Here is a 57,671-nt window from a genome sequence, read left to right as displayed (position 1 = left end):
TCGGAAAACATTTAGGTATTATTGGATTTGGTCGCATCGGTTCTGAAGTAGCAAAGCGTGCGCGCGCATTCGGTATGCACGTTCACGTATACGATCCATTTTTAACGAAAGCGCGAGCAGAAAAAATCGGTGTCGATGTTTGTACACTTGATGAGTTGCTTGCACAAGCGGATATCATTACTGTACATACGCCGCTAACAAAAGAAACGAAAGGGCTTCTCGGTCCAAAAAACTTGGCAAAAACGAAAAAAGGGGTATATTTAATTAACTGCGCCCGCGGTGGAATCATCGACGAACAAGCACTTATTCCGTTTTTAGAAAACGGACATGTGGCAGGCGTTGCGCTCGATGTATTTGAACAAGAGCCGCCGGGAGACCATCCGCTTCTCTCTTTTGATAACGTCGTTGTCACTCCACATCTTGGGGCATCGACAGTCGAAGCACAAGTGAACGTAGCGACACAAGTAGCTGAGGAAGTATTAAAGTTTTTACAAGGAAAACCGGTCACATCGTCGATTAACTTGCCGACACTTTCAAAAGATGTATATGAAAAAATTCAAGCATTTTATACATTAGCTCGAAAAATGGGAATCCTCGCCTCCCAATATATGAGCGAACCCGTCCAAGAAATTGCGATTACGTATTCAGGCTCTGTTGCCGACTTAGAAACGACATTTATTACACGTAGCTTGCTTGCTGGATTTTTAAAGCCTCGCGTCGCTTCAACGGTCAATGAAGTAAATGCAGCAATGATCGCAAAAGAGCGCGGCATCGCCTTTAGTGAAAAATTTTCAGCAAATGGAAACGACTACAACAACACCATTACATTAACGGTATATGGTGAAAATAAAACGTTTACGATGAAAGGCACGCATATCGCTCACTATGGTGATCGGATCGTTCATTTCAACGGTTTTGCAATCGATTTTGCTCCAGAAGGACATTTGTTGTATATTCAACATCATGATAAACCGGGAATGATCGGAAAAGTCGGAAACATTTTAGGTGCCCATCAAGTAAACATCGCAACGATGCAAGTTGGCCGTCAAGAAGTAGGCGGAAAGGCGATTATGATGCTTTCGCTCGATAAACCGCTTGATGATGCGCTTGTTGAAACGCTTGAGCAAATTAGCGATATTGATGCTGTGAAAAAGTTGGAAGTATAAAAGGTTCAGCCTCTTGGCTGAACCTTTTTTATCCAAGTGGAACCGCTTTTCGTTCCCCTTTCGAAAATGTCATAATTTCGGTGTAACCGACTGTTTTGGCCAAAGCAATCGCTTTGTCATAATCGGCACCGACATCTTGTGGCACATGCGCATCGGACGACAACACGATCGGAACGCCCTTGTCGTAGCACATTTGTAATAAGCGAGGATCAGGATACAGTTCACCGACCGGTTTACGCAATCCTGCTGTACTAATTTCTACGCATGTTTTCGAGTTGGCTAGTGCCGTCGTGGCACGATCGTACTGTTCTAACAAAAATTCCTCATCTTCTGGCACGTATTTAAAAATTTTCACTAAATCTAAATGACCGATAATGTCAAATAAGTTCGACTCAGCTAACGTGACAACTTGATCGAAATATTTTCGATATGTATCGTATATATCACGACGATCCCACTCTTTCCGAAACTCAGCTAAATCAATGCCAAAATCATCAACCCAATGAATCGAGCCGATGACATAATCGAAATCGTAAGCGCGAATGAATTGTGCCATTTCTTCATGTTTGCCTGGCGTGTAGTCCATTTCAATCGACATTTTCACATCAATTCCAGCATCCCACGCTTCGTGAAACAAACGAACGTAATCGGCCATATCATAGTAGCGACGCTCTTCAATCCACGGATTCGACAAAATGTTTTTCGTCTGATAAAAATGATACGCATGTTCGGAAATACCGAAATGTTCAATTCCTTTCCGTGCAGCTTCATCCGTAAATTGCTTTAAATAATCGAGCGTTAACGTGCCGCGCTCTAAATGATTATGGTAATCTGTTAACATTGCTTTCTCCCCCTCTCTCGTATTGTTTTTCATTATATAGCACAACGTTCTCTTTTTCTAGTTGTTTAATCCAACAAGAAACAATAAATGAATGCATGCAGCCATCCCAACAACAACGAGCACTCGTTTCATCATATCTTCCATCGTTTATTCCCCCCGTTCACCAATGACCATATATGTTGTATGCGAAAAAATGAACGGTTAGAACGATAAAACATGACATTTTACAATTCATTTACAATCGGATAAAAAAGCGTTCCAGCAAGTGACTGCAATAACGGCTCTTGCTTTTGATGATAACTTACAAGCACACATGTCGCTGGGCCAGCAGAAGCATGTGACGGAAGGGAACAACGAAGTGGGCGTTCCCCATGCATAAGCTTCCACTCATGCGATATCCCTTTTGAACCAACTGGGATTATTTCATACACTCCATCTACCTGCAGCAACATGCGAAATAAAGAAAGCGGAATGATTCGATCTTTCTTATGTATGACCGCTTCACCAACGAGTGGTTCTCCGATGACAGCCCAACGTGCATCCATTGGTGTAATATTTATTCTCTTTTCCTCTTTCCTTACCGTTCCGACAGCAACAACTCCAACAGCTGATTGCATAAGCGGCATGTTTGATTCGCTACTTCCTGTTATAGGAAGCGACAACTGTAACTCCACCATCGTTTGTTGGATGCCTGCGACAAGTTTATCCCATGATCCATCATCGACAAAGTTTTGTAGTACAAAAGCTTTTGGCGTTGCTCCAATGCTCATCAGTTCCATAAGCGAAACGCGAGCTCCATAGTAACTAACAACATCATATGGCGCTTGAACAACATCATATTGCTTTAAGCCAATTCCACCTGAACAGTCAGCGGCAAAAACGAGCTCATGTTGTTCATCAAATGGCACACATAATACGTCACGCATGCTGCTTCCCCCACGCGCGTTGCAACGCTTTCGACACGACAACAGCAATTGCTAAATTGACGCCCGTAGCTAATGCAAGAGACGGAATGATAGAAAGTACAAACGCCGGGCTCATGATCCATGCAAAAGGTAACGGTGCAAGTAGTGCATTACCGATAAAAAAACATACATAACTAAAAATGAACCATCCTCGTCTTATCAACAAACCGACAATGTATAAAAGAGCGGCCATTTCAATAGCCACAAGTATATGAAATGGACCAAGCGGAAATCCGCCAAATAAAGCAGATACAACATGTCCAACACTTGCCACAACCGCAGCAGCTGTTGGCCCGAGAAAAACAGCTGCTACAACCGCAGGTGCGCTATCGAGCGCAATACTTCCGATTGTAAATGGGATTTTGATAAGCGAACCAATGACGGATAGACTAATAAACATAACAAGCAACGTGAAACGCCTCATTCCAATTCACCTTCTTTTTCATTTTTATCACGAAACACAATGGCGCTTCGTTCATATTCTACATCTTTTACTTGCAAGCGAGCGTTGACGACGCGCGCAACGGCAAATAAATAGTCTGATAAACGATTCATATATTGTAAAACGACTTCATTCGTTTGTTGTTGCTTCATTAACGCTACAACATAACGTTCTGCTCTTCGTGTCACCGTCCGTGCCATATGTAACGCAGCAGCTTGTGGAGACCCCCCTGGCAAAATAAACCGTTCAAGCGGCGGTGCTTGCTGAATATATACATCGATACGTTCCTCTAAAAACGCGACCATATCGGGCTTTACTTTGTATGGCATTTTCTCGCCAACGATGGCTAAATCGCCGCCACAATCAAACAATTCATGTTGAATGCGCTGTAATTCTTGATAAATATCGCGAAACCGTTCATCTTGTAATAATGTCATCGCCCAACCGATGACCGAATTTGCTTCGTCAATCGTTCCATACGCCTCGACACGCACATGATTTTTATCGACTCTCCCACCAACTAAACTTGTTTGCCCTTGATCTCCTGTTTTTGTGTACAATTTCATATGAACCACCCCTATTTTATTTGTTCATTTATCCCACACCATACGTAATCAACACGGCTGCATATGCGCGCCAATTGTTGATACGACCAACCGACCGCATCTCGCCACGCTCGTTCATGTGCCTCAATCGGGACGATCCCTTGTCCGATATCGCAGCCAATCCAAACGACCGTCCGTTCTTTCTCTTTTTCCCATTGCTCCCATGCATTCATATACGACATCATCGCTTTTTTTTGCTCATCTGTGTAAGGAAGAAACCTTTCGCGAATCCATTGTTCTATTCCTTCTAGCACAACAACAGATGCCGTTTTTTCATCATGGGGAGGCGGAAGTGGTCGTTCATATGCGCAATGCCAAATATGCGGGGTATGCGTGAGTGAATAATATGCGTTTACCCATTTTCGCTTTCCTTGAAACGCACCGCCGCTAACGAAATGCATCGTTTTCTCTCCTTCCAACGTTCTCTCGTATTGTAAAGTGTTACTCCTTCACCAAAAGGGACGTGCCACTCCCAAAACGGACGTGTTTTAGGAGCGTACTGCGACAATAAGTAACGTATGACTCCCCCATGCGTCACAACGACAGTATGAGAAGCCGAGCGGCTAATGAGATCATCGATCGCTCGTTCGATACGCCCTTGAAAATGGCGAAACGATTCGCCATTTGGTGGTGAATGGTGAATGGGATCATCTATCCATCGCCGATATGACTCGACCGTCTGTAACTCGGCGTACGTTTTTTCCTTCAAAATCGCCAAAATGGAGTTCACGCCAACGATAGGAACATTCAATGACGTGATTTGGAAACAAAACATACGCCGTTTGCCGACAACGAAGCAAGTCGCTTGTAATCACGACATCGGCATGTAGCGAGTGCGACACATTCGGCTTTTTCACAATCGGTACATTCGTCCATCCGATATATCGTTTCTCCTCATTTTCCTTCGTTACAAAATGGCGAATGCATGTAATAGCCACATGACGAACCATAAAAACGTTTCGCTCCCTTCAATAAACGCTCCTAACACATCGCCAGTTACTCCACCAAACTGTTTTACGACAAACGCTTTCGCTATCACATAAAACAACATAAGCGCCAAAAACAAAACGAGCGTCTCACGCGATAAGAAAGCAATAAGCCCATACATAACAATAATCGGCACATATCGGTGATCGACATATTGGCGAAATGCAGCCGCCATACCCGTTTGTTTCGCAAGCGGCGCAGTCAATAAAAGCAACGCCATCCCGAGACGCGAAAGGAGCGGAAGGCAAAAAAGAGAAAATAGCGAGAAATGTGCGATCGTTTCAAACATAAAAATGAAACGAAAGCCGAGCAAAAAGAAAAGCGAGAGCACCGCAAACGACCCGACGCGCGGATCGCTCATAATTTCGAGACGTCGTTGTTGATCGCGATACGAAAAATATGCATCGCTACAATCCATCCAGCCGTCCGCGTGCAATCCTCCTGAAAGAAAGATAGAGGAAAATAATAATAAAAACGACAAAACAAGCGAAGAAATGTGATCGGACAGTACCACATGTATGGCAACAAGAAAAAGTCCGATGATTGCACCGACGAGCGGAAACGACAACACAGCTATGCGACCTGTTCGTTCATTCCAGTCCACTTGCATTCGTAGCGGGAGAACAGTTAAAAACTGTACCGCTAATATGATTCCGCGCCACATGGCCATCTTCCTTTCTTCACAATGGGCAAGCCGTAACGCATCAAAATGGCTACATCGCTACACGCAACAATCTGTTGATGCAATAAACCGAGACCGTGCATATACGTATACGTTCCTCGCTCATGCGGCACACCATCGCAAAATAGTTCGTTGCTCACAACAATGAGCGCTTTCACTTTTTCGCCTAATTGTTTTATTTGCTGGGCGATGCGCGGCACTTTTACATGTACGTTCCATTCGTCATCGCGAAATAACTCATTTGCCCATAAATTCGTTAAACAATCAAGTAAAACAACATCACACCCACCAAACATCGGCATGATACAATCGAGATCATACGGTTGTTCCCACGTTTGCCAGCCGTCATGTTTCCGTTGTGCTTGGTGGTGAGCAATGCGCGCTTCCATTTCTTCGTCTGTCCGCAGCGCCGTGGCAATATAATGAAGGGAATCAGTCGGTTCGGCGATCATTTTCGCGCATCGTTCTGCGAATGAAGACTTTCCGCTACGCACCCCTCCGCTAATAAATACAATCATTGCTTCCACCTTCTTAAATAAAAGAGGAGGTGATCGTTTTCCTCTTTCGTTCGAACCGCAAAACGGACATATTTTCCGTCCAGCCCTCGAAAATTAAACGTATGCCGCGCGACAATACCATGTTGTAAAAGAAAAGGAAAAAGCGTGATCGTTTCGTCGTATAACATATAAAAATTGACGACAGACGGTGAATATTTGTAGCCAAGTTCATTCAATTGTTCAAATACTCGTTTTCGCTCCGATGCAATGTACACTTTCGTTCGCTCCACAAATGCATTGTCTTTTAATAATTGTTTCGCTATTTGTTGAGCAATCGTATTGACGCTCCACGGTGGCTGTTTTTTCATTAACTTTTTTACGACGTGTTCGTGTGCGAGCACATAGCCGAGCCGTACACCTGCCAGTCGATACATTTTCGTTAACGACCGCAACACAATTAAACGATCAAACGTACGTAAAAAAGAAGAAACGGAATAACCGTCAATCCAGAAGTCATAAAATGCTTCGTCAACGACAACATATACTCCTTCATCATGCGCCGCATTTAACAACGTATGCATCGTTTCTTCTGACCATGCGGTACCGGTCGGATTGTTCGGATGACAAACAAATAGTGCGTGTAAAGACGGCAAGTTCGCAACCATTTGGTCTAGCGGTGGTTGCCAATGTTCATCTAACATAAACGAGTGAACGGTACAACCGTAAGCTTCACATGCCTGACGATATTCTGAAAACGTTGGCTCAATGATGCCAATACGTTTTCCTGCAAATTGTTCAGCAAGCAAATAAATGCATTCTGCAGCACCATTGCCGACAAATACGTTGGAGCGCGTTACATGTTCTCGTTCGGCAATGATTGCTCGAAGCGTTTCGCTTCGCTCTTCAGGGTATACGCTCATCCAGCGAACCCATTGTTGTTCGGTTGGCATATATTCGTCTGGAAGCGGGAACGGATTCACATTTACGCTAAAATCGATATACGAACTCGGCATATCCATGTGCATCGCTTCGTATAAACGACGCGGATTAGCCCCATGTGCAGGCAACTGCAAGCAAACTCCCCCCGATCGTAAAAGCTATTGTTGTACGTCTCATTATCGCCACCGCTTGCTTAATATGCTCACATTTCAACGGAACGGATGCATCGCCAATCGTTGGACGAACGGATATGACCCCGTTGTATGTATTCACCCCTCCGAGTTGAACACCTAATAGGGCAGCCATCGCTGCCTCGCACCATCCGCTATTTGGGCTTGGATGGTTGCGAGCATCGCGAAATAATAGTTTCCACATGCGTATGTTTGCGCGATGAATAAGCAACATCACACACGCTGTCAGTCGCGCAGGAACGTAATTGAACGCGTCGTCTAAACGGGCTGAAGCCCAGCCAAATTGGGCATACCGTTCATTTTTATATCCGAGCATCGAATCGCACGTATTTACCGCCCGATACAACATGGCTAACGCTCCCCCGCCAAGAAAAGCATAAAAAAGGGGCGCCGTTACTCCATCGCTCGTATTTTCCGCTACCGTTTCCACACATGCACGCACAATTCCATCTTCTTGTAACTTCTCTGTGTCACGTCCAACGATCATCGCCACGTTTTTTCTCGCTTCATCGATGTTGTCTCTTTTTAGCGGATCAAGTACATCGTATGCGGCTTTTGCTAATGATGTTGGCGCAATCGAAGTAAAAATGATAATCGCTTCAACGAAAACCCCCACTATAAGAGAAAGTCGATATGCGCTTGCAATCAATGCATAACTCATTACAAATGTGAACGTACAGACGACAAAAAGGGTGAACACTCCTTTTCCTTTTCGCCATCTTCCTTTATTAAAACGACGATCCATATACGCAATCATTTGCCCAATCCAACAAACCGGATGGAAGCGGCGGGGATCGGCGAGCAGACGATCGAGCAAAAGTGCCAGCCATACCGCCCATATATGCGTCATCAACTTTCCCCCTTTCGCTTCCGATAGCGGTCAATAGCTGTTTGCGTTGCTTCATATACGAGACGAGCTAGCTGTTTACCGATCGGTGTAATCGTTCCAGCGTATGCATAATATGTTCCTTGTTGGGACGCAGCGATGGCCGTACAATCGGTTGATGTTCCTGTCGCGATCGTATTCGTTTGCGGATCGACGACTTGTTTATCACACAACGCTTTTGCTTTTGCTTCTGTTGCAGTCATTAGCGCTTGCACGAACGCAGCTTCTGATAAATGACCATCGATAAAAACGAACGTATTAATCGTCCCTGGAGAAGCGACTACATCTGTACGCCGCCAAGCATTTGCACTATCTACCGCATTTCCAACTCCAGCGGTCACCGCAACAAACAACCGAATATCTTCATCAACAAATGAAAACGCCACATCTTTCACATCGACAGCGGTCATCATTCCGACCGTCCATTGCTCATCAAAACCGTGTTGCCTCAAAAATTGAATCATCTCCTGCTCGGCATTGTCACAACGATAATCAAGCGGAACATGCCGATTGACGAACGTCGTCGCCCAACGTATACCGCCGCCAACAAGGGCAGATGAAAGCACTTTAAACGGCTTAGCTGTCTCTACGACGAGCATCGTTTCGTGTTCTTTGACGTGCCATAATCCCTCGTCTATATGCGGCATAGAAAATGGAACGAATGTGACGAGCGGCTTCGGTAAAACCGGGTGTTCGTGACGTTTCATTTTTGTTTCAAATACGCACTCAATCATTGATTCGCTCAACAATTCCCGCGGCGTTCCGCATGCAACAGCTTTTCCATCTTTCAATAAAAGAAGTCGGTCGCAATAAAGCGAGGCAATATTTATATCATGAAAAATAGCTACAACGGTAAGCCCTGATTGTTTTAATAAATTGAGCAACTTAAACTGCTGCGCCACATCCATATGGTTCGTCGGTTCATCTAAAAGCAATACGCGTGGTTGTTGCGCTAACGACCGTGCGAGTGCTGCTCGCTGACGTTCTCCCCCGCTTAATTGTTCTAATAAGACATGCTGTTTATGTGCTAACGTCACACAATGAAGTGACTCGTTGACCACTTGTTCGTCTTTCTCTGTCCATTGCGGAAAGAGAGATGACTGATAAGGATATCGTCCAAGTTCCACCATCTCTTTCACTGTATATCCAAATGAAACATCTGTATGTTGTGGCAACGTCGCAACGAGCTTTGCATATTGTCTCGGTTTATACGTCTGAATCGGTTGACCGTAAACAAACATATCCCCTTGTTGCAAAGGAAGTTCACGGCTCATCAGTTTCATTAGCGTCGTTTTCCCGCTTCCGTTCGGTCCTAACATACCGAAAAACTCCCCTTCATAAACGGTAAACGAAACATCTTCCAACACTTTTTTTTCCCCATATTGATACGAAACGTGCTTTACATCTATCATATCGATCACGTCTTCCGTCTTAAACTTTTAAATAACAATATTGCAAACAATGGTGCGCCAATAAATGATGTGATGACCCCAATTGGCAACTCCCGCGGGGCAACGATCGTTCGTGCCACAACATCTGCTAACACTAAAAACGTGCCACCGTACAAAAAAGAAAGTGGCAATAATTTCCGGTGATTTGCCCCACAAATCAAACGCGTCATATGCGGAATGACAAGCCCAACAAAGCCGATCGTGCCCGATACAGCTACCGCTGCGCCTGTAAGCAAGGAAGCGCTAAGTAAAATCCATAACTTTTTTCGCAACACATGTACGCCAATGTTTGCTGCTGTTCGCTCGCCAAATGAAAAAGCGTTTAACTCGCGAATATGTGTAAATAAGCCGAGAGAACCGATGATAAAAAACGGTACAAATAAAGAAACATATGACCAACCGCGCATCGCGACGCTTCCCATGAGCCAGCTAATGACTTGACGCAATTCCTCACCACTAAGGGCAACCATAAGTGAAATAACCGAGCCGAAAAACGCATTCATGATAATGCCGATTAAAACGATCGTTTCAATTCCCATATTGCGTTCTGCAAGTCGAGCAAATAATAAAACAAACAATAATGTCACGAGCGCACACATAATGCTCACGATCGGTAACGTAAAGCGTCCGAGAAACGACAAATGAAGTTGAAAAAAGAAGACGAGTACCGCTCCGACAGCAGCGCCAGATGATACTCCAATCGTATACGGATCAGCTAAAACGTTTTTTAAAAGCCCTTGGAACGCTACACCAGCAAGTGCTAAGGACGCCCCAATCAAAAAGGCGAGCACTACTCTCGGCACACGAATCGCAATAATAATTTGCGAAATGGTGGCGGGAACGTCCATCGGTGTATGAAACAAATGATGCGACAACGTGTCCCATATAGAAGAAAAGGGAATCGATTGTGATCCAATCGATATCCCTAATAATAGTGCAACGATTGCAATGATGGATGCAGTCATATAGTTATTTAAAAATGTCTGGATAAACGACTTTGGCAATTTCTTCGACCCCTTCAGCTAAACGTGATCCTGGACGAGAAACTAAATCTGAGTTCACATCATATACTCGCTTATTTTTGACAGCCGGAACGTCTTTCCATGCTGGGCGAGCGAGCACTTGCTCAACTGCGTTCGGCGTGTAATAACCGTACGTCGTAATAATGACATCCGGGTTTAACGCCACTGCATCTTCTTCCGTAAACATCGGCCATCCTTCTTGATCACCTGCCGCATTTTTCGCATGAATGATCGTTAACATCTCATCCATAAATGTTCCTTTTCCAGCTGTATAAATTTCTGGTGCAGGCGAGACTTCGATCCAAACGGTTGCTTCTTCTTTCACCTCTTTTGCTTTTTCAGCAATGGCATCGATTTTTTGCTTCATTTGTTTCACAACGTCCGATGCTTCTTTCGTTTTCCCTGTCGCTTTACCGATTAGTTCAATGGAAGCATACACGTCATTCAACGATGTAGCATTTGGCACAACAATGACTGTAATGCCCGCATCTTTCAATTGTTTCAATCCTTCTTCAGAGTTATGTGCACTTGACGCGTGTGCAAGCACAACGTCCGGCTGAAGCGCGATAATTTTTTCAACATTAAACTCCATGCCGCCGATTTTTTCTTTATTTTTCACATCTTCCGGATAGTTATCAAAATCGCTTACACCAACGATTTTGTCACCAAGTCCTAACGCATACGCAATTTCTGTATTGCTCGGGATAAGCGAAACAATTTTTTCCGGTTCTTTTTCAATCGTGACATCACCAACCGCATCTTTTATGGTGACTGGAAATGCGGCTTGTTCCGTTTTCGCTTCTTGCTTCGTCTCTTTTGCTGGCTCTGCGTTATTCGCGCACGCTGCTAATCCGAGCGTCAGCACGAGCACCAAAAGCCATACATACTGTTTCCATTTTTTCATCGTTTTTCCCCCTATAATTTCATAAAAAATTGCACTTCATTTTCCATAGCATCTACTGCTAATGTTTCTCATGAAAGAGAAGCATTATATACTTATTCAAAGGATTGTTACAAGTACATGTTGTAATAACGAGCCTCGTTACTACAACATTTTATTTATTTTCATAACTATTTTGTCATACAAGTTAATATATCGTCTCTTTATAAAAATAAGTATTGGTATTAGAATTAACTGAATAACGCTAATCGTAATTCCCGCCTTGAAAAAATTATTGAGCATAAAATAATCTGTATTCCATTTTAAAACAACGAACGAAAATACACCCAAGCAAATAGCTGAGAAAAAAAGTCCAAGTTCATAAGACATATATTTATTTTTAAAATAGTGAATGATACGGTTTACAACAATTGATGCCAAAAAAACATACAGTATTGTTAAAGTAACACTTTCTATAGCTTTCATATAGAGAATCATCCTTTTTTAAAAGAAAACTAGATTTTTCTATACGCGTTCCTTGCATCTATATACGTTTGAGCATAGTCGTAGATTGCATATAATGTACCAATTATCGGAATCCCTTTCCCCATCTTTTTAGCTATTGTCTTGATCAAAGTAAAGTTTAAAACTTGTCCTAATCGTACAGCTTCAATTACTGCATCTGCTATACCTATCACACCTCCGATTAGAGTCAGTTCAATTTCTTTTTGTCTAAGAGAGTCAGCGTACACTTGAAACACCTTGAAATTACCATTACTACTTTTGGTGTTTTTATAGTATGGGTCATTCCCAGCCATTATGGCACGAGCACTTCCATTTGAAAATACTTCGTATCTCGTATCAGTTAGATAAGAACCTCCTTTTTCTGATATATACCAATAAGAATTTGTATTAAACGCATTGGCAACACGTAAGGACTGTTTGGATTTAATATATTCTGAATTTCTACTTTCCTTAAGCTCCTCATTATTACTTAAATTTATAATTATTTCTTCATCAATCCCATTTCCTACAGAGTGAACAGCTAAACTACTGCCATTTAACTCTTTTATTTGTTGTACATACTCCTCTATTAGAATCTTTTCATCATCTTTAATTTCGTATTTTTTTATATTGACTTCTATAGTTCCACCTACTGTCTCTGATTCCTCTACATACTCATAAAATCTCTCGTTTTCTTGAACCTGATAAACTATTAAATTATCTTTATTCTCTACAATTTGAACAGAAGTTAAACTCTCATTTTCTACATAATCCGTCTGTGCTACAACATAATTAACCTTTATATTCATAGAAATTGTTGCAAACAAGATCATACAAATGATTCCTATCGAAAGTTTATTCATTCATCTCGCCCCTTTTATGTATGTCAAATAAAAAGCTCATCCCAAATGGAATGAGCTGGAAACAACAAAAGAAAACCGTCACCTTTGTCGTTTCGACGTCTCACTCCCCGAAGACGCGAATGACGATGCAAAAAGGCAGGTCTACTGACTTATGCGTCATCCTACTTTGAAGCCTTCCCATACGAATTGTACAGTGGCGTCCTTCATTTCGTCAGCATTTACAGTTGCGGGGACAGTTCTGGACTTGCACCAGATTCCCTATTAAGTCTACTAGGTTTCCCATTCGACACCTTTTTGCAACGAACGTATACAATTGTCGAACAATTTTTACGTCTCTATCATAGCCGAAAACGTCGCTTATGACAACAAAAATTTTCTATTTCAATGGAAGTGTAAATGTAAACGTCGTTCCTTCGCCGAGCTTACTATGAACGGCGATCGTTCCTTTATGCGCCTCAACGATGTTTTTCGCAATCGCAAGACCTAATCCTGTGCCAGAGCGACCGCGTGTACGTGCTTTATCCGCTTTGTAAAAGCGCTCAAACACGAACGGCAAATCTTCTTCAGCAATGCCAGAGCCTGAGTCTCGAACAGAAATGCGCACCGCCTCTTCGTCCCCATCGACTATGACACGAACTTCCCCACCGTCATCTGTGTGACGAAGAGCATTATCAATTAAATTCGTCAGCACTTGTTCGATACGGTCAGGGTCAAACAACACGACAAATTCTTCATTTATGTCCACGAGCAAGCGAACTCCTTTTTCTTTCGCTAACGCTTGAAACTTATGAATGATGCGCTCGGTGTATGAACGAAGCGGCACGCGCTCTTTATGAAGCGTTAAATGTCCTGCTTCCATACGCGCTAAATCAAGCAAGTCGTTAACGAGGCGACCCATGCGCAACGATTCATCATAAATGACTTTTGCCAATTCTTTTTTTTCTTCATCTGTCGCCGCGATGTCGTCGACAATGGCTTCACTATACCCTTGCAACATGGCGATTGGCGTTCGCAACTCATGCGAGACGTTGGCGATAAAATCTTTGCGCAACTTATCGAGCCGACGCTCTTCCGTCATATCTCGAAGCACTGCAACCGCCCCGCGAATCACTTTGCCATTGTACAACGGCGTCATAACAATGACCCAATTGCGACCTTGTAAAGCAATTTCTGCTGCTTGTTCTTTCTCTTCCGCCACCGCTTTCGTAAACAATTCATTCACTTGCGGAGGAAGCGGCGATAAATCGTCGCGCTGCCCTTGTTCGTAGTACCATGCTTGTAAAAATCGGTCGGCAGGTGGGTTTGTAATAAGCACTTCGCCATTGCGATTGAGCGTAATGACGCCATCCGCCATGCTGCTTAAAATGCTCGCTAGTTGTTCTTTTTCTTGATTTAACGCATTAATGTGAAATTGCAATTGCCGACCCATCTGGTTAAACGCCATAGCCAGTTCCCCAATTTCATCATGGGTGACGATCGGCACTTTGGAATCGAATTTCCCGCGCGCCATTTCAAACGCGACTTGTCTCATTTTTCTAAGCGGTGCCGTAATTCTTGTCGATAAGAAAAAGGCAAATACCGTCGTTAACACAATAGCAATAAATGCAGCAAGAAAAATAAACTTCGTCGTTTGTTTTGTCGTTTCTTCTACAGCTTTTAGCGATTGATATACAAACACAGCACCGTTTCCATCAGATGTGCGAAGCGGCACACCAACAATAAACAACTCGTTATAAACCCGATTTCGCATCGTTTCGTTTGGCATCATCGCCCGTTTCACTACTTTCTTTCCATCAAATACGCGCGACAACTGCTTATCTTGTTGAACAAACGAAAGCGGCAAATCAACGAGCTGTTCATTCGGTGAGTACCAATAATGACGATCGTCAATAATAATCATTAGTCTGGATACATCATCAACCATCGTCCATGCAATTGAGCGAGCAAACTGCTCATCATGCTCGGCGACGACGCGGGCAACTTTTACTGCTTGTTGAGTGAGTTGCTCTCCCGTTTTTTCAAAATAATATTTTTCAAAAAAACTTAGCAACAAAACGGTTAAAATAAAGAGGACGAAAGCAACAAGCAATAAAATTGTCAGCCACAATTTGCCGACTACACTACGCCATAGTGCCATCATTCATTCACGACCTCAAATTTGTACCCAACGCCCCAAACGGTGACGATCATTTTCGCTGCTGCTGGCGATACTTTATTTAACTTTTCGCGCAACCGTTTGACATGCGTATCAACTGTTCGTAAATCACCAAAAAATTCGTAATGCCATACTTCTTTTAACAATTGCTCGCGATCAAACACTTTATCTGGTGACTTCGCTAAAAAATGAAGCAACTCGTACTCTTTCGGAGTTAAGCTCACTTCATGCCCATCTGCTGTCACCCGATGCGCATCATGGTCAATTGTTAAATGAGGAAATACGAGCACATCTCGTGTTGTCGTATCCGTTGTTACATATGGAGAGTTCGCTGTACGGCGAAGCAGCGCTTTCACGCGGAGCACCACTTCACGCGGGCTAAACGGCTTAACGATATAATCGTCCGTTCCTGCTTCAAATCCTTGCACGCGATTAGCTTCCTCTCCCTTCGCTGTTAACATAATGACGGGTGTCGCTTTTTTCTCACGCAACTGTTTGCACACTTCAATACCGTCTTTTCCAGGTAACATAAGGTCAAGCAAAATCAAGTCATAATCATTGTCAAGCGCTAATGCTAGCGCTTCTTCACCGTTTTCTGCTTCATCGATCATATATTGCTCACGTTCTAAATACATACGAAGCAAACGACGAATGCGCTCTTCGTCATCGACAACTAAAATTTTAATTTCCTTCCCCATGATGTCATTCCCTCCTCGTTCACTATTGTACAAAACTGCCATACTTTTTTCTACTCATCATAAAAAAAACGCCTTCTTTATGAAGGCGTTAAGACGCAGCATAAGAGTGTAGGCCTGCAATCACTAAGTTTACCGCTATTAAGTTAAACATAATGATCGCAAATCCAATGACCGCAAGCCATGCGGACCGCTCGCCATGCCAACCTTTTGACAATCGTAAATGTAGAAACGCTGCATAAAACAGCCATGTGATGAGCGCCCATACTTCTTTCGGATCCCAGCCCCAAAAGCGCGTCCATGCAATTTGTGCCCAAATCATCGCAAAAATAAGCGCACCGAGTGTAAATATCGGAAACCCAATCGCTACAGAACGATAGCTGATTTCGTCAACAACATCTAAATTCACGTTTTTCACAAGTGGTTGCAAAGCTGCTGCAATACGTTTGCGTAAGAAAAGGCGAAGCAATCCATATAATACACCACCTGCAAACAATGACCAAATTACTGTATTTAATTTGCGAGCATTAATAATTGCAGGCATATGAACGAACGGTTCCATCCGTCCTTCCGTTTTTAACACCCCTTCATGCGGGCCGACAAGCGCTGGCATATGGTACACCATTTCACTTTGCTGTCCATTTTTGTCAATCCATTCAAACGTAGCTTCATAACCAGCCACACGAAACGATGTAGTTACGATAACAAAACCGAGCGTGCTAATTAAGAAAAATAACACAAACTCTAGCCAAAACGTACGTTTGCTCGCTTTCGACTGATCGACTACTCGAATTAAATAAATGAGCCCCGCTGCAAAGCTAATAGCTAAAATGGCCTCGCCAACTGCTGCGGTTATGACATGAATATGCAACCAATCGCTTTGTAAAGCTGGGATGAGCGGAGAGATTTCCCTTGGAAACATGCTTGCATACGCAATCACTAAAATGGCGATTGGCAAAGTAAATAAGCCGAGTAAACTCGTTTTATAAATAAAATAAATGACAATAAACGCGCCAACAAGCATCATGCCAAAAAACGTCGTAAATTCGAATAAGTTGCTGACAGGTGCATGTCCGGCTGCGATCCAGCGCGTGATGAAATAACCAAGCTGAGCGAGAAACCCAACGATCGTTACAAAAATTCCGAGCGTTGCCCAACGGTCTACTCCTTCTCTCTTTTTAGGACGAATCGCGCCCCCAAAGAAGAATGTTGCGACTAAATAAAGAACAAATGCAACGTACAGTAACGTGCTGCTTAACTGAACCACGATGTTCCCCCCTTATGACCGCTTGTCCAATTGATCGATTGGCATGACAAACGGTGTATCGTTAAATATTCTTTCAAGCTCCTTTTTTAATCCAAACCAGTTTTTGTTCGTATGTGCTGCAATAAGCACTTCGTCATTGATCCGTCGAATCCATACGCGGCGATGGTTCCAATACATTCCTTGTATAAGGCCAATCATAAAAATGGTGCCCCCGATACCTAAAATCCAGAGCGTAAAATCACGACGGACGGTTAACGCCGATACATGTCGTGTGTCAGCACCAGCAAACGCCATTTTATATTTGTTATCACCGAGCGGTTCAATCGTTTGACGAATGGCGGCGAAACTCACTTCCCCTTTTGGACGGTCTGGTGCAAACATTTTAAATACAAACGCTGGATTGTTCGGTACTTTCGAACGCGTGTTTGGTTTCCCATTTTCATCAAAATAAAAATCTGGAAAATAGCTTAATAGTTGCACTTTATAGCCGTTGCCAAGATCATATTCTTTTTCAGGTTGAATTAAATCAATCGTAATCGTGCCAAACGATTTGTTCGTTTGTTTATCTGTCAAATGAAACGACATGCTTTTTAATTCATCTAGCTTAAAATCAACTTGATATAACGCGTAATGATCATGTTTTAACGGTTCGTTGACACGAATCGAAAAACTTTTAATTTTCTTTAGCTTCGGCTCTTCCCCTGCAACAACTGGACCAACACGCTCGTACAATACGACGTCCGTTTGATAGTTTTTCGCCATCATTCCGTTACCGACGCGATCAATCGCCGCTTGAAACGCTTCTTTCTCTTTTCCTTTCTCATACACTTCAAAAATAAACTTTTTATTTTCTAAAAAATATTTTCCTTTCGTTCCCGGAATTTCTTTTATTTCCCCTTCACGAATCCACATGTTTTCATCCACATACATTCCCGGAACAAATCGAAGCATCGCACCGATGAGAAAAATGATAAGTCCAATGTGATTCACATACGGTCCCCAACGGGAAAAACGCCCTTTTTCTGCTAAAATGCTTCCGTTCTCCTCACGAATACGATAACCCCGTTTCGTTAACCGATCGACCACGCGAGGTAAAGCATTTTCGTAGTCTTTCACTTGTGAACGGCTAAATAGACGTTGGCGTTGTAAAAATTGTTCATTTCTCGTCACCCGCTGATTGTTTAACGCCCGATATAGTGGCACGACACGGTCTAAACTACAAATGACGAGCGATACACCAATGAGCGCTATAAGCAACATATACCACCATGAGCTATATAAATCGTGAAATCCTAGCGCGTAATACCATTTCCCGAGCCAACCGTACTGCTCCTCATAATATTCAGCTGGCGACACTGTTGGCGGAATGTACATCTGTTGTGGATAAATTGTGCCGATGGCCGAAGCGACTAACGTAATAACGATAAGCCAAACCCCAACTTTAACAGACGAAAAGAAGTTCCATATTTTATCAACAATCGTTTGGTTGTACGTTTGCGAACGGCGAGCGCTTCCTTCATAACGCATGTCCAATAACATTGGCACTTCTTCTAACGGTTTACCACATGCTTCACAAAGAACTGTACCAATCGGATTCACATGCCCACATTCACATTTTACTTGTTCCATGTCGAAAACCCCTTACGGCTTAATTCGTTCCATATATTTTTTTACATCCTCTTCCGTCATCGCCCCTGTAATGATATCTACAATTTTGCCTTCTTTGTCAATTAAAAATGTCGCTGGCAACGGACCGATGTTGTATGCATTCATGACTTGATCTTGCTGATCGATGACGACTGGAAACGTCAGCTGAAAGCGATCAACGAACGTTTGTACTGTTACTTTCGCCTCACCAACATTGACCGCAATCACTTCTACTCCCTCATTTTTATATACGTCGTATTGTCTATTAATGTATGGCATTTCTTTTTCACACGGTTTGCACCACGTTCCCCAAAAGTTTAAAAATACACCTTTTCCACGATAATCGGATAGTTGAATTTTGTTGCCGTTTAAGTCGGTAAGTACGAAGTCTGGCGCTGAATCACCAACTTGGATCGCCTTTTTGTCAACAAATACATTGGAATAAATCGTATAGCCAATGGCTGCAAGCATGATAGCTAAAATGACCGTTCGAAGCCAAAATCGCCTTTCTTTCATCCTATTTCGCGCAGGAGACTCCCACTTCAACGACCAAAGGGAGTAAGTGGGAGAGGAATGCGCGTTCCCCCTTTCTTTTGTGTATGATATAATAAAGGCGTGGAGAAAACCGTTCAATAAAGGCACTCCAATAACTGCTACTCGATGTATGGAGTTGGTTACAGGAAACGTTGTAACCGTAAAACATCGAGCGTAGGTCCGTCTGTTGTGTGTGGAAGCCAAGTACTGCCAACAGACACACCGAGAGAATCGGTAACGATGCAGGCATGACCTGCGTCGTTGGGTAGTCGTCAACCTGCCCCTGATGCAACCCCAAGTCAAGGAAGGAGGAAGAAGTCCGTTTGCACTTCTGGGGAGTTGCAAGCCCTCACTTCAAGCGTTAGCTAAGTGGGGGTAGTTGACCGCCAACTCTCCTATAAACCGTTTTCATCAACCTCATTATACAAGTTACTACTATACAAATAATGAAAATGATTTGAACAAATTGTGACAAAATTATGATACGTACGGCGAACCAGCTAATGCAAGCGCACGCAATTGCTTCACTTCATGCGGCGACAGTTCTCGATAATCTCCCGGATTCATCCCTTTCAAGTCTAAAAACGCATAACGTTCCCGCTTTAACTTTAAAACAGGATGTCCGATCGCTTCGAACATGCGGCGCACTTGACGATTTCTCCCTTCATGAATGCGAAGTTCAACGATCGCCGTCTGTTTCCGTTTGTCAATTGACAATACTTTCGCTTTCGCTGGCGCTGTTACCCCATCTTCTAGCGCAACACCTTTTTCAAGCCGTTTCACTTTTTCACGTGCTGGGATGCCTTTTACTTTTGCAATGTACACTTTTTCAATTTCATAGCGCGGGTGCATTAATAAATTAGCAAACTCCCCATCGTTTGTCAGCAGCAACAATCCAGACGTATCGTAATCTAACCGTCCGATCGGATAAATGCGCTTGTTTACATGTTTGAAAAAGTCAGTCACTACTTTTCTTCCCTTTTCATCTTTTACGCTACAAATTACACCGCGCGGCTTGTATAACAAATAATATACCGGCTCTTCGCGTTCGAGCGGAATGCCATCCACTTCAATGCGATCTTGTGGACTAACTTTCACCCCAAGTTCCGTCACAACTTTTCCATTTACTTTCACTTTTCCTTCGACGATCAATTGCTCTGCTTTTCTTCGCGATGCGATGCCAGCATGAGCAATTACTTTCTGTAATCGTTCCATTTCATTCACCTCACTATATAGTTTTACCATATTCGGTACAGGAGTTCAAAAATAAGAAAGGAGAAAGACGCACGAGATGCGACTTTCTCCTAGCCTCTCTTGCATAAGGGAAAAGAAAGAATAACAAAAGAAATAAGCAGTAACCAAACGATTTTCACTTGAAAAGACATATATAAAACGAATAATAAAACAAGACCAACCAAATAGAAAGCAATAGCTTTCCTTCTCATCGAACCCACTGTTTTATTTACAAACATGTAATGTAGCCATGAAATAAACAGATGAAACATATATAAAATCAAAAATATAGCTGTAAAAACAACAATACTTCCCGGACTACTCATCTCGTTAGAAAAAAGAGGGTGTTCAATCATCAGAAGTACCAAGCTATATACAAAACTTAAAATAAAGGATAAAACAGTAATATTTAGAATCAATCTCTTGTTTTCAGTCATTCCCCACACTCACACCAATCTAAACATTGTATTTTATTATTCAAACCAGTCGAGCCCGTATACTCTGATCATGTTAACAATATATCTGTCATCGGGCAACAAGCATATCGACCGCTTCATTTCCCAAACATCCATAATACAATAATAAATGATACAATAAAGCTAATGAGATCGGCAAGTAAGCCGACTTTTAATGCATCGCCCATTTTGCGAATGCCGACGGCACCAAAATAAACGGTGAGCACGTATAACGTCGTTTCTGTACTTCCTTGAATCGTGGAGGCTAACCGCCCGATAAATGAATCTGGTCCGTATGTTGCGATTAAGTCGGTGACCATGCCGAGCGAAGCGGTTCCTGAGATCGGACGAATGAGCGCAAGCGGAACGACTTCAGACGGCAGTCCGAGCGGGACGATGAACGGTTTTATATATGAAATAAAAAAATCAAGCGCACCGGAAGCGCGAAAAACGGAGACAGCAACGAGCATACCAACTAAATACGGAATGAGAGAAAAAGCGATTTGAATTCCCTCTTTCCCCCCTTCAACAAACGCCTCATACGTCGGCACACGCTTGTACGTTCCATGCAACAAAATGCAAGCGATTAAAATAGGAATAAGCCAAAGCGATAAAAATTGAATAACGTGCATCACAGTCCTCCTTTTTTCCGCCTCCGTATGTAAAACGCGCGGTCAATCATAATCGCTGATATTGTCGAAATAAGGGAAGCGACAAATGTCGTGCCAATAATTTCTCCAGGTGAAGCTGATTGATATGTCATGCGAATCGATATGACCGTCGCGGGAATAAGCGTAACGCTTGCGGTATTTAAAGCGACAAACGTAATCATCGAACGACTCGGTTCGTCTGTTTGACCGTTTAATTGCTTCAATTGCTCCATCGCTTTAATGCCAAGGGGAGTCGCAGCATTGCCGAGCCCAAACATATTTGCAATCATGTTCGATAATATATACCCGAGCGCAGGGTGGTCAGGCGGCACTTCCGGAAAAATTTTTTTCGCAATTGGTCGAAACAAACGGGCAAAAAACGAAAGTAGCCCAGACTGTTCGGCAATTTTCATTAAACCGAGCCAAAAAACGAGCACGCTAATTAAGCCAATGCTAATCGTCACCGCCTCTTTCGCCCCTTGAAACATCGCCTCGTTCACATCTTTCATCGTTCCGTTTATTCCCGCAAACAGAAGTCCAATAAGCAAAAGCGCAACCCAAATGAGATTAACCATCGCTGCCCACCCCTAACAGCCAATCAAAAAAAGAACGCTTTTTCTTTTCCTGCTTATAAAAAATAGGGGCGTCGTCAACTTTTTCGTTTCCGATGTATAGCTCAGCCCTTCCAACGACAGACGGCACGCCTGTCTCTTTCCAACGCTCTTGTGGACGAAGCAATTTTCGCTCTAAACGAATTAACGACTCTTCTTTTTTTGTGACCGGATATATAAAATCGCGTGCAACAAACAAATGATGATCATAAAAAGGATCGTCTATATCTTTCACAATCGTATCTGCTTTAATCTTTACAAGTTCATAATGCGCAAATCCATGCTCATACATCGCGATATGATCGTTCCAATCGTCCCCTGCGTTAATGGTGACCGCAATCAGTTCAAGACCATCTTTTGAAGCGGTTGTCACTAATGTACGCTTCGCTCGCTTCGTATACCCTGTTTTTCCACCTGTACAATATTCATATAAATGCGTCAATAGCTTATTTTTGTTACGCCAAACCCGATCCCAATCTTCTGTCGGATTTGGCGCACGATACAATTTCGTTCCCGATACTTCGCGAAATTGTTCGTTGTGCATCGCATACCGCATAAGTAGCGCCATATCATATGCAGTGGAATAATGATTTTCGGCATCGTCTAATCCGTGTGGGTTCGCAAATTGTGTATTTGTCATCCCGATTTCTGCCGCTTTTTCATTCATTAAAAACACGAAGCCTTCGACGCTACCGCCAACGTGCTCAGCGATTGCCACCGCTGCATCATTTCCAGAACGAAGCATAAGCCCATATACTAAATGTTTGAGCGCAATTTTCTCCCCTTGTTTCAAATAAATAGAGGACCCTTCTGTGCGAACCGCCCGTTCACTTACCGTCACAAGCTCTTCCCATTTTCCCGATTCGATTGCTAAAATGGCGGTCATAATTTTTGTGATGCTCGCAATGCGTCGTTTCGTATGGGCATCTTTTTCAAATAGCACTCGTCCTGTCGTTTGTTCCATTAAAATCGCGCTTTTCGCACTAACCGACATCGCCTTCGCTTCATTCGGAAAAAGCGAACAAAAAAAACAAAGCACGATCATCCATATGAACCATTGCCGTCGCATACACCCTCATCCCTTTGTCCGTTTTGTACAAGTGTATGCATAAGTACATGATGTATGACAAAAAGACCGCTACATGACGCGGTCTTTTGCTTTTACAAATCGTCGCGCGACATCTCCACGTTCAAGCTCCATCTTTAATCGCTCAAGCGCCTCTTCATCTACAAATGGCTTTACACGCTCAAGCCACGTTTGCACGTGATGAATATATTGTCGCATACAAACACACCTCCTTCGGCACCATATGCAATAAAAAAAAAGAAGCTGACACACGCAGCTTCTTATTGTGATTGAATCATTTTTGTTCGGTAGTCTGTTTCATAAAATTCGAGTTCTTCCCGCATCGTTTGAAAATCAGCCTCAATCGCATGGAGCAATTGTTGTAACGATGGAGGAGCAGGTTGTCTCAATTTAATTGAATGTCTTCCTGTATACGCTGAACGGCTATCTTCATACCATAAATCGCGCTTTGGCGTAAAAAATTCTGCCACACATGAATGATAAATTTTGTATAACGCCTGTTCTGCGGCGGCTTTCCGAAACGGTTCTTCTTGAAGGACGATGCGACATGCATCAATCCCTTCTTCACCATATACAGCTAAACGGCGTAAGTCCGCAAGCACCCCTTCATAATAATGGCGGTCTCCTGCGCATTCTTCTTGCATTTGCTCAATCGTCGTTTCGTTTAAATAACGAGTAATTTGTTCTACAATGCGACTCAACAATTGCTCGACTTGCTTCGTTTGGTTAAAAACAACAGTATTCCCCATCTCCATCCTCCTTTACGGTTGCGCAATAAATAAAAGCGGTGATTTCACATCGTACGCTTGTTGTTTCGCAAGCGACTCAAATACTTCGGGCAATTTCGCAAAGTCGATCGATGAAAAATAGCGACGAAGCTCTTCTTCCTCACTTATATATACACGTTTTCGCGTCCGAAGTGATGGATCGGCGAGCAAACAAACGAGCGCGACAATGTCTTTAAAATATACGTCTTTCCCACCTGCTTGAAATACAGGATCTTGTTCATACGGCGTCCATTGTGAAAAACGCTCATCGAAATATCGAACATATAACACACGCAACGTTCGCTCTGTTCCATCGTCGTCAACAAACGTTACTTCCGAACGGTTAAAAAAATCTTCCGACGTATTCGGCTGTGCTTTTTGCAGTTCATAGCCATGACAAGAAATAATTTTCACAAACAATACACCCCTTTTTTCAACAACGAAGCTACATTTATTTTACCATAAATTATGAATCATGCGAAAAATTTTATCATTCCCATAAAAAGAAGCCCAAAGAAAAAACGAAAACTCATCGTTGTTCGCTCGCTTCTTGCAGTTGTTCGTTGAGGCGTTCGAAAAATAAGTCGGCTTCGCGTTCTTCCCCTTGCTCGTCCCATTCTGGAAGAGGAGGAAGTTCGTCTAACGTCTTTAAGCCAAAGTAGTCTAAAAACTCCTTCGTCGTTCCATATAAAATCGGGCGACCTGTTCCTTCTGCGCGACCTACTTCTTTAATTAACGCTTTTCCTAATAGGGTTTGAAGCGGTTTATCGCTTTTAACACCGCGAATGTGCTCAATTTCTGCGCGCGTAATCGGTTGGCGATAGGCGATGATCGCTAACGTTTCAAGCGCTGCTTGTGACAACGATGACGTCGTTGGTGACTCAACAAGTTTTTGCAAATATGGAGCACATTGTTTTTTCGTCACAAGTTGAAGCGTTCCTGCCATCTCGACGACCATAATGCCACGCTCCGCTACGTCATACATATGCTTTAATTGTTGCACAAGTTCATATACACGTTCTTCTTGAATATCAAGCACATCAGCCATTTGTTTATACGTCAATCCTTCTTCGCCCGCCGCAAACAATAACGCTTCCATAATCGCTAATTCATTCATATCGATCACCTTTTCGTCGAATATATAAATCAGCAAAATTATTTTCTTGCTCAACAATAATTTCATCTCGTTTCATCAGTTCAAGCAAGGCTAAAAACGTCACGACAATTTGCTCGCGATCGTCATACGGAAATAAATCGTAAAAGTTCATTCGTTCTCCGTGTTTTAATATGTGTAAAATTTCTTCCATCCGTCGTCCGATCGGAATTTCTTGACGCGCTACTTTCGTATGAAGCGGTTTTTGTAATTTTTTCCGCCGCAACAATTTCGCGAGCGCCCCAAGCATATCATACAAATCAACATCGAGCACAAGCGGTGCACCGTTTTTCGCATAAGCCGTTAAATCGCTTGGCGGCTTCGTAAATAAAAGCGCTCGCGCTTCTTCTCGCTCGCGCAACTGTTTCGCTGCTTCTTTAAACTTTTTATACTCAATTAACTGTTGCATTAATTGCTCACGCGGGTCTTCTTCGATAAATAATTCATCGTCCTCCAATGTTTCTTCATGCTTAGGCAACAACATTTTACTTTTCATTTCAATAAGCGTTGCCGCCATTACTAAATATTCGCTTGCGACATCAAGTTGCAATTCTTTCATCGCGTGAATGTAAGCCATATATTGCTCTGTAATTTGTGCCACAGGAATATCATAAATATCAATTTCATAGCGATGAATTAAATGGAGCAATAAATCAAGCGGTCCTTCAAATTGATCTAATTTCACATGATAATGCACATTTCATCCCACCTTTATTCATAAGTAATAGTATAATATACGTAAGCATATGAAAAAAGGGGGCCTTCGTTTGTATCCAAGGGCATATATCGAATATTTACTTCACTTTCACGCTACGCGCGACTATTTTGAATGCCATGAAGTGCTAGAAGAACATTGGAAACAAACAGGCGAACATGTATGGGTCGGCTTCATTCAGCTCGCGGTTGGGATGTATCATTATCGCCGAGGAAATATTGCGGGAGCAAAACGAATGTTTACAAAAGCATTAAACACATTCGAAAGAGAAAAGCAAGCATATGAAGCGCTAGGCATACATGTAGAACAACTCATTGCGCTTATTCATACATATGTAGAGCGAATCAATCATGGACAACCGTATGAAAGCACTTGCTTGCCAATCATTGATGCTTCCTTGTTGCATATATGTCAACAGCAATGTGGGCAAAAAGGGCTTGTATGGGGAGAAAAAAGCGATATGACAAACGAGTATACGATTCATAAACATAAGTTGCGTGATCGAAGTGATGTCGTTGCTGAACGTGAGCGACAAAAGCAAAAAAGACAGGGACGCTGATCCCTGTCATTGTTCACATCTATCCAAAAATGGAGCGGTCATGTCATTGGCACATAACGACTTGTTTGGATACAATTCTTTTAACGCTTTCACCATTTGTTTTCCAATTCCTTGATGACGATGGGACGGATTAACGCTAATATGCTGCACTTCAACCGCATGTTCGCGCACAATCACACCGATAATGCCAATAAAATCTTCTTCTTCCTTCCATAAAAACAGCTGCCAATCATCGTTTGTCTCGTAGTTTTTCATCGTTTGTTGCAACTGCTTTAAGTCTTTTTCATTTGGCATAAACGACAAAAGACCCATCGCAATTTTCTCATAGTTTTTTCGATAGCGAACTAGCATACGAATCCCTCATTATCGACAAGACTTATTGTTTACTCGCTATTGCTATTATAAACGGTCTTGTCGCTTTTTTAAACCTTTTTTATCGCGAGCATATTAAGAACGAGCATATTAAGAAAATGTGCGCATCACATTCGCCATTTCAATGGCGCTAAGCGCTGCTTCCCATCCTTTATTTCCTGCTTTTGTCCCAGCGCGTTCAATCGCTTGCTCAATCGTATCTGTCGTCAACACGCCAAAAATAACCGGAACACCTGAAGAAAGAGCGGCGTGCGATGTTCCTTTCGCTACTTCATTGCATACGTAATCGTAATGGCTCGTTGCTCCGCGAATCACGGCACCGAGGGTAATGACCGCATCGTATTTTTTCGACTCCGCCATTTTTTTCGCGACAAGCGGAATTTCAAATGCCCCCGGCACCCAAGCGACATCAATATGTTGCTCCTCTACTCCGTGGCGCTTTAATCCATCAAGTGCACCGCTTAGCAATTTGCTTGTAATAAATTCGTTAAATCGCGCAACAACAATGCCTATTTTTAGTCCTGTTCCGACTAAATTTCCTTCGTATACGTTCATTTTTTCTCCTCCTTAAAAATGCAACATATGTCCTAGTTTTTCGTATTTTGTGCGCAAATAGCGCTCATTATGGCGTTTGGCTGGCATTTGTAGCGGCACACGCTCTACCACTTCTAAGCCGTATCCTTTCAGTCCGGTAATTTTCCGCGGATTGTTCGTCAACAAACGCATTTTTGTCACACCTAAATCTTTTAAAATTTGCGCGCCAATTCCATAGTCGCGCAAGTCTGGGGCGAAGCCGAGCTTTTCGTTTGCCTCGACCGTATCATAGCCTTGCTCTTGCAACTTATATGCGCGCAATTTGTTGAGTAAACCGATACCGCGACCTTCTTGGCGCATATATAACAATACCCCTCGACCTTCTTCTTCAATTTGCGCGAGCGCTGCATGAAGTTGAGGACCACAATCGCAACGATGAGAGCCGAATACATCGCCTGTCAAACATTCGGAGTGGACACGTACGAGCACAGGTTCATCTGGGATGATTTCCCCTTTCACGATGGCGATATGTTCTTTTCCGTCTAACGCATTTGAATATCCGATCACTTTAAATTCACCAAAGTCCGTTGGCAACGTAATTTCCACTTCGCGTTTGACGAGCTTTTCTTTTCGATTGCGATAAGCGATTAAATCTTTAATCGTAATCATTTTCATATCGAATTGTTCCGCGATTTTCTTTAAATCAGGCACGCGCGCCATTGTTCCGTCATCTTTTATAATTTCGCAAATAACGCCTGCTGGCTTTGCCCCGCAAAGACGGGCTAAATCGACCGCAGCTTCCGTATGTCCGGCGCGACGCAATACCCCACCTTTTTTCGCAACAAGCGGGAAAATATGACCTGGTCGTTTAAAATCGCTTGCTTTCGCTTCAGGGTTGAGCATTTCTTGAATCGTCAACGAGCGTTCAAACGCGCTAATGCCTGTTGTTGTCGCTTTATGGTCAATGCTGACGGTAAACGCTGTACCATGCGCATCTGTATTATGATTAACCATCGGCGCTAAATCGAGCCGATCAGCCAACTCTTCGGTAATCGGGACACACACAAGACCACGACCGTGTGTAATCATAAAGTTAATGACTTCCGGCGTTGCTTTTTCCGCAAGCGCTACAAAATCCCCTTCATTTTCACGATCTTCATCATCGCAAACGATAATAATTTTTCCTTGCATTAAATCATAAATCGCTTCTTCAATGGTATGGAACATCAGCGCTCACTCCTTATATCCGTGCTCTTGTAAAAATTGCATCGTCAATCCTTCACGCTTTCCAGCAACGAACTGTTCAACATATTTTCCAATGATGTCACATTCAATATTGACAATATCGCCAACTTTTTTTGCTCCTAAAATCGTCGCTTCACGCGTATGCGGAATGAGCGAAATTGTAAACGTTCGGTCCGTTAAACCGAAAATCGTTAAGCTTGTGCCATCGACAGCAACTGATCCCTTTAAAATCATATATTTACGTAAATGGCTTGGCACTTCAATGTCATAATAAACAGCGTTTGCGACAGGCTGCTTACGAATGATGCGTCCAATGCCGTCAACATGCCCCGAAACGAAGTGCCCACCAAAACGACCGTTTGCTGCCATTGCGCGCTCTAAATTGACTTTCGCTCCTACTGTAAGCGTTCGAAGCGATGTTGCTCGCACCGTTTCAGGCATGACATCGACAGTAAACAAGCGATCTGTAAATGACGTCACAGTTAAACAAACGCCATTGACAGCAATGCTGTCACCGAGCTGCACGTCTTGTAACACTTTTTGTGCCCCGATCGTGAAGACGATCGCTTCCCCTGTTTGTTTCATTTGTTGAATCGTGCCGATTTCTTCAATAATTCCTGTAAACATCGCGATCATCCTTTAGCAACGATTTTTATATCTGGTCCGATCCTTTCGACATGTTTCACTTGTAAACGAAGCGCATCCATCATTCGTCCAAACCCTTCTCCGCCGATTGCTGAAGGTGCTTCATTCCCCCCAATCAACATCGGTGCGATATACGCAATCACTTGTTGAACGGAATGAGAATGTAGAAAACTACCGTGCACATGCGCTCCACCTTCAACAAATATGGACATGATGTTACGCTTACCAAGTTCACGTAAAAAAGATGGTATATCAATTTTATTCTCATTCATGCGAATCATTTGTACACCTGCACGTTCATATGGCTTCATTTGTTCTTCTGTGACGTGATGGCCGACGACGATCCATGTTGGCGCCATCTGATCTGTGACGACATTCGCGTGAAGCGGTGTACGTAAATGTGTATCGAGAACGATTCGAATTGGTTGCTTTCCTTCATACCCAAAACGAACGGTTAAGCTTGGATCATCTGCTAAAATTGTGCCGACACCGACAACGATCGCATCGTGCATACGTCGATCGCGATGCACGTCACGCCGCGCATCTTCCGACGTAATCCACTTGCTTTCGCCCGTTTTTGTTGCAATTTTCCCATCTAAGCTCATTGCATACTTTAACGTCACATACGGCGTTTTCGTTGAAATATAATGAAAAAACATTTCGTTTAACGCATCCGCCTCTTCTTTCAACACTCCGACGGTGACGTCAATTCCTGCTCGCTTTAATTTTTCAATGCCTTTTCCTGCCACGAGCGGATTTGGGTCCGTCGTCGCCACAACGACGCGCTTCACCTTTTTTTCAATTAACAAATCAGCACAAGGGGGCGTTTTTCCGTAATGGCTGCATGGTTCAAGCGTCACATAAACGGTTGCTCCTTCCGCTTTCTCGCCCGCCATGCGCAAAGCGTGTACTTCTGCATGTGGCTCTCCTGCTTTTAAGTGTGCGCCAAAGCCGACAATTTCACCATGTTTTACAACAACAGCCCCAACAAGCGGGTTCGGTGACGTTTGTCCGCGAGCTGATTGCGCTAATTGTAATGCGAAACGCATATATTGTTCGTCCATCTCGCACCACCTTTCTTTCTTTATAAAAGATAAAAACCCTAGGAACGACGTCCTAGGGCAAGATGTATGTAAAGATCGCCTTTTTTGCATAGCAAAAATGACCCACCGCCAAGCTTATTTTTTCAATAAGTGGCGTGAGTTTTGGCAATCCTTCTCCCATCCAGACTATACTGTCGGCTCCGGAATCGCACCGGATCATGCCTTAACGGCTCGCGGGCTGAGAAACATCTGTTTCATTACCGCCGGTCGGGAATTTCACCCTGCCCCGAAGGATGCGTTTATTCCATTTTTATTCATTATAGCACAATAAAACGAAATGTCTATTACTTTGCAATAAACAGCCAATACATTGCTCCCCAAACGAAACTAACGAGTAAAAGGATGAAAAATAATACCCAGTTTTTTTTCATCGCTTCATCGTCCCTTTTATTGTTCGTCCCACACCTTTACTTCTTTCATGACATCACCATTTTTCATCGCCTTTACAACATCCATTCCAGCGGTGACTTGACCGAATACGGTATGCACACCATCTAAATGCGGCTGCGGCTCATGGCAAATGAAAAACTGGCAACTTCCTGTATCACGTCCGCGATGCGCCATCGATATCGCACCTTCGATATGTTTATGCGGATTGTTATCTGTTTCACACGGAATCGTATAACCTGCATCGCCTGTTCCGTTTCCAATCGGACAGCCACCTTGACTTACAAATCGCTTAATGACGCGATGGAACGTCAGCCCGTTATAAAATCCTTCATTCGCTAGTTTTTCAAAATTCGCAACCGTTGTTGGCGCTTCATTTGGGAATAGTTCAAACTCCACCTTTCCGCCGTTTTCCATTAAGATATATCCTTTTTTCTTCATGAAACTTTTCCACCTTTCTATCGTAAAAACAAACGTAACTTCATTTTACTATATTTCTCTTCTATGTTCACGCAAATGTTTGTACAATAGTATGGAAGATGTTGAAGGAGGTTATGAAATGAAGAAGTGGTTTACGATATTTATTTTATTGCTGTTTATGATCCCATCGGTTAGTTTAGCAGATGCGATTGAAGGGGACGTCATTATTACGCTCGGCGAAAATTTAACAGAACAGCAAAAACAACAAATATTAAAAGAAATGAATGCGCCAGACAACGCTGAAATCATTACGGTTACAAATGAAGAAGAGCATAAATATCTCGGCGGCATTATTCCGAAAGGACAAATTGGAACGAAGGCTATTTCATCCTCAAAAATTACGATTGGGGCACCTGGTTCGGGGTTGCAAGTCGAAACGAATAACATTAACTGGGTAACAAAAGAGATGTATATGAATGCGCTCATTACTGCTGGAGTAAAAGATGCAGTCATTTACATTACTGCACCGTTTCCTGTATCGGGAACAGCTGCGTTAACAGGGTTAATGAAAGCGTACGAACTTTCATCAAATGAAGCGATCCCGGACGAAGTAAAAAAAGTAGCGAACGAGGAAATGGTGAAAACAGCACAGCTTGGCGAATCAATCGGAAATGACAAAGCGGTCGCACTGCTTGCGAAAATTAAAGAAGAAATAGCGAAAAATCCACCGCAAACAGATGCAGATATGCGTGCGCTCATTGAGCGGATCGCTCAAGAGCTTGGCATTACGTTAACAGAAGACGAAATAAACAGTTTGCTTTCCTTATTTAACAAAATGAAAAATGTGAACATCGACTGGAATCAAGTGAACGAACAGCTTGCTCAAACGAAAGACAAGCTATCTGCTTTTTTACAAACAGAAGAAGGTCGAACGTTTATTCAGCGCATCGTCGACATTTTACGAGAAATATGGAACGCCCTTCGCGGAGCATTTGGGGCATAAAAAAATAACCGAGGTTGTCGCCTCGGTTATTTTTTTACTTTTGTCTTAAGTGGCAAATCGAGTCGAATTAAATCTTCATACGTTTCACGCTTCACAACAAGCTGTGCTTCACCGTCTTCAACAAATACGACCGCCGGACGCGGAATGCGATTATAGTTATTTGCCATCGCATAGCCGTAAGCTCCCGTACAAAAAACAGCTAAATGATCGCCCGGTTGCGCTTTCGGAAGCGGTAAATCCCAGATGAGCATATCGCCTGACTCACAACATTTCCCTGCAATCGCCACAACTTCTTCACAATGGTCATGCATCCGATTCGCTAGCACTGCTTCATATTTCGCTTCATATAGCGCAGGTCGAATGTTGTCGCTCATTCCCCCATCTACCGCAACATATTGACGAACGTTTGGCACCTCTTTACGCGAGCCAATCGTATAAATCGTTGTTCCAGCATCACCGACAAGCGAACGCCCCGGCTCAATCCAAATTTCTGGGAATGGTAAATGAAATGAGGCTACGTTCCGTTTCACTTCTTCAATAATTTGTTCGACGTACTGTTCCGGTGCGAGCGGATCATCTTCTTTCGTGTACCGAATGCCAAAACCGCCGCCAAGATTGACAACTTTCGCAGTGAAATGATGCATATCACGCCATATAGCAAGCTTTTCAAATAATTTTTTCGTCGCAAGGACAAAACCAGTCGCATCAAAAATTTGCGAACCGATATGACAATGAATGCCAAGCACATGAATATGGGAAGAAGCGAGCGCACGCTGTAACGCTTCATCTGCTTGTCCGTTATGCAAATCAAATCCAAATTTCGAATCTTCTTGCCCTGTTAAAATATAGTCGTGCGTATGGGCCTCAATGCCTGGCGTGACACGTAATAAAATCGGCATCGTATATTTATGAGTGCGACAAAGTTGTTGCAACATCTCTAACTCATAAAAATTATCGACGACAATACAACCGATTTTTGCTTCAACCGCCATTTGTAACTCTTCTTCGCTTTTATTGTTGCCGTGAAAATGAATACGTTCGACCGGAAATCCAGCAGCTAACGCGGTATACAGCTCACCGCCCGAGACGACATCGAGAGATAATCCTTCTTGTTCCATTAATTGCACGATCGCTATTGTCGAAAACGCTTTGCTTGCATACGCGACTTGTGCACGTACACGATGTTTATCAAACATACGCTTAAACGCCCGGGCACGCTCGCGAATAAGGGCAACATCATAAATGTAGAGTGGGGTTCCGTATAGATGAGCTAAGTCAATCGTATCTACGCCGCCAATTTCTAAATGACCCCGTTCGTTTATTCCCATCGTTCCGTGCATAATTATACATCCTCCTGATGACTCCGAAATAATTAAAGAAAACGTACCATAAATTTTGGTACGTTTCAACCTTTTTATGTCGATTGTTTTTGTTTATTTTGCGGATGTACGATGCTTGGGCGAATTGAAGAACCAGCTACAGATCGACGCACAATAATTTGCATAAAGGCTCCGGGATCAAAGGGAATAAACGGCCATAAATATGGAGTATTCAACGAGCGAATGTTCGCAAGGAAAAGTAAAAACACCGTAACGCCAATCATAAATCCTGGGACGCCAAACAACGCAATGACCACTAAAAATAAAAGACGGAAAATTTTATTTGCAATGCTTAGTTCATAGCTCGGTGTCGCAAAAGAACCAATCGCAGCAACAGACACATATAAAATCACTTCCGGCACAAACAGCCCGACGTCAATAGCGATTTGTCCAATTAACGCCGCCGCAATTAAGCCCATCGCTGTCGATAGCGGTGTTGGCGTATGGATTGCAGCCATACGCAAAAACTCAATACCAATATCAGCAATGAGAAGTTGCACAAAAATCGGGATATTTGTTTTTTCATTCGGACCGATATATGATAATTTTTCTGGCAATAACGAAGGGTCAAGGACAAATACAAACCAAAGCGGGAGTAAGAAAAGTGAAGCAAAGATGCCTAAAAACCGCACCCATCGTACAAACGTTCCTACAGCTGGCGATTGCCGATATTCTTCCGCATGTTGAACGTGATGGAAATACGTCGTTGGTGTAATGATAACGCTTGGCGACGTATCAACCATAATAATCACATGCCCTTCTAACAAATGAGTCGCTGCGACGTCAGGTCTTTCTGTATAACGAACGAGCGGATACGGGTTGTATCCTTGTTTCACTAAAAATTCTTCAATTGTTTTATCTGCCATCGTTAACCCATCAATTTTAATTTCGTTTAATTCCTTCTTAATGAGTTCAACAAGCCCCGGATTGGCGACATCCTGAATATAGGCGATACAAATGTCCGTTTTTGAACGCTCACCCACTTGCATCATCTCAAAGCGAAGCCGTTCATCACGAATGCGTCGGCGAGTGAGTGCTGTATTGATGATAATATTTTCAACATATCCGTCACGTGCCCCGCGCACCACTTTTTCTGTATCTGGTTCCTCAGGCGAACGTCCTGGATAACTGCGGACATCAACAGCAAACGCTTTCGCCTCTCCATCAATAAACAATAAAATTAAACCCGTCAACAAAAAGTCGACCGCTTCATCTAAACTTTTTACTGGATTCACCTGTTGATGGACGAGACGGTTTTCAATAATTTCAGGCAACTTTACTGATTGTCTCTCGCGATCGTTCACTTGAACAAGCATTTCAAGTAACTCGATAATATATTGTGTATCACAAAGCCCATTACAATAATATAAATGAACGTCTGTTTTTAAAATGTGTAGCTTGCGAACACCTAAATCGAAGCTCGTTCCAACTCCGATGGCGTTTTTAAAAAACTGTTCGTTTTCACTCAACTTCGAAGAAATCGGTGTGCGATTTTCTGTTTTCATCGCGTTTGCTCCTTTCAAGAATATATTCAATGGCTTTTCGCGTAATCGGACAACCGTTGCGAATATCGTCACGACGCCTCATTTTTCCGATGTCACCGATTCCAACGATGATAGGAATCGGCAAATCATCTAAACAATAGACGGTATCGCCATTGATCCGACCGAATTCCCACTCGCGAATACCTTCTTTATCGACACCGTACGTTGTGAAGTTCCCATCATAATCAATGCAAATATTTACTTTCGTCCACTCTTGATTGTTCGTATCAGACGCCACCGCTATCGCTCCGAGCACATCAATCTGTTCATGTGTTGCAACATAGCGAAGCGCTTGTTCTCCCGCTCCTTCACCGATAATGCCACTATCATCAAACATAACAAAAACAGGGTCATACGGCGTTTGCAAAATAAGTTCAACAAGCTGTTTTCCTGTCAACTGTGATGGGTTGCCTTGTGATTGGCTAATGCAACGAGCGCCAAATTGTTTTGCGAGCTTCTCGAGTGCACGTTGCACATGTTGATCTCCGTCTGTCACTAAAATAACTTTCCTTTTTTTCATTTCATCCGTCCTCTCGGCTTACAAACAACAGCGGTCACCCATGCTATAGCGATCGGAAAAGAAAGAAAAAAAACGATATTTGTAAAGTCCCCTGTTTTCACCGCTTGTATACAAGAAGCACCAACGTGAACAAGCGTCATCTCGATCCCCGCATGCGCCAGTGATTGCATAGGGTCGTATAAACTTGTCGCTTCGAGCGCCACGCCAATAAGCAAAAATATTGTCACTAGGCGAGTGAATGACCATTTTATAAGCAATAATTGCCCGATAAGCGATAACATACCGCCAATGATAAATGCGTATACGTACTCCATTTTCACGTCACCGCTTCAATCGCAATCGCATGAGCGATCGCCGGAATCGTTTGATTTTGCTTCATCATCGTACTATTAAATAATGCTCCCGTCGCAACAACGAGCATCGTCTTTATTTTTCTCTCCCTCATTTTCTCAAGAAAATAACTGTACGTTACAACAGCACAACATGCACATCCGCTTCCACCTGCAAATGCTTGTTGTTCCGTATCGTAAATAAGCACACCACAGTCATCGTATCTCTCACTTAAGTTCATACCTGCATCATAGCATAACGACTTTAATTCACTACTCCCAACTTTTCCTAAATCCCCTGTGATAATCACATCATACGCTTCGATCGAAAGCCCACAGTCTATCAAGTGTTGCCTAATCGTTGCAAATGCTGCTGGTGCCATCGCTCGTCCCATATCGAGCGGATCCGTCACACCGCTATCGATCACGCGTCCGATCGTTGCCGTGCGAATCCGAAATGGCGAACGTGTCGTACTTAATAGCGCTGCTGCTCCTCCTGTTACAGTCCACGATGCGCTTTCCCCCTTTTGAACGCCAATTGTCGTCGGGAAACGAAATTGACGTTCCGCTGCACCATAGTGACTGCTTGTTGCAACTAGCACGCGGCGAGCAAACGCACCATCAATGAACGTACTAGCCACAAGCATGGCTTCCGTCATCGTTGAACAAGCGCTAAATACACCTAAAAATGGAATATGTAATTCACTTGCAACATAGTTCGCAGTAACCGTTTGATTCAGTAAATCCCCCGCGATAAATAAATCGACATCGTGCGTTTGTACTTTTCCTTTCGTTAAACAAATCATAATCGCTTCTTTCATAAGTCGCCGTTCCGCGAGCTCCCAACTTTGTTCACCGCAATATAAATCGTCGTAAGCACGATCAAATGATGAACCGATCGGACCTTCACGCTCTTTCGGTCCAACGACGGTACCGCTCGATTCGATATAAATGTTTTTCTCAAATACAATCGTTTGCTCTCCGATTTTTTTCATCGAACCCCCCCTTATAAAAACAACGCTGCAACGTATGATGCAACAACTAATGTGACAATGATACTCCCGCCAACAGAAAGCATATGTTCTGCTATTCCCTCATTGCGATACTCAAGAGCGCTAGCACTCCATATGTTTGCTAGACTCATCATCGGTACAATCATTCCCGCCCCTGCAAATTGTGTCAATCGGCGATAAAATCGGATTGGCGTAAATATCGCAGCACATACCATCAACGTCCCGTTCATCCAGCGAACGGCTTCCGCTTCACCCATATGAAACAATATGATGTACATATCGCGAAGCGCTTGGGCAACGACCGCAATGAATCCACCGACTAAAAAAGCTTTCAACATACGCCTCCTCCTAGCGATCAACGAAATATATCCAATGGAAAAGAGAGCCCGCCACTTTACCAAATACCATTGCCATGAGTAACATGACAATTTGTTCGTCGATACCAAGCCGTTTTGCTAAAATCGGAAACACATTTAACACTTCCGTTAATGCCGCAGCAAGCATACCGACGAACACACCGCTCAATAAACCAATGACACTTGTCACAATTGGCGGAAAAGAAAGCAACGGATCGCGCAAGCTAATCCAGCTACTTACAACCGCACCAAGTACAACACCCCGTTCATACGTCGCAATCCATTTCATCGTTTTTGTGAGTTGGGTCAAGCGTGGAATAACACCGAGAACAGTTAAAAACGCAACAAAACCAGAACCGACAGCTAGCCCTCCTGCCAATCCAACAAAAGCTACAACAAACTCACGAATCATCATCCATTCGCCTCATCACCTCTTTATTTTCATGCATAATGACATATTGATCGAGCGATTGTTGGTATTGAAACATCTCAACTTCAAGTGGGCTCGGTTCTTCGTTAATTCGCTTTTTAAAAAAGTGATTAAAAAATAAAATCATACCAAGTCCAAGCCCGAGTGAATACGGAATTTGAAACCATAACGGTTTTTCTACTTCTTTCCCTGTAATTACCCGATACAGCCGTTGTTGTACTTGCTGCATGCTTACATCTTCATGAAAGTTCATAATCGCAAGACCGGAGCCAATGAATAGAAGAAGCCATACGATTGGGACGTACAAATACCCCCATCGCTTTTCCTCATAAACGACTTCAACGATCGTTTGCGACGGTCCAAGTGATTGAATATCGTCTTGAGGAACAACGTTCATTAACGCTTTCATCACATGCATCACATCGATAATGACAATGTTGCGATCTTTTTTCTGCACCGTATAAATAGGAGTTTGTACAATATCATCGATTCGTTTTGTTGCGACAACTTGTGCCACATCCCCTACCCGAATCGTTGCATTCGGCTTCACTTGAATACGATGACGCATTTTTAAAAAAATGGTTTCTTTCATGATCGACACCTTGCTTCCATCATTGTATCTATAGTATGAGATACGACTCGCATCCATATGCATAAAAAGCCCGAACGGACTTATTCATCCATTCGGGCTTTCATTTGTTGCAATATTTTCTTCTCTAAACGAGACACTTGTACTTGAGAGATGCCTAATCTAGCTGCCACTTCTGATTGGGTTTGGTCTTTATAATAGCGCAAGTAGACGATGAGTCGCTCTCGTTCATCTAGCTCTTCCATTGCCTTTTTTAATGCGATTTTGTCAAACCAAACGTCTTGCTCGTCCGCAATTTGATCAAGCAACGTAATCGGATCACCGTCGTTTTCGTACACCGTTTCATGAATGGACGTCGGTGAACGGACAGCTTCTTGAGCTAGCACAACATCCTCGGGTGAAATTTGCAAAAACTGTGCAATTTCATTCACCGTTGGGACGCGACCGTTTTGTTTCGACAATTCGTCTTTTGCCTTTCTAATTTTATTGCCAATTTCTTTTAATGAACGGCTCACTTTGACGGACCCATCATCGCGAATGAATCGTTGAATTTCCCCAAGAATCATCGGTACCGCATACGTTGAAAATTTGACGTCGTAAGATAAATCAAATTTATCGACCGATTTCATTAAACCGATGCAACCGATTTGAAACAAATCTTCAGGCTCGTATCCGCGGTTTAAAAACCGCTGCACAACCGACCAAACAAGCCGCATATTTTTTTCAATAATCTCATCGCGCGCTTGCTGGTCACCTTGCTGGCTCCTCCGAATCAATTCTTTGATCTCATGGTCTTTGACAGCTTGTACCTCGACATCCATAGGCACGTCTCCCTTAATTACATAGCGCTTTGCTTTTCGTTAAATGCTTAATCAGCTCCACCGTTGTTCCTTCATTCACTTTTGAGTAAATGTTTACTTCATCCATGAAATTTTCCATAATCGTAAACCCCATGCCAGAACGCTCGAGCTCTGGCTTTGTCGTAAATAACGGCTGTCGCGCTTCTTCCACATTTTCAATCCCTTTTCCGTGGTCGCGAATCGTTAAATGAACCGTATGTCCTTCAATGATGACAGAAATGTAGACAACGCCGCTTGGATCATTTTCGTAGCCGTGAATAATCGCATTTGTTACAGCTTCGGATACGACTGTTTTAATTTCGGTTAACTCATCGAGCGTCGGATCGAGTTGCGCAACAAACGCTGCAACCGTCACACGAGCAAACGATTCATTTTGGCTGAGGGCGGAAAACTGAAGGTGCATTTCATTTCTCATTTACGCCACCCCCAACGTTTGTAATGCGTACTGTTCATTCACTTCTAAACGAATAATTTTAAACAGCCCTGACATATCAAATAAACGCTTAATGGAAGGAGAGACAGAACAAACAACCATCTCCCCACCCATGCGTTGTATTTGTTTATATCTTCCTAAAATAACACCTAATCCTGAACTATCCATAAACGTTAACTCATTTAGGTTTAAAACGATTGCTTTTATTCGTTCTCGTTCTAATACATCCGTAATTTCTGCACGCAACTGTTCTGCTGTATGATGATCGAGCTCTCCAGCTAATCGTACGAGCAATACATGTTGTTTCACTTCTAATTGAATCGATAAACTCACGATCATTTCCTCCTTATCCTCTTGGGTTAAGGAAGAATTCGATTTGTTTATGCGTCAATCCTTCTTCCCGACAAAACTAGTCGCCATTCGCCCTGTTTCGTCAAGATGTGCGCGAGAATGAGCTAAACATTCGTTTAAACAACTCCCACATATTTGCTTCTTCCACTTGCTCTTTTGCTACTAAAGGACTTTTGACAATCACCGCTCCATCTTTTTTCACAACGAGCGTACCGAGCACATCTCCTTTTTTTACGGGAGCTTTCGCTTTTTTATTCAACTTCCATGTCGTTTTTACTGCTTCAGATTTTTCCCCTTTTTTCAACAAAACAGAAATGGGCTCAGACGTCACAACGGCGACCGACTTTTTCTTTCCTTTACTGACAGGAAGCATGGTGATCGTTTCGCCTTTTTTATAAAGCGGTTTCGTTTCGTAATGACTAAATGCGTAATCTAACATTTTTGTAATTTGCGCATTTCGGGCTTTTGGCGTTGGTGCTCCAAAAACGACGGCAATGACGCGCATATTGCCTTTTTTCGCTGTGGCTGTTAAACAATATTTCGCTTCGCTCGTGTAACCTGTTTTTAATCCGTCAACACCCGGATAAAATTTCACGAGGCGATTTGTATTGACGAGCCAAAACTTTTTGTCAGTATTTTCTCGTAAATAATCTTCATACGTACCTGTGTATTTTGTAATTAAATCATATTTCAATAGTTCCTTTGCCATCATCGCCATATCGTACGCGGTGCTATAATGATTTTTTGCCGGCAAACCTGTCGTGTTTTCAAATGTTGTATGTTTTAAACCAAGTTTCCTCGCTTTTTCGTTCATCATATGGACGAACGCTTCTTCTGAACCAGCAATTCGTTCTGCTAACGCAACCGCTGCGTCATTGCCTGATCCGATCGCAACACCTTTTAATAAATCGTCAACCGTCATTTCTTCACCAGGTTCAAGAAAAATTTGCGATCCACCCATCGATGCGGCATATTCACTAGCTCGCACTCGTTCATCTAGCTTTAACTTTCCTTGATCGATCGCTTCCATAATGAGAAGCATCGTCATAATTTTCGTCATGCTCGCTGGTGGAAGTGGCTCATGGGCATTTTTTTCATACAAAATAGCCCCTGTGTCTCTCTCAATTAAAATTGCTGATCGCGCCTCAGGTGCTAATTCAATTTTCGGCTGTTCCGCGCGCACAACGACGCTTGGAAGAAAAAGAAACGCGATAGCAAACATGCAAAAAAATCGCTTCATCTCCAACCCTCCATTTCTTTATACTTGCCATCTTTTCCATTTTTTATTTTTTATATACATAAAAAACCTGAAGGAACGAATCCTTCAGGTTACGAAATTTTATCGTAAATTAATGTTGGCGCCTGAACTGGCGTTGCTGAAATACGAATGTTTTCATATAGTTTTTGTTTTACATCATCAATTTGTTCGCGATTGCTGTAAATGGCGACAAGCGATTCGCCTTTTTTCACCGCATCGCCAACTTTTTTACGAAGCACTAAACCGACGGCTAAATCAATTGTCGATTCTTTCGTCGCACGCCCTGCCCCGAGCCACATCGCTGCTGTTCCGACCGCATCCGCGACAATTTCGGATACGTATCCATCTTCTTTCGCTTCTAGTTCAATAATATATTTTGCTTGCGGCAATTTGCTTGGGTCATCGACAACAGATGCATCGCCACCTTGCGCAGCTAAGAACGTTTTAAATGTTTGAAGGGCTGAACCGTCTTTCATCGCTTTTTCCAACATATGACGAGCTTCTTCAAGCGAAGATGCTTTTTCCGCTAAATATACCATGTGGCTACCAAGCACTAAGCACAGCTCTTGTAAATCTTCTGGACCTTCGCCTTTTAACGTATCGATCGCTTCTTTCACTTCAAGCACATTTCCAATGGCATAACCAAGCGGCTGGCTCATATCAGAAATAATTGCCATCGTTTTACGCCCAACCCGATTTCCGATATCGACCATCGCTTTCGCTAATGCTTTTGCATCGTTTAAATCTTTCATAAATGCACCTGCGCCCGTTTTTACGTCAAGCACGATCGCATCAGCACCCGCAGCAATTTTTTTACTCATAATTGATGAAGCGATGAGCGGAATGCTGTTGACCGTTGCCGTCACATCACGAAGCGCATACAACTTTTTGTCCGCTGGCGTCAAATTACCAGACTGACCGACAACGGCAATTTTATTTTTATTGACAAGATCGATAAATTCATCGTTCGTAATTTCAACGTGAAAACCTGGCACCGATTCTAGTTTGTCGATCGTTCCACCCGTATGTCCAAGGCCGCGCCCAGACATTTTCGCAACCGGAACACCGACGGAGGCGACAAGAGGGCCAAGCACTAACGTTGTTGTATCGCCCACTCCGCCCGTTGAATGTTTGTCTACTTTAATTCCTTCAATTCGCGAAAGGTCGATCGTATCGCCTGAATGCACCATCGCCATCGTCAATTCCGCTGTCTCTTCTTCATTCATGCCGCGGAAAAAAATCGCCATCGCTAATGCGCTCATTTGATAATCAGGAATATCGCCTTTTGTGTAACCTTCAATAATAAACTGAATTTCTTCTTTCGTTAACGCATGACCATCACGTTTTTTCTCAATTAAATCGACCATTCTCATCGTCGTTCACCTTCTCGTTTAATTTTTCGCCATGTTGCGTACGATCGCCTTCACAAATCGTAAAAAGTCGGCTTTTACTTTTTCCGTCGTTTCGATTACTTCATCATGTGTGAGTGGCTGATCTAAAATACCTGCAGCCATATTCGAAATACACGAAATACCGAGCACTTCCATTCCAGCATGGCGAGCAACGATCACTTCAGGCACCGTTGACATACCAACAGCATCGCCACCCATGACACGAATCATACGAATTTCTGCCGGCGTTTCATACGCTGGACCCGTATTGGCGACATACACACCTTCGCGCACACGTAAACCGATGTCGTTTGCTACATCTTTGGCAAGTTGACGAAGTCGTTTACTATATGCTTCCGACATGTCTGGGAAGCGCACCCCAAGTGCAGAATCATTCGGACCGATAAGCGGATTGCCGCCCATGTTATTAATATGATCTGAAATAATCATTAAATCGCCCGGTTCAAACGATTCATTTACACCACCTGCCGCGTTCGTAACAACGAGCTGTTCGACGCCGAGTGCCTTCATGACACGGACCGGAAACGTGACTTTATCAAAGCTGTATCCTTCGTAATAATGGAAGCGCCCTTGCATAACGACAACTGTTGCCCCTTCTAACTGACCGTATACGAGCTGACCGGCATGCCCTTCAACCGTCGATACAGGGAAATTCGGAATGTCGCTGTACGGAATTTTAATGGCTTGTTCAATCTCATCGGCCAACACACCTAAGCCAGAGCCAAGAATTAAGCCGATTTGCGGTGAAGTTGGAAACTTTTCTTTTAAAAATTGTGCCGCTTGTTCAATAGCTGCTCGATTCATTTGTTCACGCTCCTTATTTCAACTCTTGTAAAAAACTTGTTCCGTATTTTGGCATCTTCACACCAAAGTTTTCTGCAATCGTTGCACCTACATCTGCAAACGTTTCACGCAATGGAAGTTGTTTACCTCCGTTCATGCTTGGGCTATACACAAGAAGCGGTACGTATTCGCGCGTATGATCTGTGCCGTGATGAACAGGGTCGTTTCCATGGTCTGCTGTAATGATTAATAAATCGTCTTCTTTTAAACGTTCAAACACTTCCGGCAAACGTGCATCGAACTCTTCTAACGCATCACCATATCCCTTCGGGTCGCGACGGTGACCGTATAGTGCATCAAAATCAACAAGATTCAAAAAGCTGAGTCCTGTAAAGTTCATTTGTAACGTATCAACTAATTTGTCCATTCCGTCCATGTTTGATTTTGTGCGCAACGTTTGTGTCACACCTTCGTTATCGTAAATGTCAGCAATTTTTCCGATCGCAATGACATCGTACCCAGCATCTTGCAGTTCGTTCATCACCGTCCGTCCGAACGGTTTTAACGCATAATCGTGACGATTCGCTGTCCGTTGGAAGCTTCCTGGCTTCCCGATAAATGGACGAGCAATGACGCGACCGACCATATATTTTTCATCAAGCGTCAATTCACGCGCAATTTTACAAATGCGATATAGTTCTTCTAATGGAATGACTTCTTCATGCGCTGCAATTTGTAAAACGGAATCGGCTGACGTATATACAATAAGCGCACCTGTTTCCATATGTTCAGGGCCGAGCTCATCAATAATCGCTGTGCCACTTGCTGGTTTATTGCCGATCACTTTTCTTCCTGTTCGTTTTTCTAATTCCTCAATTAACTCTTTTGGAAATCCGTCAGGAAATACTTGAAACGGTGTATCGATACGAAGACCCATTAACTCCCAATGACCTGTCATCGTATCTTTTCCAGCGGATGCTTCTTGCATTTTCGTGTAATAAGCAAGCGGCTTTTCCGCTTTTGGAATACCTTCAATTTCGCGAATGTTACTTAAACCTAGTTTCGCCATATTCGGCATGTTTAAGCCACCGCGATGTTCGGCAATATGCCCAAGCGTATCCGCACCTTTGTCGTTATATTTTTCGGCATCTGGTGCCTCGCCAATCCCGACCGAGTCCATGACAATTAAAAATACACGTTTATATGTAGGTTTCACCGTTTTACCTCCTCAATCGCTTCACTCATTTCATAGCATGCTCACTATGAAACAAAATCACGCATTGTTCCTATTTGTCAGAAGTCTGACAACTAAATTATAAAACGTTTTCATAATGAATTGCAATAAAAAAACTGTGACAAATTATCGTCACAGTTACGCTCGTGGATGAAACTGTTTGTATACATCTTTTAAACGCGTTTTCGTTACGTGCGTATAAATTTGCGTTGTAGAAATATCCGCATGTCCGAGCATTTCTTGTACGGCGCGCAAATCGGCCCCATTTTCTAATAAATGAGTCGCAAACGAATGGCGCAACGTATGAGGAGTTAATTGTTTTTGAATGTTCGCTTCTTGAGCGAGTCGCTTTAAAATTTTCCAGCATCCTTGTCGTGTTAAACGCTCACCATGATGATTTAAAAACAACGCGTCTGTCGTGCCCTTTTTTCTTTGTAACAGTTCTGGTCGACCTTGCTCTATATACCGCTTTAATGCTTCTGTCGCCATTTTCCCGATTGGAACGATGCGCTCTTTTCGACCTTTTCCGTAACAACGAATGAATCCCATCGTCAAATGAACGTCAGATATGTTCAATTGAATGAGCTCGCTTACACGAATACCTGTCGCATATAAAAGTTCTAACATCGCCTTATCGCGAATGCTAAACGGTGTGTTTTGTTTCGGTGCCTCGAGTAAAGCCTCAACTTCCGCCATCGATAACACGTTAGGCAATTTTCGTGGCAGTTGCGGCGTCTCGATATGAACGGTCGGATCTTGATCAACCGCTTTTTCACGCAATAAAAATTGATGAAACGATCGAACAGATGCTAGATGACGGGCAATCGTTTTCGGCGAGCTTCCTTTTTCTTTTAAAAACTTTAAAAATTGCATAATATGAAAACGGGTTACATCGTTCCAATGACATAGTTGTTCGACTTTTTGTAAATATTGAACGTATTTTTTTAAGTCACGCTCATATGATACGATCGTGTTATGTGCTAAATTGCGCTCAACAATTAAATAGTGAATAAAATCTTTTACTTGATCTTCCACGCGCACCCTACTCCCCGTTTTGATAGAAAAGCAATAGCCGATCGAGCCAATGTGTTTCTTGCTGCTCCATTGTCGATACTTTCACTGCTGATCCCATCGGCTCATCGTAGCGACGATAATAGTTATATTCTTCGCTCATCCATACAATACTATAATAAAATAAAATGGTACATCCCGTAAATAAAAGAAAAACCTTTAATACATCCACGATTGTTCTCATGGCATACCTCCGTTAACTGTCATATAGTAAGAGGATATGCCTGTTTCATTGCATTTTATACATAAGTGAAAAAACCTTTTCATAGCCGAAAAGGTTTTACTGCTCCTCATGCTTATCTTGACAACGATGACAGATGCCGTGAAACGTCAAGCGGTGATCTTTAATTTTAAAATTCCAATCTCGTTCCACAATCGCCTCGACATCTTCTAATAAATCTTCTTGAATTTCATCGACCGCGCCACATTCAATGCACACTAAATGATGGTGAAAGTGCGCCGCCCCTTCCTTACGAAGATCGTAGCGGGAAACGCCATCCCCGAAGTTAATTTTATCGACAATTTTCAACTCTGTTAATAACTCCAACGTGCGATATACAGTAGCTAACCCAATCTCAGGCGCTTTTTCTTTCACGAGGAGGTAAACATCTTCCGCGCTTAAATGATCTTCTTCATGTTCGAGCAACACCCGTACTGTCGCTTCACGTTGCGGCGTTAATTTATAGCTTGCTGCATGCAGTTGTTTTTTTATTCGGTCAAGCCGACTTTCCATTTCCTTTCCCTCCCTCGTTACTCATTCTCATTATAACAAAAGAAAGGAACGTGTCAAAATAAAATGATTACAAATTGATAAATAAAATGATTATTAAATAATAATTATTTTTCTATCCATTGCACAACTTCTTTCATGAGCAACGGGGATACATATGCCTCAAGAGAAGAGGCTAACGCTAAAGCGATACTAAACGATAACATAACAAACGTATAGCGAAGCATCGCACGAAAAATTGGTTCATGTGTTCGCTTCACAAATTGGTGACGAATCATTTTTAAAGAAAATGAAATGGATACAGCCGCCATCACAATAAAGATCGGAACGAGAATGATATTTTGCGGAACGACAGATACGAAAGCTAGCAAAAATCCGTTCCAACCCATTTGGCTGACTAAAAACCCAACTGTAAATCCAACAACGAGGCCTTTTAAAAATAATAAAATTAAAATAAGTGGTAGCCCCACAAGCGACATAGCTAAAATCCACATCAAGCCGATATATTTCAAATTTTGCAAAAAACTTTCTTTCCATACATCATGTGCGCTCGCCATGTTTCCTGCAGAAACTTGTCCAAAAAAATTCGTTAAATAATAATATAAATCTTCTTTTTGGCTAAAGCTTAAGCTATTGACGACAATAGCACCAAAAATAATGCCCATCACAAAAAGAACGACGGTAAATACATATGTCGTGTAATGCTCTTGTACGTGTTGACCCCATGTTGTCGTCCATGATCGTTTTCTCATCGCCCCATCCCCCTACACGTTCTGTTACTATATTGTATGGGAAAAGGGGCGTGATATGACAAAAAGCGGTCACACAGACCGCTTTTACGCATGCAATTGCCAATATAAAAGCGCGTAAATCGTTTTTGCATCGTAAATTTGTTTGTCTTCAACCATTTTCAACGCTTCTTCTAACGTGACTTCGAGCACATCCACAAACTCGTCGTCATCGAGCATTTGCTTTTCGCTTTTTTTCGTCAGTCCTTTAGCAAGAAATATATGCACTAATTCATCCGCAAATCCTGGGGAAGTGTAAAAAGAGTGAAGCGGCTCCATTTTCTCGCATACGTATCCCGTTTCTTCCTCGAGTTCACGTTTCGCTGTTTCAAGCGGTGCCTCCCCTTTTTCTAGCTTTCCTGCCGGAATTTCAACAAGCACTCGCTCCAACGCTTTTCGATATTGACGAACGAGCACGATTTTATTTTCTTCTGTGATCGCAAGTACCGCAACTGCTCCAGGATGTTTTACAACTTCTCGCTTGCTCATTTCTCCATTTGGCAACAACACATCTTCAACATACACATCAATCACTTTTCCGGAAAAAATACGCTGTTGATTCATCGTTTTTTCATATAAATGATCCATTATTTCACCACCATGTCATCGTTTCATATCGATTGTACTACATCTACAAAGACAAATGGAAAACTTATTCGTTATAATGTTAAAAAAGGAGGGAGCACATGAAAAAACGGAAACTCGGACATTCGAACTTATATGTAAGTGAAATTGGCTTCGGTTGCATGTCGCTTGGAACTTCGGAGGGCGAAGCGATTCGCATCATTCATGAAGCGATCGACAAAGGGGTCAACTACTTCGATACAGCCGATTTATATGATCGTGGAGTGAATGAAGAAATCGTTGGAAAAGCGTTAAAGGGAAAGCGCCACGATGTCATCATTGCAACAAAAGTAGGGAATCGTTGGACAGAACAAGGAAACCGTTGGACGTGGGATCCGTCAAAAGCATACATCAAAGAGGCTGTTAAACATAGCTTACGACGGTTACAAACCGATTATATTGATGTATATCAATTACACGGCGGAACGATCGATGATCCGATCGATGAGACAATTGAGGCGTTTGAGGAGTTGCAACAAGAAGGCGTTATTCGTTATTACGGTATCTCCTCTATGCGTCCGAACGTCATTCGTGAATACGTCAAACGATCGCGCATCGTTTCTGTTATGATGCCGTATAGTTTGCTCGATCGCCGCGCTGAAGAATGGTTTCCGCTTTTGAAGCAACATCACATTAGCGTCATTGCACGCGGACCGCTAGCAAAAGGACTATTAACTGAACGGCCCATTGAGCGAGCAAGCGAAGAAATAAAACAAAACGGCTATGTCGATTATTCGTTTGCTGAATTAATGGCGCTTATTCCAAAACTAAAAGCCGTTGCACCAAATGAAACCTTAACGGCGATCGCTCTTCGTTTTTGTTTAGCTCATGACGTCGTTGCAACAGTCGTTCCCGGCGCAAGCCGATTATCACAACTGATCGAAAACGTCGCTGCCCAATCGGTGACATTAAGCAATGAACAGATAACTGCACTAAAGCAACTAACAAAACAAACGATTTTCACCGCTCATCGGTAACCGAGGTTTTCCCCTCGGTTACTTAAATTTTCGCCAATCTAAGTCACGAAACTTACGCAAGGAAGCCCCTGCCTTTAGGCACGGCGAGGAATTGCACCTTACGCAAGTTCCGCCACCCCCTTTCCATAAGCATATCCGTCAAATCGCTGAATGACTTGGACATATCTATAATTTATTCCTTGTGCGATACGCTTTCCGTCCTTGCCTTTAATATCGAAACTTCCAGTCTTTCTACATGCGACTTCGCCAAACCAAACGCCTTGATATTTCCCTCTTGGGACAACAGCCTTAACCATGTCCCCTGTTTGAAAACCAAAGAAGAATTTTTGTCTTGCAAGATAACCTCTTGGGAAGCCATATCTATCTAGGTTTGTGCGTGAACGACTACCACGCCCTTTTGCCTTGATAAATAACACTTCTTTTGTTTTGAAATATAAGTGATTTGGTGTGCTTTCGCCTACACAACAAGCGTCAAAATAATGTGTTTTCGGCAAGTCTAAACGAATACGATTCATTTTTGTTCGTGCACCTGTTCCACACTCGACATCTAATCCTGTCTGCTTTAACACTTCATACACTTTCCATCTTGTCGAGTTGATAGCACTTGTATCCTTTAATGTTTCTTTGACTTGCTTTTGAATGTGCGGATACCCGAATTCTTCTGCTGTCTTACTTCCTTTGCGCTGATTACAGTCATGACAGGCAAGACATAGGTTATCCACTCGGTCTGTTCCACCTCTCGATTTTGGAATGATATGCTCCACTTCAAGTGGAACATTTTCTTTTCCGCAATAACAACACTTCCGCCCAAACTTTTCAAGCAAATACTCCCGTACTTCATATCCTTGTAGCGTGCCTTGTTGATACTCTACACCATTGATTTCAGGATTTCGCATGAGTTGCGTGTCGAATTTGGTATTTTCGTATGATATATACCCAATGGGGCATAACTTCTTTAGGCGGTTAACCCATGTTTGGATATTTTGCACACGACTCTCTAGTGATGACGGCAACCACCCCTCCTTTCGCTTGCGGTTCAGAAAGCGTGGTTTTCTGTATCTTGTTTTTCGATTTCGTCTTGCTCGACGAAAAGCACGCCTTTTATCTATTCTTTCCTTGATGTCTGTGCGATGGTCAAGTTGCCCTAACCATACCACTTCTTGTCCTCGCAAAATCGCTAATCCTGTATGCCTGCTTCCATAGTCGATTTTTAGCCGATATGTTGCTTTAATTTCTGATTCGTCTACTGATTTTTTCAAGATGATGGTAAATGGAAATCGCCTGTAAATCGCCGCCTTCCCTTGTTTCAACAGCTTTCTTGCAACTGCTTCGTGACAAGGAGCAAGCGGACGTTTGTTTGTGTCTAACACAAAAACCATAGGGTTCTCCCCTTTCCTCTGCATAAAGCAGGTCATATTCTCCTCGACCATGTTATAGATGCTTGTTATGTGCAAGACACTAGCGCTACCCACCACGCTTGTTTAACCTTGCACGACAGAGGAACGGGCTGGAGAAGCACCCGAACGTGTCATGACATCTATAACGTAGGCTCTGTTTCAAGCCTTGGTCTGGTCAACATGGGGCTTACAAGCCCATGACTTTAGTCGTTGGGTTGTTGACTTTCTTCTAACCATTCGGCAAACGTTTTATTTTTTTCACGTTTGCGCGCCTCCTCTTTCCGCTTTGCCTCCTCTTCTTCTTTTCGTTTTTGTTCTTCTTCTAGTAGTTCCTTTTGTTTTTGCTTTAACTGCTCAATCAGTTGCTCATTTAATCGATCTTTTAGCATAAACATCTCCTTCTTTTCTCAAACTAATGACGAATAAACATAAAGAGGTGAAGCTTCATGACAACAAATAAAAGCCAAAAAGGAAAACCGACAGCTGATACCGTCCGTCCTATCATAGCAAAAGAGGAGTTGGAAAAAGCCATTCACCCGACAAAACGGCAAAACTCCCCGCAATAAGCAGGAGGGCATCTCGCCCTCTTTATAAAATATCAGTAATATTTGGCATATGTTGTTCAATCCAAGCAAGCGCCTCATCTAACTGAACGAACGATTGTGTTTCAAATGTCATTTCATCTTGCAAAAGCCAAACGTCGCGCTCATCATTTGAAAATCCCGCAACAGACCAATGAAGTAAACTATACGGATGGTTGTTGTACAAAAACGACACCCATGTTTTTTCTTTTACGATTTTTCGGAGACGATTCACTTGATCGTTCACAACTATCACTCTTTCTATGTCAATTACGTATACATCCTTATTTTAACTCAATATTGTAAAACAAGAAAAGAGATCTCGAAAAAGAGACCTCTTTCATTGTTGCTTCGGAACACGACGACGATAAACGACGTAGCTGCGCCCTAAATAACGAAACGGCATACTAAATATGTGAACTAATCGTGTAAACGGCCAAACGATAAAAATACATAAAGCAGAGACGATATGAATTTTAAACCAAATCGGTACGCTTTCCATATACGTCGGATCGGCACGGAACGTTAAAACGGTACGAAACCATGGACTGATCGTTGTACGATAATCAAATCCATTAGCATTCACATTCAGCGATGTAGAAGCGAAGCCCGTCAACATGACAATCGCTAATAAAATTAAAACGAGCCAATCCGCTTTACTGGTTGTTAAACGAATGCGCTTGATCGTTAAGCGCCGTTGAATTAAAATGGCTAAACCGATAATAGCAACAATTCCTGCAGGGAGACCAAATGCAATCGCCATCGTATGGTACATATGCTCGGAAACGCCTATCGCATCATAAAACGCTTTCGGAATAAGAATGCCCATCACATGACCGATGAAAACGAAAATGATCCCCCAATGAAACAAAATGCTTCCGAGCCGCAACGATCGTTTTTCAAGAAATTCGCTCGATTTTGTCGTCCACCCGAACTGATCGTGCTGATAACGATAAATATGTCCTCCGATAAAGATGGTTAAAACGATGTAAGGGAAGTATCCCCAAAGAAATTGTTCGAGCATTACGACACGCTCCCTTCTGCCAGTTTACGCACACCAATTTCTTCAAGTGCCATGAGCAGTACATCAAATAAAATGGCGTAGTAACTTTCAGCCGCAATTAATTGCTCACGAATATGAGAAATATGATTAAAATATTTTTGCATGAGCGGTTGGACATACGTACGCTCTGCTTGAGATGCGAATTCAAGCATGAGCGGTAAATAGTCTGGCAATTCCTGCTCTGTTACGTCAAACCCTGCTGATTTGTATAATTGCTTCAATTGTAACAGCTCAATTCCTCGCTCTCTTTGTTCGCCCGTGCTCATATATGTGATATATAAATTTGTTTTTTTGCCAAAATCAAACGTATACACATACGTTTCAATCCACGTCATTTCATCCGTTTGTTTCACATAGTCAATAAATTTTTGTATGTTTTGAACGATTGGACGATGCGGAATTTCCTTGCTAAACGTCGCACAATCATCTAGTTGTTTCCGCCATTGCCGATCTGGGTACGATAACAAATACGAAACGATTTCAAACACCGTTTGTACGTGAGCATAATCCATTTACATCCTCTCCCTTATGACGAAATCGTGCCACACGAACCTGGTCCGCCCATGAAAGATAATCCACATGTACCTTGCTCCGCATATAATTCAGCAACTTGTTCGCGATGCGATGCTGGAATAACAAAGCGGTCGTTGTATTTTGCAATCGCCAATAAACGGTACATTTCTTCGATATCTTTCCCGGTTAGTCCTAACGATTGAACCATCTGTTCATTCGGTTGTTTATTCGTTTGAAGCGCACGCATGTATAAACGCATCGCAGCCATTTTTTTCAGCACTGTACGAATATGTGCTTGGTCGCCAGCTGTTAATAAGTTAGCTAAATATTCAATTGGAATGCGCATCTCATCAATTGCTGGGAAAATGTCGTATTCACTTGCTCGACTTCCTTTTCCTTCAATCATATTTGTAATTGGACTTAATGGAGGAATGTACCATACCATCGGCAATGTTCGATATTCAGGATGTAGCGGTAAAGCAATTTTCCAATCCACGATCATTTTATAAATAGGTGATTGCTGCGCCGCTTCAATCCACGCTTGCGGAATGCCTTCTTCTTTTGCCTTTGCAATCACTTCTGGATCATGCGGATCTAAGAAAATCGATAACTGCGCCTCATATAAGTCTTTTTCGTTCGTGACGCTTGCCGCTTCTTTTACCCGATCAGCATCATATAACATCACGCCGAGATAGCGTATGCGACCAACACACGTTTCTGAACAAATCGTTGGTAATCCCGCCTCCAAACGTGGAAAACATAGTGTACATTTCTCTGCTTTGCTTGTTTGCCAGTTAAAATACACTTTTTTGTACGGACAGCTTGATACACAATATCGCCAAGCACGACAAGCATTCTGGTCAACAAGGACAATACCGTCCTCCTCACGTTTATACATCGCGCCAGATGGACAACTAGATACGCATGGAGGATTTATGCAATGCTCACATAGGCGCGGCAAATACATCATAAATACTTGTTCAAACTCAGCTTGAACCGACTGTTCCATTTTCACTACGTTTGGATCTTCTAACGCTGTAACGTGGGCACCAGCTAAATCGTCTTCCCAGTTTGGTCCCCATTTGAGCTCCATAAATTCACCAGTTAATGCTGATTTTGGCCGCGCAACTGGCTGATGTTTTTTTTCAGGGCTATTTGTCAGTGTCTCGTAATCGTAATTCCACGGCTCATAATAATCATCAATCGTCGGTAAGTTAGGGTTATAAAATAAGTTGAGTAACCGATTTACTTTCGAGCCAGATTTCAATTGTAGTTCACCGTTTTTTAGCTCCCAACCACCTTTATATTTTTCTTGATCTTCCCATTTCTTTGGATATCCGATGCCAGGTTTCGTTTCTACGTTGTTAAAATACATATATTCGGCACCTGGACGATTCGTCCAGGTGTTTTTGCATGTAACGCTGCACGTATGGCAGCCAATGCATTTATCTAAGTTCATAACCATACCAATTTGCGCTTTAATCTTCAAGCCAATCGACCTCCTTCAATTTGCGGATAATGACGTTCAAGTCGCGTTGGTTTCCTGTCGGTCCATAATAGTTAAATCCGTAACTTAATTGCGCATAGCCACCAATCATATGCGTCGGTTTGACATGAATACGCGTCGGGCTATTATGCGTACCGCCACGGTTGTTCGTTAACTTTGATCCTGGTACGTTAATGTGGCGATCTTGTGCGTGATGCATGAATGCAATTCCTCTAGGAAGACGGTGAGAAACGACCGCACGCGCAACAACAACACCGTTTCGGTTGAAACATTCAATCCAATCGTTATCTTGAATACCTGCTTCCTCGGCATCTTCTTTGCTTAACCAAATCGTTGGTCCACCACGGAACAACGTTAACATCGGTTGCGAATCAAAATACATGCTATGGATGGACCATTTATTATGCGGTGTTAAATAATTGAGCGTAATTTCTTTCCCCTCAACATCTGGGCGATTTTTTTGGAACGGTTTATGTTGCAAAATTGGTTTAAACGTTGCCATCGTTTCACCGAACTCTTGCATTAGTTCATGATCAACGTAAAAGGATTGACGCCCTGTTAATGTCCGCCAAGGAATGAGTCGCTCAACATTTGTCGTAAATGGCGAGTAACGACGTCCACCTTTTTCGGACCCGCTAAATGCTGGCGACGTAATAACTGTTTTTGGTTGTGCTGTAATTTGTTCAAATGTAAAACATTCTTCTTCCCGCTCTGCCGCTAAATCTTTTAGCTGTAAACTCGTTTTCTTTTCAAGGGATTCCCAAGCTTTCACCGCAACATGACCATTTGTTGTCGATGAAAGTGTTAAGATGGCTTCAGCTACTTTTTTTGCATCACTTATATCTGGACAACCTTTCGCGACCGAGGAATGTTGCACCGTTCCTAACACGCGTTTTAACTTTTCGTATTCCTCTTCTACTGACCATGTCATCCCTTTTACACCGAAAGGCGCTTTTACGACATTCGGACCGAGCGCTGTCATTTTTTCAAATATTTTTGTATAATCGCGCTCAACGACATGAATTTGTGGCATCGTTTTTCCTGGAATTGGTTCACATTCCCCTTTACTCCAGTCTTTAATTTTTCCGAACGGTTGTGCTAACTCTTGTGGCGTATCGTGAAGAATCGGCGTTGCCACAACCTCTTTTACCGGTGTCATCCCTATTTCTTCCGCTACTTGTGACACCGCCTTCGCAAGCGATTTGAAAATTTCCCAGTCTGAACGTGCTTCCCATGGTACAGCAATTGCTGGATTAAACGGATGTATAAATGGATGCATATCTGTACTGCTCAAATCATGTTTTTCGTACCAAGTAGCCGCCGGCAATACGATATCCGAATATAATGCCGTTCCGGCCATCCGGAAATCTAAGTTAATTAATCAGGCGTGTTGATTAACCAATAATATCCATAAAAAACATAGAAAAAAGAGCACCTTTCCTGTAGAATGTAAGTAACAACACAAACAAACCTAGGAGGTGCTCTCTATGCACAAGCATACCACACTCCCAAATTTGATGCAAAAAATTGTTTCTGATGAAGATCTCCAGTCGATTACCGAAGCCGTTGGCTACCATGACACTTCGCGGACGTTTACGGTGCGCACGTTGGTTGATTTTTTTCTGCTGGCGGCACTTCACGAATGGAAAAGTTTCCGTCATGGTGCCGATGTGGCGAAAATGTACGGATTGCCGACGTTTCATTACTCGACGGTTTCTAAGAAAGCGAAAGAAGTTCCGTACGAGGTGATGAAGCGCTTATTTGCTTTGGTTGTTTCTAAGTGCAATCGCCAAACCCGCCGTTCGCTTCGCTTTCCAAAAGCATTGCGTATAGTAGACTCCACGACCGTCACCGTGGGGAAAAACCGCCTGACATGGGCACCCTATCATGGGGAACGATCCGGAGTGAAAATGCACGTCGCGTATTCCCCTGAGCAACAAATGCCGAGCGACATCGTAGAAACCGTAGGGTTGCGCCACGATGGACCGGTGGGAGAGCGGCTCACAGACGTACAAACGGTTCTTGTCGAAGATCGAGCGTACTTTAAAATTGAACGCCTCGATCGGTTTGTCGAACAGAAGCAACCGTTTGTGATTCGGATGAAAGACAATGTCGAGATCCATCAAAAAAAGAGCCTAAAGCGCCTTTCTTCCTCCTCTTCTTCTATTGTGGCGGATTTTACTTGCCAGTTAGGAACGAAACAATGTCGTTCCAAAAAGCGCCATCGCGTCGTGATCTTTCAGGATGCGAACGGGCATGAAATCCGTGTGGTCACGAACGTCTTAGAGGCATCGGCGGAAAAGATTGCCGAGATGTATCAAGAACGTTGGACAGTGGAAGTGTTTTTCCGATGGATCAAGCAATATCTAAACGTTCCGACCTTATTTGGCAACAACGAGCATGCGGTATACAACCAACTTTTTGCGGCATTTATCGCTTATGTGTTACTGAGATGGCTATATCATCGAACGGAAAAACGGACAACCTCGTCCCTTACCTTTCTTTCGTTTGTCCGTCGTTTTTTCTCTGGGCAACTTCCTCTCGAATGGAAATCCGAGATGGCAGCTGTCTTATTTGAGTATGCCCGAATATATGGGAGGAGTATGCCTAATTTTGGATAATCAACAGCCGTGTTAATTAATAAATCTAATTTTCCTTCTGGAGCTTCATCGCGCCATTGAATTTCTTCCGGACGCAAGCTATCTTTGTCGTCGTTCATTAAACCGTGGGTTGTTCCAAGCAAGTGCTTTAAGAAATATTCATGTCCTTTTCCGGAACTTGAAATTAAGTTCGCACGCCATACAATTAAGTTTCTCGGGAAGTTTTTCTCGTTATCTGGATCTTCAATCGCAAAGCGCAACTTCTTCTCTTTCAATTGCTGAGCGATGTATTTTCCGATTTCCTCCGGCGTTTTCGCTCCAGAAGCAACCGCTTCGTTGTAAAGATCGATTCCGTTTTTCTCAAATGTCGGATAAGACGGAAGCCAACCCAATCGTGCCGCAAGGACGTTATAATCGGCATAATGTTGGTAACGCGCCTCTTTAACAAGCGGTGAGACGAGTTGCCCAACCGGCGTATCCTCATACCGCCATTGATCCGTTGCAAAATAATAAAATGATGTGCCGTTTTGCAGTTTTGGTGGAGCCTGCCAATCTCGTGCCGTCATAATCGTTTGCCAACCTTCTACCGGGCGCAATTTTTCTTGACCAACATAATGCGCCCAACCACCCCCATTTACTCCTTGTGCACCAACGAATAAAACGAGGTTTAAGACGGCACGATAAATCGTATCTGAGTTAAACCAATGGTTAATCCCTGCGCCAACGATAATCATTGAGCGACCTTTTGTATCGATTGCATTTTGAGCGAACTCGCGCGCAATTTGAATAACGAGATCGCGCTTCACACCTGTGATGTTTTCTTGCCATGCTGGCGTAAACGGAATAAGGTCATCGTATGTTTTCGCTACTTCACCACCGATCCCACGATCAACCCCATAGTTAGCAAGCACTAAATCATATACGGTCGTAACGTATAATTCTTCATGCTCCATTTGTACGCGTTTTACAGGCACAGCACGTTTTAAAATTTTGTTTCCATCATGAGAAAAATACGGAATTTGTATAGTTACAACCTTGTCTTCTATGCCTAACATCGTCAGTCGCGGCTCGATCGCTTCCTCTGTTTCTTCGTCTACCATGTTTAAGTTCCATTTTCCTTTGTTTTCCCAGCGTGAACCAATTGTTCCATTCGGAATCGCAAAATCATTTG

64 protein-coding genes, 3 pseudogenes and 2 riboswitches (2 of these 69 running past the window's edge) are annotated in these 57,671 nt (G+C 42.8%); of the genes and pseudogenes, 5 read left to right on the top strand and 62 right to left on the bottom strand.

All coding sequences use genetic code 11. The features are described 5' to 3' along the window. Positions 1-1,166 carry the 3' portion of a phosphoglycerate dehydrogenase gene (gene serA / locus NSS60_RS06045; RefSeq protein WP_004889782.1) on the top strand. The gene continues 409 nt to the left of window position 1, outside the view, so only the last 1,166 of its 1,575 coding nucleotides appear in the window; its start codon lies beyond the left edge, outside the window; the stop codon is at positions 1,164-1,166. A gap of 28 nt (positions 1,167-1,194) precedes the next feature. Here the strand turns inward: serA and NSS60_RS06040 are convergent, their stop codons facing one another. The 28 genes and pseudogenes from NSS60_RS06040 to NSS60_RS05905 all read right to left on the bottom strand — a co-directional run bounded on the left by NSS60_RS06040 (position 1,195) and on the right by NSS60_RS05905 (position 25,872). Next, positions 1,195-2,007 (bottom strand): histidinol-phosphatase, encoded by an 813-nt coding sequence (locus NSS60_RS06040; RefSeq protein WP_064214473.1) that lies wholly within the window; start codon positions 2,005-2,007, stop codon positions 1,195-1,197. Positions 2,008-2,231: 224 nt separating this feature from the next. After that, positions 2,232-2,933 carry a hypothetical protein gene (locus NSS60_RS06035; RefSeq protein ID WP_004889780.1) on the bottom strand — a complete coding sequence of 234 codons (702 nt, stop codon included), beginning with the start codon at positions 2,931-2,933 and terminating at the stop codon, positions 2,232-2,234. Continuing rightward, a complete protein-coding gene (locus tag NSS60_RS06030; protein WP_004889779.1) occupies positions 2,926-3,396 on the bottom strand; it encodes an ECF transporter S component in 471 nt (156 codons plus the stop codon). The genes NSS60_RS06035 and NSS60_RS06030 overlap by 8 nt, the downstream gene beginning before the upstream one ends. Further along, positions 3,393-3,980 (bottom strand): cob(I)yrinic acid a,c-diamide adenosyltransferase, encoded by a 588-nt coding sequence (locus tag NSS60_RS06025; RefSeq protein WP_004889777.1) that lies wholly within the window; start codon positions 3,978-3,980, stop codon positions 3,393-3,395. The genes NSS60_RS06030 and NSS60_RS06025 overlap by 4 nt, the downstream gene beginning before the upstream one ends. Before the next feature lie 11 nt (positions 3,981-3,991). Next, on the bottom strand, positions 3,992-4,420 hold the full coding sequence (locus NSS60_RS06020) for a bifunctional adenosylcobinamide kinase/adenosylcobinamide-phosphate guanylyltransferase (protein ID WP_004889775.1): 429 nt from the start codon (positions 4,418-4,420) through the stop codon (positions 3,992-3,994). Then, positions 4,372-4,969 (bottom strand): annotated as a pseudogene (locus NSS60_RS06015) (histidine phosphatase family protein). The gene NSS60_RS06020 and the pseudogene NSS60_RS06015 overlap by 49 nt, the downstream one beginning before the upstream one ends. Further along, positions 4,927-5,676 (bottom strand): adenosylcobinamide-GDP ribazoletransferase, encoded by a 750-nt coding sequence (locus tag NSS60_RS06010; RefSeq protein ID WP_064214475.1) that lies wholly within the window; start codon positions 5,674-5,676, stop codon positions 4,927-4,929. The pseudogene NSS60_RS06015 and the gene NSS60_RS06010 overlap by 43 nt, the downstream one beginning before the upstream one ends. Next, positions 5,649-6,206: a bifunctional adenosylcobinamide kinase/adenosylcobinamide-phosphate guanylyltransferase gene (locus NSS60_RS06005; RefSeq protein WP_004889770.1), complete on the bottom strand. Its 558-nt coding sequence runs from the start codon at positions 6,204-6,206 to the stop codon at positions 5,649-5,651. The genes NSS60_RS06010 and NSS60_RS06005 overlap by 28 nt, the downstream gene beginning before the upstream one ends. Continuing rightward, positions 6,203-7,258: a threonine-phosphate decarboxylase CobD gene (cobD, locus tag NSS60_RS06000; RefSeq protein ID WP_340720724.1), complete on the bottom strand. Its 1,056-nt coding sequence runs from the start codon at positions 7,256-7,258 to the stop codon at positions 6,203-6,205. Before cobD ends, NSS60_RS06005 begins: the two co-directional genes overlap by 4 nt. After that, positions 7,233-8,165, bottom strand: a complete 933-nt coding sequence (cbiB, locus tag NSS60_RS05995) for an adenosylcobinamide-phosphate synthase CbiB (protein WP_004889768.1) — start codon at positions 8,163-8,165, stop codon at positions 7,233-7,235. The genes cobD and cbiB overlap by 26 nt, the downstream gene beginning before the upstream one ends. Then, complete coding sequence (locus NSS60_RS05990) at positions 8,165-9,613, bottom strand: adenosylcobinamide amidohydrolase (RefSeq protein ID WP_340720723.1); 1,449 nt, start codon at positions 9,611-9,613, stop codon at positions 8,165-8,167. Before NSS60_RS05990 ends, cbiB begins: the two co-directional genes overlap by 1 nt. 5 nt (positions 9,614-9,618) lie before the next feature. Next, a complete protein-coding gene (locus NSS60_RS05985; protein WP_004889764.1) occupies positions 9,619-10,656 on the bottom strand; it encodes a FecCD family ABC transporter permease in 1,038 nt (345 codons plus the stop codon). Next, positions 10,622-11,578, bottom strand: a complete 957-nt coding sequence (locus NSS60_RS05980) for an ABC transporter substrate-binding protein (protein WP_340720722.1) — start codon at positions 11,576-11,578, stop codon at positions 10,622-10,624. The genes NSS60_RS05985 and NSS60_RS05980 overlap by 35 nt, the downstream gene beginning before the upstream one ends. Before the next feature lie 491 nt (positions 11,579-12,069). After that, the gene (locus NSS60_RS05975; protein ID WP_004889760.1) at positions 12,070-12,921 is read right to left on the bottom strand and encodes a hypothetical protein; all 852 of its coding nucleotides are present in this window, start codon (positions 12,919-12,921) and stop codon (positions 12,070-12,072) included. 117 nt (positions 12,922-13,038) lie between these two features. Then, positions 13,039-13,230, bottom strand: a riboswitch (cobalamin riboswitch). A gap of 67 nt (positions 13,231-13,297) precedes the next feature. Further along, positions 13,298-15,061 carry an ATP-binding protein gene (locus tag NSS60_RS05970; protein WP_064220911.1) on the bottom strand — a complete coding sequence of 588 codons (1,764 nt, stop codon included), beginning with the start codon at positions 15,059-15,061 and terminating at the stop codon, positions 13,298-13,300. Further along, on the bottom strand, positions 15,058-15,774 hold the full coding sequence (locus NSS60_RS05965) for a response regulator transcription factor (RefSeq protein ID WP_339173758.1): 717 nt from the start codon (positions 15,772-15,774) through the stop codon (positions 15,058-15,060). Before NSS60_RS05965 ends, NSS60_RS05970 begins: the two co-directional genes overlap by 4 nt. Positions 15,775-15,862: 88 nt before the next feature. Next, positions 15,863-17,038: a c-type cytochrome biogenesis protein CcsB gene (gene ccsB, locus NSS60_RS05960; RefSeq protein ID WP_340720721.1), complete on the bottom strand. Its 1,176-nt coding sequence runs from the start codon at positions 17,036-17,038 to the stop codon at positions 15,863-15,865. A gap of 12 nt (positions 17,039-17,050) precedes the next feature. Beyond that, on the bottom strand, positions 17,051-18,667 hold the full coding sequence (resB, locus tag NSS60_RS05955) for a cytochrome c biogenesis protein ResB (protein WP_340720720.1): 1,617 nt from the start codon (positions 18,665-18,667) through the stop codon (positions 17,051-17,053). 12 nt (positions 18,668-18,679) lie between these two features. Continuing rightward, on the bottom strand, positions 18,680-19,201 hold the full coding sequence (gene resA / locus NSS60_RS05950) for a thiol-disulfide oxidoreductase ResA (protein WP_004889752.1): 522 nt from the start codon (positions 19,199-19,201) through the stop codon (positions 18,680-18,682). A 495-nt stretch (positions 19,202-19,696) separates the two neighbouring features. Beyond that, positions 19,697-20,434, bottom strand: a complete 738-nt coding sequence (rluB, locus tag NSS60_RS05945; protein WP_004889751.1) for a 23S rRNA pseudouridine(2605) synthase RluB — start codon at positions 20,432-20,434, stop codon at positions 19,697-19,699. 571 nt (positions 20,435-21,005) lie between these two features. Continuing rightward, positions 21,006-21,539, bottom strand: coding sequence for a spore maturation protein (locus NSS60_RS05940; protein WP_004889749.1), 534 nt, complete (start codon positions 21,537-21,539; stop codon positions 21,006-21,008). Next, on the bottom strand, positions 21,539-22,132 hold the full coding sequence (locus NSS60_RS05935) for a nucleoside recognition domain-containing protein (protein WP_004889748.1): 594 nt from the start codon (positions 22,130-22,132) through the stop codon (positions 21,539-21,541). Before NSS60_RS05935 ends, NSS60_RS05940 begins: the two co-directional genes overlap by 1 nt. After that, positions 22,125-23,237 carry a D-alanyl-D-alanine carboxypeptidase family protein gene (locus NSS60_RS05930; RefSeq protein ID WP_004889747.1) on the bottom strand — a complete coding sequence of 371 codons (1,113 nt, stop codon included), beginning with the start codon at positions 23,235-23,237 and terminating at the stop codon, positions 22,125-22,127. The genes NSS60_RS05935 and NSS60_RS05930 overlap by 8 nt, the downstream gene beginning before the upstream one ends. 69 nt (positions 23,238-23,306) lie before the next feature. Then, positions 23,307-23,453: a hypothetical protein gene (locus tag NSS60_RS05925; RefSeq protein ID WP_004889746.1), complete on the bottom strand. Its 147-nt coding sequence runs from the start codon at positions 23,451-23,453 to the stop codon at positions 23,307-23,309. Between the two features lie 62 nt (positions 23,454-23,515). After that, the gene (locus NSS60_RS05920) at positions 23,516-24,004 is read right to left on the bottom strand and encodes a YpuI family protein (RefSeq protein WP_192948312.1); all 489 of its coding nucleotides are present in this window, start codon (positions 24,002-24,004) and stop codon (positions 23,516-23,518) included. A 12-nt stretch (positions 24,005-24,016) separates the two neighbouring features. Further along, the gene (locus NSS60_RS05915) at positions 24,017-24,436 is read right to left on the bottom strand and encodes a hypothetical protein (protein WP_004889744.1); all 420 of its coding nucleotides are present in this window, start codon (positions 24,434-24,436) and stop codon (positions 24,017-24,019) included. Between the two features lie 115 nt (positions 24,437-24,551). Beyond that, the gene (scpB, locus tag NSS60_RS05910; RefSeq protein ID WP_004889742.1) at positions 24,552-25,139 is read right to left on the bottom strand and encodes an SMC-Scp complex subunit ScpB; all 588 of its coding nucleotides are present in this window, start codon (positions 25,137-25,139) and stop codon (positions 24,552-24,554) included. Further along, positions 25,132-25,872, bottom strand: coding sequence for a segregation/condensation protein A (locus NSS60_RS05905; RefSeq protein WP_340720719.1), 741 nt, complete (start codon positions 25,870-25,872; stop codon positions 25,132-25,134). The genes scpB and NSS60_RS05905 overlap by 8 nt, the downstream gene beginning before the upstream one ends. Positions 25,873-25,942: 70 nt before the next feature. Here NSS60_RS05905 and NSS60_RS05900 point away from each other — a divergent pair, with 70 nt between their 5' ends. Beyond that, positions 25,943-26,449, top strand: coding sequence for a DUF309 domain-containing protein (locus NSS60_RS05900; protein WP_240672278.1), 507 nt, complete (start codon positions 25,943-25,945; stop codon positions 26,447-26,449). A gap of 6 nt (positions 26,450-26,455) precedes the next feature. On the opposite strand, the gene NSS60_RS05895 is transcribed toward NSS60_RS05900, so the two are convergent. From NSS60_RS05895 to NSS60_RS05870, 6 genes are all read right to left on the bottom strand, one after another. Beyond that, complete coding sequence (locus NSS60_RS05895) at positions 26,456-26,800, bottom strand: GNAT family N-acetyltransferase (protein ID WP_128356676.1); 345 nt, start codon at positions 26,798-26,800, stop codon at positions 26,456-26,458. A gap of 111 nt (positions 26,801-26,911) precedes the next feature. After that, the gene (gene ribH / locus NSS60_RS05890) at positions 26,912-27,376 is read right to left on the bottom strand and encodes a 6,7-dimethyl-8-ribityllumazine synthase (RefSeq protein WP_006318211.1); all 465 of its coding nucleotides are present in this window, start codon (positions 27,374-27,376) and stop codon (positions 26,912-26,914) included. Positions 27,377-27,388: 12 nt separating this feature from the next. Beyond that, positions 27,389-28,582, bottom strand: coding sequence for a bifunctional 3,4-dihydroxy-2-butanone-4-phosphate synthase/GTP cyclohydrolase II (locus NSS60_RS05885; RefSeq protein WP_340720718.1), 1,194 nt, complete (start codon positions 28,580-28,582; stop codon positions 27,389-27,391). A 6-nt stretch (positions 28,583-28,588) separates the two neighbouring features. Beyond that, positions 28,589-29,227, bottom strand: a complete 639-nt coding sequence (gene ribE, locus NSS60_RS05880) for a riboflavin synthase (protein ID WP_128356679.1) — start codon at positions 29,225-29,227, stop codon at positions 28,589-28,591. A 5-nt stretch (positions 29,228-29,232) separates the two neighbouring features. Further along, positions 29,233-30,309: a bifunctional diaminohydroxyphosphoribosylaminopyrimidine deaminase/5-amino-6-(5-phosphoribosylamino)uracil reductase RibD gene (gene ribD / locus NSS60_RS05875; protein ID WP_128356681.1), complete on the bottom strand. Its 1,077-nt coding sequence runs from the start codon at positions 30,307-30,309 to the stop codon at positions 29,233-29,235. A 144-nt stretch (positions 30,310-30,453) separates the two neighbouring features. Then, positions 30,454-30,586, bottom strand: a riboswitch (FMN riboswitch). A gap of 149 nt (positions 30,587-30,735) precedes the next feature. Further along, positions 30,736-31,176: a peptidylprolyl isomerase gene (locus NSS60_RS05870; protein WP_009373790.1), complete on the bottom strand. Its 441-nt coding sequence runs from the start codon at positions 31,174-31,176 to the stop codon at positions 30,736-30,738. A gap of 118 nt (positions 31,177-31,294) precedes the next feature. Between NSS60_RS05870 and NSS60_RS05865 the strand changes: the two genes are divergently transcribed. Continuing rightward, positions 31,295-32,158: a DUF1002 domain-containing protein gene (locus tag NSS60_RS05865; protein WP_004889727.1), complete on the top strand. Its 864-nt coding sequence runs from the start codon at positions 31,295-31,297 to the stop codon at positions 32,156-32,158. 26 nt (positions 32,159-32,184) lie between these two features. Here the strand turns inward: NSS60_RS05865 and lysA are convergent, their stop codons facing one another. The 20 genes from lysA to NSS60_RS05765 form a co-directional block, all read right to left on the bottom strand. Continuing rightward, positions 32,185-33,504, bottom strand: coding sequence for a diaminopimelate decarboxylase (gene lysA, locus NSS60_RS05860; protein WP_340720951.1), 1,320 nt, complete (start codon positions 33,502-33,504; stop codon positions 32,185-32,187). Positions 33,505-33,572: 68 nt separating this feature from the next. Then, entirely contained in the window at positions 33,573-35,042 is a 1,470-nt protein-coding gene (locus NSS60_RS05855; protein WP_004889725.1) for a spore germination protein, read from the bottom strand. Then, entirely contained in the window at positions 34,999-35,601 is a 603-nt protein-coding gene (locus tag NSS60_RS05850) for a stage V sporulation protein AE (RefSeq protein WP_004889723.1), read from the bottom strand. The genes NSS60_RS05855 and NSS60_RS05850 overlap by 44 nt, the downstream gene beginning before the upstream one ends. Beyond that, the gene (locus NSS60_RS05845; protein ID WP_004889722.1) at positions 35,598-35,915 is read right to left on the bottom strand and encodes a SpoVA/SpoVAEb family sporulation membrane protein; all 318 of its coding nucleotides are present in this window, start codon (positions 35,913-35,915) and stop codon (positions 35,598-35,600) included. The genes NSS60_RS05850 and NSS60_RS05845 overlap by 4 nt, the downstream gene beginning before the upstream one ends. A gap of 2 nt (positions 35,916-35,917) precedes the next feature. After that, a complete protein-coding gene (spoVAD, locus tag NSS60_RS05840) occupies positions 35,918-36,925 on the bottom strand; it encodes a stage V sporulation protein AD (RefSeq protein WP_004889720.1) in 1,008 nt (335 codons plus the stop codon). Positions 36,926-36,936: 11 nt separating this feature from the next. After that, entirely contained in the window at positions 36,937-37,281 is a 345-nt protein-coding gene (locus NSS60_RS05835; RefSeq protein ID WP_004889719.1) for a SpoVA/SpoVAEb family sporulation membrane protein, read from the bottom strand. Positions 37,282-37,291: 10 nt separating this feature from the next. Then, positions 37,292-37,711 (bottom strand): stage V sporulation protein AB, encoded by a 420-nt coding sequence (locus tag NSS60_RS05830; RefSeq protein ID WP_004889717.1) that lies wholly within the window; start codon positions 37,709-37,711, stop codon positions 37,292-37,294. Next, the gene (locus NSS60_RS05825) at positions 37,701-38,321 is read right to left on the bottom strand and encodes a stage V sporulation protein AA (RefSeq protein ID WP_004889715.1); all 621 of its coding nucleotides are present in this window, start codon (positions 38,319-38,321) and stop codon (positions 37,701-37,703) included. The genes NSS60_RS05830 and NSS60_RS05825 overlap by 11 nt, the downstream gene beginning before the upstream one ends. Before the next feature lie 80 nt (positions 38,322-38,401). After that, complete coding sequence (sigF, locus tag NSS60_RS05820) at positions 38,402-39,139, bottom strand: RNA polymerase sporulation sigma factor SigF (RefSeq protein ID WP_004889712.1); 738 nt, start codon at positions 39,137-39,139, stop codon at positions 38,402-38,404. 13 nt (positions 39,140-39,152) lie between these two features. After that, positions 39,153-39,593: an anti-sigma F factor gene (spoIIAB, locus tag NSS60_RS05815; RefSeq protein ID WP_004889709.1), complete on the bottom strand. Its 441-nt coding sequence runs from the start codon at positions 39,591-39,593 to the stop codon at positions 39,153-39,155. Beyond that, positions 39,594-39,944: an anti-sigma F factor antagonist gene (gene spoIIAA, locus NSS60_RS05810; protein ID WP_035018571.1), complete on the bottom strand. Its 351-nt coding sequence runs from the start codon at positions 39,942-39,944 to the stop codon at positions 39,594-39,596. A gap of 100 nt (positions 39,945-40,044) precedes the next feature. Continuing rightward, the gene (locus NSS60_RS05805; RefSeq protein ID WP_340720717.1) at positions 40,045-41,202 is read right to left on the bottom strand and encodes a D-alanyl-D-alanine carboxypeptidase family protein; all 1,158 of its coding nucleotides are present in this window, start codon (positions 41,200-41,202) and stop codon (positions 40,045-40,047) included. Between the two features lie 89 nt (positions 41,203-41,291). Beyond that, complete coding sequence (locus NSS60_RS05800; RefSeq protein ID WP_340720716.1) at positions 41,292-42,593, bottom strand: pyrimidine-nucleoside phosphorylase; 1,302 nt, start codon at positions 42,591-42,593, stop codon at positions 41,292-41,294. Positions 42,594-42,611: 18 nt separating this feature from the next. Continuing rightward, entirely contained in the window at positions 42,612-43,436 is an 825-nt protein-coding gene (locus NSS60_RS05795) for a purine-nucleoside phosphorylase (RefSeq protein ID WP_077428675.1), read from the bottom strand. A 13-nt stretch (positions 43,437-43,449) separates the two neighbouring features. After that, the gene (deoB, locus tag NSS60_RS05790; protein WP_339173711.1) at positions 43,450-44,631 is read right to left on the bottom strand and encodes a phosphopentomutase; all 1,182 of its coding nucleotides are present in this window, start codon (positions 44,629-44,631) and stop codon (positions 43,450-43,452) included. 156 nt (positions 44,632-44,787) lie between these two features. Further along, on the bottom strand, positions 44,788-45,684 hold the full coding sequence (gene xerD / locus NSS60_RS05785) for a site-specific tyrosine recombinase XerD (RefSeq protein WP_004889699.1): 897 nt from the start codon (positions 45,682-45,684) through the stop codon (positions 44,788-44,790). A 7-nt stretch (positions 45,685-45,691) separates the two neighbouring features. After that, positions 45,692-45,904 carry a YqzK family protein gene (locus NSS60_RS05780; protein ID WP_077428677.1) on the bottom strand — a complete coding sequence of 71 codons (213 nt, stop codon included), beginning with the start codon at positions 45,902-45,904 and terminating at the stop codon, positions 45,692-45,694. Positions 45,905-46,000: 96 nt separating this feature from the next. Further along, positions 46,001-46,453 (bottom strand): ferric iron uptake transcriptional regulator, encoded by a 453-nt coding sequence (gene fur / locus NSS60_RS05775; RefSeq protein ID WP_004889697.1) that lies wholly within the window; start codon positions 46,451-46,453, stop codon positions 46,001-46,003. A 104-nt stretch (positions 46,454-46,557) separates the two neighbouring features. Beyond that, on the bottom strand, positions 46,558-47,202 hold the full coding sequence (gene spoIIM / locus NSS60_RS05770) for a stage II sporulation protein M (protein ID WP_004889696.1): 645 nt from the start codon (positions 47,200-47,202) through the stop codon (positions 46,558-46,560). Between the two features lie 84 nt (positions 47,203-47,286). After that, positions 47,287-47,826, bottom strand: a complete 540-nt coding sequence (locus tag NSS60_RS05765; protein ID WP_340720715.1) for an NUDIX hydrolase — start codon at positions 47,824-47,826, stop codon at positions 47,287-47,289. A 98-nt stretch (positions 47,827-47,924) separates the two neighbouring features. Here NSS60_RS05765 and NSS60_RS05760 point away from each other — a divergent pair, with 98 nt between their 5' ends. Continuing rightward, positions 47,925-48,839: an aldo/keto reductase gene (locus NSS60_RS05760; RefSeq protein WP_340720714.1), complete on the top strand. Its 915-nt coding sequence runs from the start codon at positions 47,925-47,927 to the stop codon at positions 48,837-48,839. A 98-nt stretch (positions 48,840-48,937) separates the two neighbouring features. Here NSS60_RS05760 and iscB read toward each other — a convergent pair whose 3' ends face one another. The 7 genes and pseudogenes from iscB to NSS60_RS05725 form a co-directional block, all read right to left on the bottom strand. Next, positions 48,938-50,218 carry an RNA-guided endonuclease IscB gene (gene iscB / locus NSS60_RS05755; RefSeq protein WP_340720713.1) on the bottom strand — a complete coding sequence of 427 codons (1,281 nt, stop codon included), beginning with the start codon at positions 50,216-50,218 and terminating at the stop codon, positions 48,938-48,940. A 221-nt stretch (positions 50,219-50,439) separates the two neighbouring features. Then, the gene (locus tag NSS60_RS05750; protein WP_004889689.1) at positions 50,440-50,631 is read right to left on the bottom strand and encodes a DUF3886 domain-containing protein; all 192 of its coding nucleotides are present in this window, start codon (positions 50,629-50,631) and stop codon (positions 50,440-50,442) included. A gap of 193 nt (positions 50,632-50,824) precedes the next feature. After that, positions 50,825-51,064 carry a DUF2552 family protein gene (locus NSS60_RS05745; RefSeq protein WP_003394331.1) on the bottom strand — a complete coding sequence of 80 codons (240 nt, stop codon included), beginning with the start codon at positions 51,062-51,064 and terminating at the stop codon, positions 50,825-50,827. Positions 51,065-51,157: 93 nt separating this feature from the next. Then, the gene (narI, locus tag NSS60_RS05740; protein WP_064221213.1) at positions 51,158-51,841 is read right to left on the bottom strand and encodes a respiratory nitrate reductase subunit gamma; all 684 of its coding nucleotides are present in this window, start codon (positions 51,839-51,841) and stop codon (positions 51,158-51,160) included. Then, on the bottom strand, positions 51,841-52,392 hold the full coding sequence (gene narJ / locus NSS60_RS05735; protein WP_340720712.1) for a nitrate reductase molybdenum cofactor assembly chaperone: 552 nt from the start codon (positions 52,390-52,392) through the stop codon (positions 51,841-51,843). The genes narI and narJ overlap by 1 nt, the downstream gene beginning before the upstream one ends. A gap of 14 nt (positions 52,393-52,406) precedes the next feature. Beyond that, positions 52,407-53,882, bottom strand: coding sequence for a nitrate reductase subunit beta (narH, locus tag NSS60_RS05730; RefSeq protein WP_035018569.1), 1,476 nt, complete (start codon positions 53,880-53,882; stop codon positions 52,407-52,409). Beyond that, a pseudogene (locus NSS60_RS05725) lies at positions 53,872-55,281 on the bottom strand (molybdopterin dinucleotide binding domain-containing protein); the annotation flags it as partial. The pseudogene NSS60_RS05725 and the gene narH, both read right to left, overlap by 11 nt. A gap of 106 nt (positions 55,282-55,387) precedes the next feature. Here NSS60_RS05725 and NSS60_RS05720 point away from each other — a divergent pair. Then, on the top strand, positions 55,388-56,521 hold the full coding sequence (locus NSS60_RS05720) for an IS4 family transposase (protein ID WP_064214037.1): 1,134 nt from the start codon (positions 55,388-55,390) through the stop codon (positions 56,519-56,521). 7 nt (positions 56,522-56,528) lie between these two features. On the opposite strand, the pseudogene NSS60_RS05715 reads toward NSS60_RS05720, so the two are convergent. Beyond that, positions 56,529-57,671 (bottom strand): annotated as a pseudogene (locus NSS60_RS05715) (nitrate reductase subunit alpha); its annotated part runs 1,144 nt beyond the window's last position; the annotation flags it as partial.

Origin of the sequence: Anoxybacillus sp. FSL W8-0382 (genome assembly GCF_038003845.1) — a bacterium.
In the GTDB taxonomy this organism is placed as follows: domain Bacteria; phylum Bacillota; class Bacilli; order Bacillales; family Anoxybacillaceae; genus Anoxybacillus; species Anoxybacillus flavithermus_G.
The sequence above is the reverse complement of the archived record's forward strand: the minus strand, read 5'-3'. Positions and strand labels throughout refer to the sequence as shown.

Coding starts and splice junctions, on each gene's coding strand:
- NSS60_RS06040 (WP_064214473.1), bottom strand. CDS start 2,007: ATGTTAACAGATTACCATAATCATTTAGAGCGCGGCACGTTAACGCTC.
- NSS60_RS06035 (WP_004889780.1), bottom strand. CDS start 2,933: ATGCGTGACGTATTATGTGTGCCATTTGATGAACAACATGAGCTCGTT.
- NSS60_RS06030 (WP_004889779.1), bottom strand. CDS start 3,396: ATGAGGCGTTTCACGTTGCTTGTTATGTTTATTAGTCTATCCGTCATT.
- NSS60_RS06025 (WP_004889777.1), bottom strand. CDS start 3,980: ATGAAATTGTACACAAAAACAGGAGATCAAGGGCAAACAAGTTTAGTT.
- NSS60_RS06020 (WP_004889775.1), bottom strand. CDS start 4,420: ATGCATTTCGTTAGCGGCGGTGCGTTTCAAGGAAAGCGAAAATGGGTA.
- NSS60_RS06010 (WP_064214475.1), bottom strand. CDS start 5,676: ATGGCCATGTGGCGCGGAATCATATTAGCGGTACAGTTTTTAACTGTT.
- NSS60_RS06005 (WP_004889770.1), bottom strand. CDS start 6,206: ATGATTGTATTTATTAGCGGAGGGGTGCGTAGCGGAAAGTCTTCATTC.
- cbiB (WP_004889768.1), bottom strand. CDS start 8,165: ATGACGCATATATGGGCGGTATGGCTGGCACTTTTGCTCGATCGTCTG.
- NSS60_RS05990 (WP_340720723.1), bottom strand. CDS start 9,613: ATGATAGATGTAAAGCACGTTTCGTATCAATATGGGGAAAAAAAAGTG.
- NSS60_RS05980 (WP_340720722.1), bottom strand. CDS start 11,578: ATGAAAAAATGGAAACAGTATGTATGGCTTTTGGTGCTCGTGCTGACG.
- NSS60_RS05975 (WP_004889760.1), bottom strand. CDS start 12,921: ATGAATAAACTTTCGATAGGAATCATTTGTATGATCTTGTTTGCAACA.
- NSS60_RS05970 (WP_064220911.1), bottom strand. CDS start 15,061: ATGATGGCACTATGGCGTAGTGTAGTCGGCAAATTGTGGCTGACAATT.
- NSS60_RS05965 (WP_339173758.1), bottom strand. CDS start 15,774: ATGGGGAAGGAAATTAAAATTTTAGTTGTCGATGACGAAGAGCGCATT.
- resB (WP_340720720.1), bottom strand. CDS start 18,667: ATGGAACAAGTAAAATGTGAATGTGGGCATGTGAATCCGATTGGTACA.
- resA (WP_004889752.1), bottom strand. CDS start 19,201: ATGAAAGAAAGGCGATTTTGGCTTCGAACGGTCATTTTAGCTATCATG.
- rluB (WP_004889751.1), bottom strand. CDS start 20,434: ATGGAACGATTACAGAAAGTAATTGCTCATGCTGGCATCGCATCGCGA.
- NSS60_RS05940 (WP_004889749.1), bottom strand. CDS start 21,539: ATGCACGTTATTCAATTTTTATCGCTTTGGCTTATTCCTATTTTAATC.
- NSS60_RS05935 (WP_004889748.1), bottom strand. CDS start 22,132: ATGGTTAATCTCATTTGGGTTGCGCTTTTGCTTATTGGACTTCTGTTT.
- NSS60_RS05930 (WP_004889747.1), bottom strand. CDS start 23,237: ATGCGACGGCAATGGTTCATATGGATGATCGTGCTTTGTTTTTTTTGT.
- NSS60_RS05925 (WP_004889746.1), bottom strand. CDS start 23,453: ATGCGACAATATATTCATCACGTGCAAACGTGGCTTGAGCGTGTAAAG.
- NSS60_RS05920 (WP_192948312.1), bottom strand. CDS start 24,004: ATGGGGAATACTGTTGTTTTTAACCAAACGAAGCAAGTCGAGCAATTG.
- scpB (WP_004889742.1), bottom strand. CDS start 25,139: ATGAATGAATTAGCGATTATGGAAGCGTTATTGTTTGCGGCGGGCGAA.
- NSS60_RS05895 (WP_128356676.1), bottom strand. CDS start 26,800: ATGCTAGTTCGCTATCGAAAAAACTATGAGAAAATTGCGATGGGTCTT.
- ribH (WP_006318211.1), bottom strand. CDS start 27,376: ATGAACGTATACGAAGGAAATTTAGTCGGAACAGGACTAAAAATAGGC.
- NSS60_RS05885 (WP_340720718.1), bottom strand. CDS start 28,582: ATGTTCCATACCATTGAAGAAGCGATTTATGATTTAATGCAAGGAAAA.
- ribE (WP_128356679.1), bottom strand. CDS start 29,227: ATGTTTACAGGAATTATTGAAGAAATCGGCACGATTCAACAAATGAAA.
- ribD (WP_128356681.1), bottom strand. CDS start 30,309: ATGGACGAACAATATATGCGTTTCGCATTACAATTAGCGCAATCAGCT.
- NSS60_RS05870 (WP_009373790.1), bottom strand. CDS start 31,176: ATGAAGAAAAAAGGATATATCTTAATGGAAAACGGCGGAAAGGTGGAG.
- NSS60_RS05865 (WP_004889727.1), top strand. CDS start 31,295: ATGAAGAAGTGGTTTACGATATTTATTTTATTGCTGTTTATGATCCCA.
- NSS60_RS05855 (WP_004889725.1), bottom strand. CDS start 35,042: ATGAAAACAGAAAATCGCACACCGATTTCTTCGAAGTTGAGTGAAAAC.
- NSS60_RS05850 (WP_004889723.1), bottom strand. CDS start 35,601: ATGAAAAAAAGGAAAGTTATTTTAGTGACAGACGGAGATCAACATGTG.
- NSS60_RS05845 (WP_004889722.1), bottom strand. CDS start 35,915: ATGGAGTACGTATACGCATTTATCATTGGCGGTATGTTATCGCTTATC.
- spoVAD (WP_004889720.1), bottom strand. CDS start 36,925: ATGAAAAAAATCGGAGAGCAAACGATTGTATTTGAGAAAAACATTTAT.
- NSS60_RS05835 (WP_004889719.1), bottom strand. CDS start 37,281: ATGTTGAAAGCTTTTTTAGTCGGTGGATTCATTGCGGTCGTTGCCCAA.
- NSS60_RS05830 (WP_004889717.1), bottom strand. CDS start 37,711: ATGATTCGTGAGTTTGTTGTAGCTTTTGTTGGATTGGCAGGAGGGCTA.
- NSS60_RS05825 (WP_004889715.1), bottom strand. CDS start 38,321: ATGAAAGAAACCATTTTTTTAAAAATGCGTCATCGTATTCAAGTGAAG.
- sigF (WP_004889712.1), bottom strand. CDS start 39,139: ATGGATGTCGAGGTACAAGCTGTCAAAGACCATGAGATCAAAGAATTG.
- spoIIAB (WP_004889709.1), bottom strand. CDS start 39,593: ATGAGAAATGAAATGCACCTTCAGTTTTCCGCCCTCAGCCAAAATGAA.
- NSS60_RS05805 (WP_340720717.1), bottom strand. CDS start 41,202: ATGAAGCGATTTTTTTGCATGTTTGCTATCGCGTTTCTTTTTCTTCCA.
- NSS60_RS05800 (WP_340720716.1), bottom strand. CDS start 42,593: ATGAGAATGGTCGATTTAATTGAGAAAAAACGTGATGGTCATGCGTTA.
- NSS60_RS05795 (WP_077428675.1), bottom strand. CDS start 43,436: ATGAATCGAGCAGCTATTGAACAAGCGGCACAATTTTTAAAAGAAAAG.
- NSS60_RS05780 (WP_077428677.1), bottom strand. CDS start 45,904: ATGAGAACAATCGTGGATGTATTAAAGGTTTTTCTTTTATTTACGGGA.
- fur (WP_004889697.1), bottom strand. CDS start 46,453: ATGGAAAGTCGGCTTGACCGAATAAAAAAACAACTGCATGCAGCAAGC.
- spoIIM (WP_004889696.1), bottom strand. CDS start 47,202: ATGAGAAAACGATCATGGACGACAACATGGGGTCAACACGTACAAGAG.
- NSS60_RS05765 (WP_340720715.1), bottom strand. CDS start 47,826: ATGGATCATTTATATGAAAAAACGATGAATCAACAGCGTATTTTTTCC.
- NSS60_RS05760 (WP_340720714.1), top strand. CDS start 47,925: ATGAAAAAACGGAAACTCGGACATTCGAACTTATATGTAAGTGAAATT.
- iscB (WP_340720713.1), bottom strand. CDS start 50,218: ATGGTTTTTGTGTTAGACACAAACAAACGTCCGCTTGCTCCTTGTCAC.
- NSS60_RS05750 (WP_004889689.1), bottom strand. CDS start 50,631: ATGTTTATGCTAAAAGATCGATTAAATGAGCAACTGATTGAGCAGTTA.
- narI (WP_064221213.1), bottom strand. CDS start 51,841: ATGCTCGAACAATTTCTTTGGGGATACTTCCCTTACATCGTTTTAACC.
- narJ (WP_340720712.1), bottom strand. CDS start 52,392: ATGGATTATGCTCACGTACAAACGGTGTTTGAAATCGTTTCGTATTTG.
- NSS60_RS05720 (WP_064214037.1), top strand. CDS start 55,388: ATGCACAAGCATACCACACTCCCAAATTTGATGCAAAAAATTGTTTCT.